The sequence below is a fragment of the Gordonia sp. AC31 genome (genome assembly GCF_031844505.1).
Taxonomy (GTDB): domain Bacteria; phylum Actinomycetota; class Actinomycetes; order Mycobacteriales; family Mycobacteriaceae; genus Gordonia; species Gordonia hongkongensis.
Genome location: NZ_JAUZVK010000011.1, coordinates 57,672 through 115,342, shown reverse-complemented (window position 1 = coordinate 115,342; position 57,671 = coordinate 57,672). Strand labels below are relative to the sequence as shown.

Below are 57,671 nucleotides of genomic sequence, written 5' to 3'. Positions count from 1 at the left end.
ACGGTGCCGGGCCGGTGACGTGCCCGGGTCCGAGGTTGTCGGGTCCGAAGTGGTCCGGCCCCGGGACGGGAGGAGCCTGCGGCGGCCACGGGGGAGCGACCGGGTTCTCAGTCGGTGAGATCTCGGGACGCGGCTCCGGCGGAACGGGCCCGCCGTGAGGATGCGGATCGGCGGGCGCGGCCCCGGGGTGGTCGGCGGCGCCGGCGTGGTCGGCGGGCGGACGGACGGCGGCGGGATGGTCGGGCGGTGGCGCCGACCGGCTTTCGAAGTCCGGCCGCGGGGGCATCGTCTCGCGGGCCGGTGATCCGCTGTCCGGACGTGCGGACGATCCCCGGGGTGCGGGCGGCGCGGGCGCTGCTGCCGGCGGCCGTTGTGGAGCGGCGGTCGGCGGGGCGAACTGCAGCCAGGGCGGCGGCGCCGGGGCGTCGGCATCAGGGGTGCCGGGCCCGGTTCCGTCCGGTCTCGTCGGGTTCTCGTACGTCATCGGGGAATCCTCTGGTCAAGCGGCCGGGCGCCGATCGCGTTGCGGCGAGTTCGGCGAGGCGTGCAGCGATCCACCCCGTTTTGTCGATCGACCCCGGCTGCGTCCTGCGGCAGTCTACCCAAGGTCCTCGACCTGGTCCGGACGACGTCCACAGAGCCGTCTCGAGGACACGCGTTCGGCATAGTGCATCTCTGGTGTGGTGAGGCCGAACCGAGTATGGCACTATGCAGACACTCAACACATGTGCGCAGCGGGGTGCGCGGTTCTTCACGGATCCGTATGTGGGAGGTCTGGTTCCGTCGAACGAAAATTCGATGGAACCGGAAGGGGCCCCGGCTGCGTCATATTCGGCGTGAAGGGGGTGCAGCTTTCCATGACCTACTCCGACGATCCTCGGGATCTCGTCGACGGTGATCCCGACGACCCGTGGGCGGTGTTGCACGAGTTCGTGACCGCGCGGTCACGGTCGGGCGGGCTCGGCGTCCGGACCACCGCGCAAGGTCTTCCGGTGGCAGTTCGTATCGAGGCGTCCGAACTCGACAAGGATCCGGTTCTGCTCGCCGGGGACATCCTCCGACTCTGTCAGCAGGCGGCGATGTCCGCCGGTATCCGGCTCCGCGAGAACCTGCTCGCCGCCGGCATCGACCGGGACCTCGTGCAGGAGATGCAGTTGCCCCGCCCGGACGATCTCGCACGAGCCGAGTGGCGCGACGACGAGGAAGCCGACGCGCCCGCGTCGTGGTTGCAGCGATGACCTGGGGAATGGACGAACTCGAGGCGCGCGCGCAACGGCAGCTCGACGGCCTGCACGGGTTTCAGGAGAAGCTACGCGCGATCTCGGTCCGGGAGACGTCGTCCGACGGGCTGGTCACCGCCGAGGTGGACGGCAAGGGCGCGCTCATCGACCTCGAATTCGCCTACGGCGCCAACGAACTCGGTGCGAGCCGGCTGGCCGACCAGGTCGTGACGACCGCCGCGCTGGCCGCACAGAAGGTCTACGCCCGGATCGCCGCGGTGACCGAGGAGTTCAACGAGTCGTTCGGCGACATGCTGGCCGCTCGTCCGGCCGAATGACGGACCCGGCCGACATGACACCGATCCATCAGACTGACACCCACGAGGGGGTTCGAGAATGACGAACGTCAAGGTGACGCCGGAGGTGCTCGAGGGCTTCGCCGCCACGAACGCCGCGATGGCGACCGCCGTCGGCACCGCCGGGTCGATCGACGCCGCGGCCAACACAGCGGCGATGGTCCCCGTCTTCGGGCTCATCGGGCAGGAGTTCCTCGCCGCCTTCATCGCTGCGCAGGCCAGTCACCTCATGTCCGTGGGGCAACTCGCGGCCGTGCATGCCGCCACCGCGGCATCGACTGCGGCGGGTCTCGCCGAGTTCGAGGGCACCGACGCCGCCAGCGCCGCAGCCATCCGTTCGGTGCTGTGACGGTTCCACCGCTACCGGGCATCCCGGATGTGCCCGCCCTGAATTACATGACGGTGCAGGAGATGATCGAGGCGACCCCGCTCGGCCCGATCCTCGACCGCACGGTCGCCGACGTCCTGGGCGGACTGGGTCTGCCTCCGCTGCCGGTGCTGCCCCCGTTGCCGCCGATGCCGGGACTGCCACCGCTGCAGCCACCGAACCTGGACATGTTCATCAAACCGATGACCGATCTGCTGGGTGGTTTCGGCACCGGTGATCTCTCGGGTGGCGGATTCGACCCGACCGTCATCTTCGAGAGCCTCACCAAGGTGCTCGAGACGTCGATGACGATGGGGCAGAGCGCACTCAAACTCGCCGACCAGCTGTGGGCAGGGCAGGGCGCGGTGAGCGCCGGCGCCAAGACCGCCGAGGCGGGGGCGAACAGTTCGGCTCTGGCCACGCAGGGGTCGGGGATCTCGTTGGATACCAAGACGGCGGCCGCGATCGTGGCAAAGGGCTTGGCAGTGGTGCAGGGGATCATCGCGGCGACGGTCGCGAAGATCACCGGCTTCGCGGTACCGATGATGATGACACCGGCGGTCGGCGCAGGCTTCGCAGCTGCGGCCGGGTTCGCCTCCGTCGGACTGTCGCAGGCGACCGCCGCGGTCGCGGTGACCCGGGCCGAACTACTCGGCCCGACGACGGCTATGGCCGTAAACGGTGCCCCGGTCGCCGTCACCGGTGCACCCACCGCGGGCGCGGGACAATCGCCGTTCACGCTGGCCAGCTCGATCCTCGACGTCGTGTCGCCGGCGATGTCGACGGCCACCGAACTGCCCACCTCGCTGATGCAACCGATCAGCAAGATGCTGAACGTCGAACACGGTTCACCTGCCGTCGTCCCGGCTGCGCTGTCGCCGAAGTCGAAGGGCGCGGGCGGCGGTGGTGGTGGCGGGGGAGGCGGCGGTGGCGGTGGCATCGGAGGCGTGGGCGGAATAGCGACGCCGCTGGGCGCTTCTCGACCGACCGTCCCGACGAACTTCAACCTCGGCGAACCCGCCCTCGGTGCATCGACGACCGCCAGGCCCGTGACGGCGCCCGCCGCTATGCCGATGGGTGGCGCACCGATGGGCGGTGCCCCGATGGGTGCCGCCGGTGCGCGCGGCGCGGGCGCCGCGGACGACCAGCATTCGGTACCCGACTATCTCGTCACCGAGGACAACGGCCGTCGCGTGGTCGGTGAGTCGCCTGAGGTCGCTCCAGCCGTCATCGGTCATGAGGAAGCCGCCGAAGCCGATCCCAGCCCGGACATCGAACTGCGACTGGGCGTGCCCGGTACGAAACGAAACGAGGAAGTATGAGCAACTCGCAACTCCGCGTCGAACCCGCCGAACTGATCTCGGCGGCAAGCGACCTCGACCGGATCGCCGACCGCCTGGAACACGCGCTCACCGCCGCCGGTCGGGCGTTGCCCGTGGCCGCGCAGGGTCGCGATGAGGTCTCGACCGCAGCTGCCGAGAGTTTCACGACGGTAGCCGAGAAGTTCGAAACGGACACGGCGACGGGAGTTCTGGAGATGCGGAAGATCGCCGCCGTACTCCGCGCGCAGGCCGCCGGCTTCATCGAGGGTGATGCCGAGGCGTCGGACGCCTTCCGCGTGGCGTTGTAGGAGAGCGCGAACCCCCTGCATAGCAACATCATTCCGCTCGCACGTCCACAACCCGCCGGCATCGAAGGGAGGCGCTCGTGATCGGCTTCACCGGAGTCAACTGGGACACCCGTCCGACCGAACAGCTCGCCGCCGACCTCGGCGCCGGTCCCGGGCCCGCGCCGCTGGCGGAAGCGGGCCTGGCCTGGGCCGCTCTTGCCGCGGAGGTCGGGGAAGCCGGTGTCGAATACGCCGCCGTGCTGGCACGCCTGGGGGCGCATTGGCAGTCCGCCCACACCAGTGCGGCTTTCGAGAAGCTGACCCGGCTGGCCCCGTGGTTCGCCGAAGTCGCGACCGAGGCGGCCGAGAATGCCACACGCGCCGAAGCCCAGGCCGCGGCGATCACGGTCGCGCGGTTGAACATGCCCGACCTCGCCGAGGTCGACGTCGTCGAGAAACTGCACGAGATCGCAACCACCGCCACCGCGGTCGCACCGATCATCGCCGGTGCGGCCGCCCAGGCCGAGCGTGCGGTCGCGCACCAGCGAATGCGGGCTGCCCGTGTGATGCAGACGTACGAGAATGCCACCGAACCCGTTGCCGCGCCGTGGGAATCGGCGAAACCCGCACCGGGGCTCGTGTCCGGTGACGCGCTCGCCGCCGAGCGGGCGGCGGCGGCCCGCGCGGCCGCGCCACCTCCGACCCCGGCGCCGGCCGCGCCTCTGGGTGCGGCGATGCCCGCGGGCATCGGGGGAGTGTTCCTGCCGCCGCCCGAGAAGCTGAAGTACGCACCGACGATCGTCGCGAGCGGACCATCGCAGGTCGCCGCCACGACGTCCGGCGGCGCTCCGGGGGCGTCGGCCCCCGTGACCGGCCCCGGCGTACCGCCGCCGGTGGCCCCGGGTGTCGCAACGGCGGACCGCGGTTCGGTCGTCCGCACCGTCGGCGCCGACGCCGCCGAACTGGACTCGTCCGACCCTCCGCCCTCGGTGGCGACCGAATCCACGGAACAGACGACCTGGGCCGAGCTGGCCACGTCGGATCGTCCTGCTGCGCATTATGTCTCGGCGCCAGACGGGCACGGAATGCCCGACGTCGATCCGCGCTACCTATCGGAGACGCTGATGCTCGGCAACCCGGGTGAACGCCGATGATGCCGATCGTGCACGACGCCGGGATGACGTTCGATGCCGCAGTCCTGTGCCGGCTCGGCGAACGTTTCGGAGTCCAGACCTGGCCGGTCGTCCTCGACCTCGGGAACGTTGCCGCGGAGTCCGACACCGGGAATGACTCCGCCAACGTCACCCAAGCCGACCCCGACGCGGTGATCGCGGCGCTCGAACTCGTCGAGCACGGTGAGCCCACACCGTGGGCGTCGACGGTGCTACGGGTGCTGGCGCAACCGCAGCGCGAGATCGAGATCCGCTCCTACACTGACGACGCGGTTCGCCGAATCTGTGTGGCGCGCAACGGCCACGACCACGTACTCGTGACGCGGACGGGCCGTCGCGTCGACGTCACGGTCGTCGATGTCGCCGACGTCGAGGCCCTCGCCGCGGTGGTGCGGGCTCAGTTCGACGCTCTCGAATCCGCCGCGGAGCCGGCTGAATTCACGGCCTTCTCGGCTCCGTCCGACGAGGTCGTCGACCGGCTCGGCCGTTGTCGGGCCGGCACCGAGACGACCGACGCCCTGCACGCGCTCGGCGCCGCACCGGCCGATGCCGTCGTCGTCTCGGCAGGGTTCGCGTCGTGCCGGACCCGCACCGAGGTCGTCGCCTCGATGAACGAGGACGGACGATTCGCTCAATCTTCTGGAGCTGTCGCGATTTTCGACACCGAACGGGGTCGAATCGTGTCCAGTCCCAGCAAGTCCCCGGACGGTCGGGTGTGGACCACCTTCTCGCCGGGAACGGGTCATCGAATCGCACAGGCGGTCAGCCTGTTGATAGAGACCCTGCCCGACGGGGAATGGATGCCATGATCCGCATCGGGGGATTCCGCGGAACAGACCGCCGCGGGAATCAACTGTCAGGGGTATCTGTGTCACGGATACCAACGGGGGCATCGCCAAACGGTGCCGTTACACAGGAGGAGCACTCATGCTGAACTTGCCCGGAGCAGGCGGCGGCGCCGGCGTCACCGTGAACGTCGCGGACGGACAGGCCACCGCAGCCAAGGTCGGCAGTCTCGTCGAGGACATGAAGGCCGTCATCAACCAGATCGCCCAGCACGCCGGAAACGCCACACCCACGTGGCAGGGCTCGGCCGGTGTCGCGTTCGACGGCACGCACACCGACTGGAACAAGGCCGCGCTGACCATGAACCAGCTGCTGGAGCAGATCAAGACCCAGCTCACCAACGGCTTCGCCGGTTACGAGGACCAGGACGCGGCTGCCGCGCGCGGACTCAACACCAGCGTCTGACACCGGTCCGCATCCCGAACCTCACGTTCTGCGAAAGGAACCCACCATGAACGGCTCGATCAATTACGACTTCGCCGCTCTCGGCGATCTCAGCGGCGGCCTCCGGGCTGCCTTCACCCGGCTCGAGGACCTGAACTCGCAGCTCAAGGCGCAGGTCGCCGCCCTCGACGGGAACTGGAACTCCCAGCAGGCCAAGGCTGCCTACGTCGACGCGCAGGGCGCCTTCGATCGGATCTTCACCCAGTCCCGTGACTCGCTGACCGCGCTGGAGCAGGGTGTGAGCAACGCCAGCCGTGTCATGCAGGACACCGACGCAGCGATCGGAACGGGTTTCCGCGGTCTCGTCTGACCGCCGACCGACTCGTAGCCCGACGTCAGGACGGGGACCCACGGCCGTGCGCCGGGGGTCCCCGTTCGCGTTCGGGCGCGCCGTCTGCCAACGCCCGCGGGAGTCCCGCTTCGTGCGATAGCGTCGACGTCTACAGACCTCGCGGCACCCGTACCCCGAGGGCGCAGATCTCGACGAGGAGGTAAGCGGTGGCATCTGCCAAGACCGTCGGAGGTGGTCGGGAGCAGTTCACCCGGAACTCCGGCTTCATCTTCGCCGCAATCGGTTCCGCAGTGGGCCTCGGCAACATCTGGCGCTTCCCGGGCGTCGCGTACGAGAGCGGCGGCGGCGCGTTCCTCATCCCGTATCTGGTCGCCCTGCTGACCGCGGGCATTCCAGTGCTGTTCCTCGACTACGCGGTCGGGCACCGCTTCCGCGGCACCGCACCACTGTCGTTCCGACGCATCAAGAAGCCGGTCGAGGCGCTGGGCTGGTTCCAGACCGGTCTGCTGTTCGTCATCGGCGTCTACTACGCGGCGGTCATCGCCTGGGCCGCCAGCTACTTCTTCTTCTCGTTCAACCAGAGCTGGGGCGACGACCCGGCGACCTTCTTCACCCAGGACTACCTCCAGGTCGGTGATCCGGGTGTCTCGACGACCGTCGTCGGCGGCGTCGCACTGCCCCTGGTCATCGTGTGGCTCGCGGTGCTGGCCGTCCTGGCCCTCGGTGTCGCCAACGGCATCGAGAAGGTCAACATCGTGTTCATCCCGTTGCTGTTCATCGGGTTCACCGGGCTGGTGATCCGGGCAATCACCCTGCCCGGCGCCGCCGACGGGCTCAACGCCCTCTTCACCCCGCAGTGGGCCGCTCTGAAGGACCTCGACGTCTGGATCGCGGCCTACAGCCAGATCTTCTTCTCGCTGTCGATCGCGTTCGGCATCATGATCGCGTATGCCTCGTTCCAGCGACGCCGGGCCAACATGACCAGCTCGGGTCTGGTCGTCGCGTTCGCCAACTCCTCGTTCGAGATCCTCGCCGGCATCGGCGTGTTCTCGGCGCTTGGATTCCTGGCCTACCAGCAACAGGTGGCCGTCTCGGATCTCGAGGGTCTGACCGGTCCGATCCTGTCCTTCGTCACCTTCCCGGCCGTCATCTCGGAGATGCCGGGCGCCGCGTTCTTCGGGGCGCTGTTCTTCGGCTCGCTCGTGATCGCGGGCTTCACCTCGCTCATCTCGCTGATGATCGGTGTGTCCGGTGCGCTCCAGGACAAGTGGGGCATCAGCCGCACCAAGGCGGCGGTCGGCGTCTCCGGTATCTGTGGCCTGATCTCGATCGCCCTGTTCTCCACGACCTCCGGCCTGATCGCCCTCGACACGGTGGACATGTTCGCCAACAACGTCGGCGTCGTCGCGTCGGCGATCATGATGACGGTCATCCTCATCTGGGTGCTCCGCCGCGGAGACATGCTGCGCCAGCACCTGAACGCCGTCTCGACGTTCAAGGTCGGCAAGATCTGGCTGGCGCTCGTCGGGGTCGTGGCGCCGATCTTCCTCACGATCATGCTGGTGCAGAAGGTGTGGTCGGTCGTCGACGAGGGATACGAGGGATACCCGACGTGGTACCTCGGCGTCTTCGGCTGGGGCACGATCGCGCTGGTCGTCGTGGCTGCGGTGCTGCTCACCCTGCCGTCCTGGAAGGGCCGGGATCAACCGGACTTCCTACCGTGGCCACCGCTGGCCGACACCGGCCGCACCTCCGGCCCGTCCACGAAGGAGACCGTCCGATGAGCGGTATCGCCATCGTCATGCTCATCGTGTCGATCACCATCGTGTGGGGTGGGCTCGTCGCGAGCATCGTGTTCCTCCGCCGTCGGCCCGAGGTGGAGGACTTGGCAGAGGATCCGGACCTGGTCCGGGAGGACGCCGACCGCGCGGCCCGGCCCCACCCTTCGCGCGACACCTGAGGCTCGGAGCACCTGCCCCTCGGAACCGCCCGGTCGTTCGGTTAGCCTGGATCGAACGCATTCGCGCCTGCATCGACGGGCGCCCGACGCGAACGACAAGGGGATCAAGTGACGACTGCTCAGGACGAGCTGAAGGCCGACAGCCGCAACGGAATCGACTACAAGGTGGCCGACCTGTCCCTCGCGGACTTCGGCCGCAAGGAGATCGAGCTCGCCGAGCACGAGATGCCCGGACTCATGGCGCTTCGACGCGAATACGCGGACGTGCTGCCGCTCAAGGGAGCTCGTATCTCCGGCTCGCTGCACATGACCGTGCAGACCGCGGTCCTCATCGAGACCCTCACCGCGCTCGGCGCCGAGGTCCGGTGGGCGTCGTGCAACATCTTCTCCACCCAGGATCACGCCGCGGCGGCGATCGTCGTCGGGCCCAACGGCACGCCGGACGAGCCGAAGGGTGTGCCGGTCTTCGCCTGGAAGGGCGAGACCCTGGAGGAGTACTGGTGGGCGGCCGAAGAGATGCTCACCTGGCCCGGTGAACCGGCCAACATGATCCTCGACGACGGTGGCGACGCCACGATGCTGGTGCTCCGCGGCGCCGAGTTCGAGAAGGCCGGCGTGGTCCCGCCCGCGGAGGACGATCACCCCGCCGAGTACAAGGTGTTCCTCGAACTGCTGCGCAACCGGTTCGAGACGGACAAGGGCAAGTGGACCGCGATCGCCGAGGCGGTCCAGGGCGTCACCGAGGAGACCACCACCGGTGTGCTGCGGCTGTACCAGTTCGCCGCCGCCGGCGACCTCGCATTCCCGGCGATCAACGTCAACGACTCGGTCACCAAGTCGAAGTTCGACAACAAGTACGGGACCCGCCACTCCCTGATCGACGGCATCAACCGCGGCACCGATGTCCTCATCGGCGGCAAGAAGGTGCTGATCTGCGGGTACGGCGACGTGGGCAAGGGGTGCGCCGAATCGCTCGCCGGGCAGGGCGCCCGCGTCCAGGTCACCGAGATCGACCCGATCAACGCGCTGCAGGCGCTGATGGACGGCTTCGACGTAGTCACCGTCGAGGACGCGATCGGCAACGCCGACATCGTCATCACGTCGACCGGCAACCTCGGCATCATCACCCTCGAGCACATGCGGGCGATGAAGCACCAGGCGATCCTGGGCAACATCGGCCACTTCGACAACGAGATCGACATGGCCGGCCTCGAGAGGTCGGGTGCCAAGCGCATCACCGTCAAGCCGCAGGTCGATCAGTGGATCTTCGAGAACGGCAAGTCGATCATCGTGCTCTCCGAGGGGCGTCTGCTCAACCTCGGGAACGCGACCGGTCACCCCTCGTTCGTCATGAGCAACAGCTTCTCGAACCAGGTCATCGCCCAGATCGAACTGTGGACGAAGAACGACGAGTACGACAACGAGGTCTACCGCCTGCCCAAGCACCTCGACGAGAAGGTGGCCCGCATCCACGTGGAGGCGCTCGGCGGCAAGCTCACCAAGCTCACCAAGGAGCAGGCCGAGTACATCAACGTCGATGTCGAGGGGCCGTACAAGCCCGAGCACTACCGCTACTGATCGATCGGCATAGAAAAGGAGCCCCACCTCGGTGGGGCTCCTTTTCTATGACCGGGGGTTCGAAAGCCGGGTTCCCGAAGTCAGGTTCCGATGTCGGGTTCGGCGTCGGGGCAGTAGATCCACGAACCCTCCTCCTTGAGGAAGCGCTCGTTCGACTTCTCCGATGCCGTTCTCTCCGTGCCCTTCTCGAGGTGGGACACGACCTCGGACTGGGCGACGTCGCCGTCGAAGACCGTGTCGAGGAAGCCGTCGAGAACGATGTCTCCGCCGTCGGCAGGGGGTACGCCGGTGATCCGGTCTCGGGACTGGGTGCACACCGCGGCGCGCATGCGCGCGACGTCGCGCTCGTTGCGGGCGGTGATGTAGGCGAGCAACGCCGCCCGGATCTCGGAAAGGGCGGTGTAGTCGGTCGATCCCGGCTCCGACCCGCTCTCACTCGGCGACGGGTCGTCGGAGGCGGAGGTCGGGCCCGATGTCGCGCTCGACGAACCGGCGACCACGGTGTCGTCCGACGACGATCTGGTCACCACCACCGTGAGCACCAGGGCTATCACCGCGACGATCGCGACGCCGCCGAGCACCCAGGCGACGATCACCCCGGTGTTGCCACGCGGCGGCGGGCCGGGCGGGCCTCCGAAGCCGGGAGTCCCGGGCGCGGAGGGACCGTACTGTCCCGGGGCGAACGGGGGGCGGCCGTACGGGGCGGGCGGAGGGCCGTATCCCCCCGGGCGATGCGGACCGGGCACTGGTTGCCGACCCGGGCCGTACTGCTGACCGGGACCCTGTTGACCGGGGCCCTGCCTGCCGGGACCCGGCGGGCCCGAACCCTGAGGACCCGGGCCCGGCCGACCGGGGCCCGGCGGACCGTACGGCGGCGGTCCACCACCTGGTGGCGGTGGCTGATAGGTCATGAAACGCCCTTCAGAATCGGTGGTCCAAGGCTATCGAAAGGGTGCCGCGAGGTCATCGGACGCGTCATTCGGTCGGTGCTGTTCGGTCGGTACGGAGGTCGTCGGCCAGGCCCGCGACATCCTCGCCGTCGAACAGGTACCAGGGCGACATCCAGCCGTCCCCCGCGAGTTCGCGATAGACGGCGTCGACCCGGCGCTGCAGGGCGTCGTCGCGTTCGTAGGCGTCCCGGGCTCGCGCCGCGTCCTGGTCGGCGCGCGACGCCGCACGCTGCATCGCGACCTCCGGTGGCACCCCGAGCAGGACATGGCGATCGGGGACCGGCATGTCGAATCGGCCGAACTCCAGGTCGACGACCCACCGCACCATCTCACCGCCGGCGCCCTGCTCCAGACGTGCGGCGTTGTAGGCGGCGTTGGACGCGACATAGCGGTCCAGGATCACGATGTCGTGGGCCTCGGTGGCGGCGTGGATGTCCTCGACCGCTCCGGCCCGGTCGAGCGCGAACAGCAGTGCCATCGCGTACACGCTGTCGCGTAGGTCACCGTGCGAACCGTGGAGCGCTTCGGCCGCGATGTCGGCGGTCGCCGACCGGCCGTAGCGGGGAAAGGTGAACGTCGCGACCCGGAGTCCGGCCGCTGACCATCGGTCGATCAGACCGGTGACCAAGGTGTTCTTGCCGGCGCCGTCGAGTCCTTCCACGGCAATCAATTGACCCACGCCGGGGAGTCTAGGTGGACGGAACCAAACGGGTCAGAACGTCCGTCCCGGCGCGTCGATCACCACGGTTTCATCACGGTGATGTCACCATTGACAACATGAAGCCCCGCATCCTCGTCGTCGACGACGACGCCGCACTCGCCGAGATGCTGACGATCGTGTTGCGCGGCGAGGGTTTCGAGCCCTTCGTGGTGGGCGACGGCACGCAGGCTCTGACCGCGGTCCGAGAGATCCGTCCCGATCTGGTGCTTCTCGACCTGATGCTGCCCGGCATGAACGGCATCGACGTCTGCCGTGTGCTGCGTGCCGATTCGGGTGTGCCCATCGTGATGCTGACGGCGAAGTCCGACACCGTCGATGTGGTGCTGGGCCTGGAATCCGGCGCCGATGACTACATGGTCAAACCGTTCAAGCCGAAGGAGCTGGTCGCCCGGGTGCGTGCGCGCCTGCGCCGGACCGACGAGGAACCGGCCGAGCTGCTCTCGATCGGCCCGGTGGAGATCGACGTGCCCGCCCACAAGGTCACCCGCGACGGTGTGCCGATCTCGCTGACCCCGCTCGAGTTCGACCTGCTGGTCGCGCTCGCGCGCAAGCCCCGTCAGGTGTTCACCCGCGACGTCCTCCTCGAACAGGTGTGGGGATACCGGCACCCGGCGGACACTAGACTCGTCAACGTGCATGTCCAGCGGTTACGCGCCAAGGTCGAAACCGACCCGGAAAATCCCGAGGTCGTCCTGACGGTGAGGGGGGTCGGCTACAAGGCCGGCCCGCCGTGATCGGTCGATCTCGACGACGGGTCAACAGCACTCTCGGACGCTTCACCCGCGCCGCCGGCGCTGTCGGACGTGCCTTCGGGCACATCTGGCGGCGCTCGCTGCAGTTGCGGGTCGTGGTGTCCACGTTGGTGCTGTCGGTCGTCGTTCTCCTCATTCTCGGCTTCGTCCTCGTCACCCAGATCACCGACCGGTTGCTCGACGTCAAGCTGGCGGCGGCGACCGAGGAGATCGACCGCGCCCGCATCTCGGTGGAGCGCGATCTGTCGAGCGGCGCGGGCAACATGTCCGTCCAGAACCGTTTGCGTCAGACGCGGTCCCTGCTCACCGACCGGGACGCCGACACCGGGCAGGCGTCGGGTGCCGTCGGTGCCTTCGACACCGTCCTGCTGGTACCGGGCGGATCCGACAACGGGGTCGCGAGCGGCGTCGGGCCGACGGCCGAGGTGCCGTCGAACCTGCGGGACATGGTCCGCGGCGGTCAGGTGGCCTACCAGTACACCCAGGTCCCCGACGGGACGGGGGGTCGGGCGCCGGCGCTGATCGTCGGCAGTCCCACGAACGCCTCGGTGCCCGGCCTCGAGTTGTACCTCGTGTTCCCGCTGACCGCGGAACAGAACACGCTCGACCTCGTCCGCGGCACGCTGCTGACGGGCAGCATCGTGCTACTCGGTCTGCTGGCCGCGATCGCGTGGCTCGTGTCGCGTCAGGTCGTCATCCCGGTGCGGTCGGCGTCGCGGATCGCGGTCCGGTTCGCCGACGGCCGACTGAAGGAGCGAATGCCGGTCCGCGGTGAGGACGACATGGCCCGGCTCGCGATGTCCTTCAACGACATGGCCGAGAGCCTGTCCAAGCAGATCACCCATCTCGAGGAGTTCGGCGGACTGCAGCGGCAGTTCACCTCCGACGTCAGCCACGAACTGCGCACACCGCTGACCACCGTGCGGATGGCCTCCGACGTGCTCTACGAGGGCCGCGAGGATCTCGACCCGGTCCGCAAGCGGTCGGTGGAACTGCTGGACAAGGAACTCGACCGCTTCGAGACGTTGCTCAACGAGCTACTAGAGATCTCGCGTCACGACGCCGGCATGGCCGAACTGGCCGCGGAGCGGATGGACATGGCCATCCCGATCGACGGTGCCCTGGCCACCGTCGGTCACCTCGCGGAGGAGACCGGCACCGAGCTCGTCCTCGATCTCCCGGCCGAACCCGTCCTGGCCGAGATCGATCCGCGTCGCGTCGAACGCATCCTGCGGAACCTGCTCGCCAACGCCATCGATCACGGCGAACGGAAACCGGTGACGCTCACCATGCGTTCGGATGGTGACGCGGTGGCCATCACCGTGCGCGATCAGGGCATCGGACTGCGGCCGGGGGAGGAGAAGCTGGTGTTCAACCGGTTCTGGCGATCCGACCCGTCGCGATTCCGGCGTTCGGGCGGTACCGGCCTCGGCCTGGCCATCAGCATCGAGGACGCCCGCCTGCACCAGGGGCGCCTCGAGGCGTGGGGTGAACCGGGCAAGGGCGCGTGCTTCCGGTTGACGTTGCCGCTCGTGCGCGGGCACAAGGTCCTCGGTTCGCCGTTGCCGCTGAAATCGGTGGGCACCCTGCAGCGCACATCCGCGCCCAGGACGGGTGGGCGCGCCGCGGGCCCGGGAGAGGGTGCCGAATGACGCGGGCATCCCGGTCCGGCCGCGCCGTCCTGGCGCTGGCGCTCGGCATCGCGACGCTGTTGCTGGTCTGCGCGTGCGGGGCGATCCCCAACTACTCGTCTCCCCAGCCGATCAAATCGTTCGAACGGGAGGGCGCGACCAACGCCGTCCCGGTGCCCCAGGCCGACATGGATCCCGAGGCCCTGGTGCGGGCCTTCCTCAAGTCCACCGTCGATCCCGACTCGGCGCATCGCTCGGCGCGCGCCTTCCTGACCTCGGTCGCCTCGCAGCAGTGGGACGACCGCGGCGACGCGCTGATCGTCGACGAGATCAACACCTTCGTCGACCAGCGCAACGAGGACTCGGTGCGGATGCGGCTCATCGGCGACAACGTCGGGACCCTCAAGTCCGACGGTCAGCTGCTGCCGGCCTCGGGACGGGTCGAGACCAGCATCAGCCTCACCCGCTCGGGAGACCAGTGGCGCATCGACGGGCCCCTGCCGAACGGCACGATGATCGACCGGGACCAGTTCGACAGCACCTACCGGCCGGTCTCGCTGTACTACAGCGACCGCACCGGGCGCCGGCTCGTCCCCGACCCTCGCTGGCTCTACGCGGGACAGGCGACCGACCCGACCGTGCTGGTGAACCGGTTGGTCGCGGGACCCGCGTCGGACCTCGCGGCGGCAGTCGACAGTGGTTTCCCCAATGGAGCCGCACTGCGGGGTCCGGTCGTCGGCCTCGCCGGCGGCGGCGTACGTGTGGATCTCGACGGCATCGGGAGCGCCCCCGCGCGGGATCGCAACCTGCTGGCGGCGCAGATCATCTGGACGCTCGACGGCGCCGACATATCCGGGCCCTACGTCATCGACGCCGACGGCGCGCCGCTGGCCGCCGAACGCGCCTCCGGATGGCAGACCACCGACGTGCGGGCCTTCGATCCGAACTCTGTGCCCACCACCGATGTCGGGCTCAACATCGTCACGGGCGGCGCGTTGCGAGCGGTGACCGACACCGCGACCGTGCCGGTGCAGGGGCCGCTCGGGTCGGCGCGCGATCTGCGGTCGGCGACCATCTCCGACAACGGGGCGCGGGTGGCCGCGGTCCGGAGTCTGTCCGGACCAGAGCGCAGGCTCGAACTGGTGATCGGCGACTACGGCGGCGACGTCGGACCGATCGTCGGCGGGTCGTCGATCACCCGGCCGTCGTTCGGCTCCGACGAGAACACCGTGTGGGTCGTCGTCGACGGCAAACCGATCCAATGGCAACGCGACGACGACGGCACCGCCACCGTGCCCGTCGAGGCTTCGGCGATTCCTACGGTCGCGCGAGGCGCGATCACCGAGATGCAGGTGGCCCCGGACGGTGTGCGCACCGCACTGGTGGTCGGCGGACAGATCGTCTTCGCGGTGCTGTCGACCAACACCGAGGGCCAGGTGTCGCTGACCAGCCCGCGGATCGCGGCCTACAACATCGGCAACCGGGCGGTCTCGGTGGACTGGGCGTCGCCGACGACGCTGATGATCGCGCGCGAGGCACCCGAGTCGCCGGTCGTGCAGCTGTCGATCGACGGCACCCCGGCGGTCGGCCTGCTGAGCGGCAACGTGTCCCCGCCGGTGCGGGCGGTGGTCGCCAACGCCTCGACGATCTACGTGGGCGATCAGCGCGGTGTGCTGCGACTCGGCAGCAGCAACGGCCAGCCCGACCAGTACTGGACCGAGGTCGAGCCGGCGATGATCGAGGGCGCGATCCCGGTCCTGCCCTGAAATCCGAGCCGCTACCGTCAGGCAGCTGCGAGCACGACGACCGCCGCGACGTCGACGCCGTTCTCGGCGAGCACGCGCACCGATTCGGTCACGGTCGCGCCGGTCGTCAGCACGTCGTCGACCAGGATCGCGCTCGCCCCGGGGGCCGGGACGGCGCCGGAGCGCAGCCGGACGGCGCCGCGTAGATTCCGGGCGCGGGCCCGGGCGTCGAGTCCGGCGGAGTCCCGTGCCGTCGCCGACGTCACCAGCAGCGGTGCGACCCGTACCCGTCGGCCCAGTGCGGGCGCCGCGTTCGCCGCCACCGCCGTGACGGGGTCCCCGCCGCGCCGCCGCGCCGTCATCCGGCGGGTCGGTGCCGGGATCAGCAGCATCCGTTCGGCGTCGGGGAGCTCACCCCACCGGGCCAGCACGCGGACACCGAGCGCGAGAGCGGTGCCGAGGGGCTGGGCGAGATCGCGACGGTCGTGTTCCTTGAGCGCGATGATCGCCTGCCGATGCGGACCGCGGTACCGGCCCAGCGCCCAGACCGGGACGCCGGGCGCGACCCGAGTGTGGGCCGCGATGGGGGCGTCGGACAACGCGCGCTCGCATCGTCGGCACCACCGGGTACCTGGGCGACCGCACCCGCCGCAGACCATCGGGAACATCAGATCGGCTCCCGCCTCGAAGACCTCCCGGCGCCACGTCACGCGCCGACGGTAGTGCACCTCGCACAGGTGTGCGGGGCGGTGGGCGAGGGTGTGCACAACCGGGGCACGGGTGCTCGCGGGAGGATCTCGTGCCCGTTCGTCCCGACATGCCGACGCCGCGCCGCAAAACGTGGCCGATACCGGAACTTGCGGCTACGGTCGGGGGTACAGCAGGTTGCCGGAGGCCGTCGAGGTGTGCCGGCCACGACCGCTTTTGCCGGGAGGTGATGCCCCTGTCTTTGAGTGTCAGCTGTCAGCTGACATGGACACATCCTCGGTGCCGTTCGAATCGCCCGTGCGACAACAGATCACGGCGATTCAACCGGCTTCGGGACAATTCAGGAGGTAGTTGAATGTCCACAGTCATCCACCGCAAAGGCCAGCGCGAACCGAAGACCGCCGACCCACGGCCGACCGTGGAGGAGGGTCCCGCGCCCGACCGCCGATCAACCGAGAACGATTCCTACGATCCGGAATTCGCCTTCGTCCGCCCACCGGGAACGGTGGACGCCGACGAGCCGGCCGAACCCACCGCGAAGGTCGTGTTCAGCGGCCGCAACGTCGAGATCCCCGACCACTACCGCATCTACGTCGGCGACAAACTCGCTCGTCTCGAGCGATTCGATCCGACCATCTACCGATTCGACGTCGAGCTGAACCACGAGCGCAACCGGAGACAGTCCAAGGTCTGTCAACAGGTGGAGATCACCGCGACGGGCAAGGGGCCGATCGTCCGGGCGCAGGCCTGCGGCGAGAACTTCTACGCCGCCCTCGAACACGCGCTCGACAAGGTCGAGTCCCGGCTGCGCCGCGTCAAGGACCGCCGCCGTGTCCATCACGGCAACCGCCGGCCGCTCTCGGTCGCCGAAGCCACCGAGATCGGTGCGCCGCCCCTCCGCGACAACCAGCTCTCCGTGGACGGTTTCGTCGGTGATCCGAACTCGACGGCGGCCGACTCCGCCGAACAGTGGGACGACGGCGTGGAGGAATACACACCCGGTCAGATCGTCCGCGTGAAGGAGCACACGGCCGTGCCGATGACCGTCGACGACGCGCTCTACGAGATGGAACTGGTCGGCCACGACTTCTTCCTGTTCCACGACAAGGAGACCGACAAGGCGTCCGTCGTCTATCGCCGGCACGCCTTCGACTACGGGCTCATCAGGTTGACCTGACGCCCGAGCGGGCCCCGCAGGCGGTCATCCGGTCGATGTCCGACGATCCGATCAGGGTCTGCTCAGCTCACCTCGGTACCATGGGATCCGGTCTGTGCGTTCGCGCGGGCCGGATTCCGTGTGTTTTCTACAGGTGAGGGACTCGATCCACGGTGCTGAACAAGCTGTTGCGTGTCGGCGAAGGCCGCATGGTCAAGCGACTCGATGCGATCGCATCGCACGTCGAGACGCTGTCCGATGACGTCGAGGCGTTGACCGACGCCGAGTTGCGTGCCAAGACAGACGAGTTCAAAGAGCGCATCGCCGACGGGGCGTCGCTCGACGAGCTGCTGCCCGAGGCCTTCGCGGTCGCCCGCGAGGCGGCGTGGCGAGTGCTCGACCAGAAGCACTTCCACGTGCAGATCATGGGCGGGGCGGCGCTGCACTACGGGAACATCGCCGAGATGAAGACCGGTGAGGGCAAGACGCTCACCTGTGTGCTCCCGGCCTACCTCAACGCGCTCTCCGGCGACGGCGTGCACGTGGTCACCGTCAACGACTACCTGGCCAAGCGCGACTCCGAGTGGATGGGCCGAGTGCACCGGTTCCTCGGTCTCGACACCGCCGTCATCCTCACCGGCATGAGCTCGGCCGCGCGGCGCGAGGCCTACGCCGCCGACATCACCTACGGCACGAACAACGAATTCGGCTTCGACTACCTGCGCGACAACATGGCGCACTCGCTCGAGGACCTCGTCCAGCGCGGCCACTCGTACGCGATCGTCGACGAGGTCGACTCGATCCTCGTCGACGAGGCCCGTACCCCGTTGATCATCTCCGGCCCCGCCGAGGGGTCGAGCAAGTGGTACACCGAGTTCGCGCGGATCGCCCCGCTGCTCGAGCGCGACGTGCACTACGAGGTCGACATCAAGAAGAAGACCGTCGGTGTCCACGAGGCCGGCGTCGAGTTCGTCGAGGACCGCCTCGGCATCGACAACCTCTACGAGGCCGCCAACTCGCCCCTGGTCAGCTACCTGAACAACGCGATCAAGGTCAAGGAGCTGTTCCAGCGCGACAAGGACTACATCGTCCGCAACGGCAACGTCATGATCGTCGACGAGTTCACCGGCCGCGTGCTCGACGGGCGTCGCTTCAACGAGGGCCTGCACCAGGCCATCGAGGCGAAAGAGGGCGTCGAGATCAAGGCCGAGAACCAAACGCTCGCCACGATCACGCTGCAGAACTACTTCCGCCTCTACGAGAAGCTGTCCGGGATGACCGGTACCGCCGAGACCGAGGCCGCCGAGTTCGACCAGATCTACAAGCTCGGGGTGCTGCCGATCCCGACCAACAAGCCGATGATCCGCAAGGACCAGGGTGACCTGATCTACAAGACCGAGGAGGCGAAGTTCGCCGCGGTCGTCGACGACGTCACCGAGCGTCATGCGACGGGACAACCCGTCCTGATCGGTACGACCAGCGTCGAGCGTTCGGAATACCTCTCCCGCCAGCTCAAGAAGCGCGAGATCCCGCACAGCGTCCTGAACGCGAAGTTCCACGAGCAGGAAGCGCAGATCATCGCCGAGGCGGGTCGGCTCGGCGCGGTCACCGTGGCCACCAACATGGCCGGTCGCGGTACCGACGTCGTGCTCGGCGGCAACCCCGACATCATCGCCGACACCCGGCTGCGCAAGGCCGGTCTCGACCCGGTGCAGACCCCCGACGAGTACGAGGCCGCGTGGGACGAGGCCATCGAGGTCGCCCGCACCGACGCCGCGAAGGAGGCCGAGGAGGTCCGCGCGGCCGGCGGTCTGTACGTGCTGGGCACCGAACGCCACGAGTCACGCCGCATCGACAACCAGCTGCGCGGCCGTTCCGGCCGCCAGGGCGACCCGGGTGAGTCGCGGTTCTACCTGTCGGTCGCCGACGAGCTCATGCGTCGATTCAACGGCGGTGCGCTCGAGGCGATCATGAACCGGCTGCCCGACGACGTCCCCATCGAGGCGAAGATGGTGACCAAGGCGATCCGCAGCGCGCAGACGCAGGTCGAGCAGCAGAACTTCGAGATGCGCAAGAACGTGCTCAAGTACGACGAGGTGATGAACGAGCAGCGCAAGGTCATCTACGCCGAGCGCCGCACCATCCTCGAGGGCGAGGATCACCACGAGCAGGTCAAGCAGATGGTCGACGACGTCGTCGGGGCCTACGTCGACGGTGCGACCGCCGAGGGTTACGCCGAGGACTGGGATCTCGACGAGCTGTGGACCGCACTGCGTGCGCTGTACCCGATCGAGCTCGATCCGAAGGATGTCGTCGGTGAGTCCGAATACGGTGAGCGCGATGACATCTCGGCCGACGAGCTGCGCGAGAAGCTCGTCGCCGACGCGCGCGCCGCGTACGACACCCGTGAGAAGCAGATCGACGCGATCGCCGGCGAGGGCGCGATGCGACAGCTCGAACGGAGCGTGTTGCTGAGCGTGCTCGACCGCAAGTGGCGCGACCACCTGTACGAGATGGACTACCTGCGCGAGGGCATCCACCTGCGTTCGATGGCCCAGCGTGACCCGGTCGTCGAGTACCAGCGCGAGGGCTTCGACATGTTCCACGGCATGCTCGAGGGCTTGAAGGAAGAGACGCTGAGCATCCTGTTCAACGCGCAGGTGCAGACACAGCAACCGGCGGCCGAGCAACCGCTCCCGAGTGCCGCCGACCTGCGCGCGGCCGTGGGCGCGGGTGCCCCGGCACCGGTGCCCGCTCCCGCTCCGGCCGCCGACTCCGGTGCTCAGGCCCCGGCCGCCCTGCGGGCCCCGACTCAGTCGGCGGACGCGGCGGTCACGTACTCGGGCCCTGGCGAGGGCGGCGGTACGGTCGTGCGCTCCGAGGAGGAGGAGCTCTCGGGCGCCGCGGAATCCGCCAGCCGTCGCGAGCGCCGCGCCGCGGCCCGCGCCACCACCAAGGGGTCCCGGCCGAAGCCGCCGAAGTCCAAGAAGCAGCGCCGCTGACCGGCGCCCCAAGCGGGTGCCGCCACCAGCAGTGACCGCCGACGGTCGGTCCCCGAGATGTCCGGGACCGACCGTCGGCGGTTTTCTCGGATTCGATGGAACCGGGACGCCGCCCCGTGCGTCCAAATCCCATGCGTCCACTCCTGGCGGGTCCTGAACTCGCACCCACGAGCACGTCGCGGCCGCACGGATCGCGGCCGTCGCAGCAGACACCGCGGGTCCGGGTTCGTCCGGCGCCGCCGTACGAGCCCGCCGGTCCGGTGGTGGCAGCACCGCACGGCCTTGCGACTCCGACGGCCATCCGGCCGTTCCCGGGGTCGGCTCCGGGTGCCGTTTCGGCGCGCAAGACCGCGGTCGCCGCGGCCGAGGCCCGCCGCTTCACCGTTGCGGTTTCCCGGCTGCTGTTCGAGGTGGTCGATCGGCGTCGCTCGGTCGCGCACCTCGGCGACGTCGTGTCGCCGGCGATCGCCGACCAGGTCGCAGCCCTCGTCCGGCATGACGCCTTTCGGATTCCGGAGCCGACCGGAACCGGAACGCCGGGGACCGTATCGACGCCTATGGCGACGCAGGTGTCGACCGGGAACGTGCTGCGGCGCGTACACGTCCAGGTGTGCGATCCCAGCGCCGCAGAGGTGTTCGGCTCGTACGAGGGAGGTGGGCGGACCCGGGCGTTCGCGGGCCGCATCGAGCGCAAGCCGATCCGGGTCCGTGGCGCCGCGGACCCGGGCCGGCGATCGTTGGGTCGAGTGGAATACCGGTGGCAGCTGGTGGCCCTCGAGTTCGGCTGACGGGTAGCTCCTGCGCAGACCACGGAAATCCGCGTCGGCGGTTACGATCGGCGTCGTGGTCACCCGTCTGTCGCCCCGCGACGCGATGTACTACTTCCTCGACGATTCGCGGTCCACGACCCACCTCGGGGCGTTGCTGATCGTCGATCCCGCGGCCGCGCAGGCGACCTCGGAGAACGCCGAACCGGGCGACACCGGATCCGAAGCGTCCGATGCCGCCAGGCGAGCGTCCCGGCAGTCGACGCTCGACTACGCGGGTCTGGTGTCGCTGGTCGAGAACCGCCTTCAACTCATCCCGCGGTATCGCCAGGTCGTCCGCGAGGTGACGCTCGGGCTCGCGCGCCCGGTCTGGGTCGACGACCCCGACTTCGACATCAACTTCCACATCCGTCGCGCGGGTCTGCCGCGGCCCGGTGGAGCCGTCGACGTCGACGAACTCGTCGCCCGGGTGATGTCGCGGCCGCTCGACCGCACGCGACCGCTCTGGGAGATGTATCTCATCGAGGGTCTCGCCGACGGCCGACTCGCGATCCTGACCAAGTCGCACCGATGCCTCATCGATGATGCGGGCAGCCGGGAGATCAGCGAGGTCATCTGCGACGACACCGAGACAGCGGAACCGCTGCCGGAGGAGTTGTGGATGCCGGGCAGGCCGCCGGGCGGCACCCATCTCGTCGCCGGTGCCCTCGCCGAGGCGCTCGCGCGTCCGGGCGACCTCGTGGACACGGTGCTCCACGGCAACGGAATCGTGTCCGAGATGCGGTCCGCCGTCGGCACGACCGTGCGGCGCGTGGGGGACGTGGTGTCGCAACTGACCGATTCGGCGCCGCGCAGTCCGTTGAACAACGCGGGCACCACCACCCGGTCCTTCACCACCGTCGCACTGCCGCGACGGGGGTGCGCAAAGGTCGCCGAGCATCACGGTTGCACCATCAACGACGTCGAGCTGGCCATCATCTCCGGCGTCATGCGCAAGTGGATGCTGTCGTTCGATCCGGCCGAGGTCCCTGCCGACACCGTGCGGGTCGTCGTGCCGCTGTCAGCACGGGACCCGGGTGTCGAGCGCACGGCCGAGCCGGAACCCGGGTGGATCGGGGTCGGCAAACCGAGTTTCGTCACCGATCTGCCGGTGGGGGAGAGCAATCCGGCCGTTCGGCTGGCGCAGGTGGCCGGTCTGGCCGACCGATATGCGCAGTCGCCGCGCCGGATGACTCTCGGTCCCAGCCCGCTCTTCCCCGAACTGGGTGTGGTGCCGTTCCCGGAGATCAGCTCTCGGGCGTTCCGGTCGCTGAACAGCCGTGCGTACAACGTGCCGGTGGCGATGAGCACGTCGCCGGTGCCGGACCGTTTCGTCCTCGGCGCACCGGTGCGCCAGGTCTTCTCGATTCCCACCCTCGTGTCGCAGCGTGCGCTGGCGATCAGCGTGGTCGAGTACCGTGACCATCTGCACTTCGCCTTCGTCGCCGACCGCGGGGTCATCGCCGATCTGCCCGCGATGGCCGACTACGTCTTCGAGTCCCACGAAGAGCTGACCCAGAAGAGCTGACCAGATGAGCTGACCCAGCCCTACCGCTGGCCGAACGGGAGTAGTTGACGAATGAGGGTGTACCTGCCGGCGACGTTGGCGATGCTGTTGCGGCTCGATACCGACGGCGAGTTCCGTCCGCTGGGCGGCACGGGTTTCGCCCTGACGCCCGCGCTGCGTGAGGCCTTCGTCTCCGGGGATGACGAGGAGCTGTCCGAGGTCGCGCTGCGCGAGGCCGCGCGTGCGTCGTTGCGCCTGCTCGCCGGGGAGGCCCCGGAGGCCGGCGACCGCGAGTCCGAGTCCGAACTGGTCGCCGACGAGGCGGTCACCGACCCCGCGGACACCCCGCGTCTGCCGCCCCGGCGCGTGGTCGTCGCGGCCGACGTGGAGGACGTGACACTGCGTCCCGACCTGGACGACGCGGTGGTCAAGATCGCCGGGCCCGTCCCGGTGTCGGCGATCGCGTCGGTGCATGTCGACGTCGCCGAGGCGGAGCCGAAGGTCCGTGCGGCCGTGGTGGTCATCGACGCCGCCGACATGGGTGATCTCGACGCCGAACTCGCGGTCGGCGACGTCGAGGACTTCGATCTCGCGTGGTACGCGACTCAGGAACTGCCATTCCTCCTCGAGCTGCTCTGAACCGAACCACTAACCTACGGTTGCGTAGGTTATGGTGGCTCCGACACGTTCCCCGACGTCGAAGGCGGTAAGTGAGATGGGTTTGCTCGAGAGGTTCGAGGAACCGGTTTCCGGCGTCGCGGCCCGCAGCCGCGGCTCGCAGTGGGCCCGCGCCGCGCTCACCCGGATCACGACGCCACTCCTGCCCGACGACTATCTCCACCTGGCGAATCCGTTGTGGTCGGCCCGCGAGCTGCGGGGCAAGGTCGTCTCGGTGACCAAGGAGACCGAGGACACCGCGACGATCCGCATCCGGCCCGGTTGGGGCTTCTCGTTCGACTACGCCCCGGGTCAGTACATCGGCATCGGCGTCCTGATGGAGGGCCGCTGGGCGTGGCGTTCCTATTCGCTGACCTCGACCCCCGACTCGTCGGCGAACGACAAGACGATCTCGATCACGGTCAAGGCGATGCCCGAGGGCTTCCTGTCCAGTCACCTGGTCAACGGTCTCCGGCCCGGCACGGTCGTCCGGCTCGCCGCACCGCGCGGGGAGTTCGTGCTGCCGGACCCGTTGCCGGCGAAGATTCTCTTCGTGACCGCCGGAAGCGGACTCACGCCCATCATCTCGATGCTGCGCACCGCACGACACCGCGACCAGCGCACCGACATCGCACTCGTGCACTCGACGCCCACGCCGGCCAATCTGCTCTTCGCCGACGAACTCCGGGACCTGGCGGACAGCGGCGTCGTCGACCTGCATGTGCAGTACACGCGAACCGACGGGCAGATCACTCCCGACGTGCTGCCGTCCCTCTGCGCCGACTGGCGCGAACGTCAGACCTGGGCGTGCGGACCCGCCGGGTTCCTCGACGGCCTGCAGCGCCTCTATGCGGAGGCGCACCTGACCGAGCAGTTGCACATCGAGCGGTTCGCCCTCGAACGCGGCGTCGTCGGGGCACAGGGCGGTACGGTCACGTTCTCCCGGTCCGGGAAATCGGCGGTCGTCGACGGCGCGACCACGCTGCTCGAGGCGGGGGAGGCCGCGGGCGCGATGATGCCGTTCGGATGCCGGATGGGGATCTGCCAGAGCTGCGTGGTCATGCTCGACAAGGGATGCGTGCGCGACCTGCGCTCGGGCGTCGAACACGTCGAGGGCGAACGTATCCAGACCTGTGTTTCCGCTGCGGCGGGAGACTGCACCCTCGCCGTCTGAGCAGCGTCTTCGTCTCGTGTGGCTCGCGCCCATCGGTGAGCCGGTAGGGTGAACGACGTGCGTGGCGAGAGGAATCTGTTCTGTGGAAACGCCGGCGAAGGCACCAGTGACCGCTGAGGCCCCGGCCCCCAGCGATATCCCCGTCCTGAGTGACGGAGGCGTCACCCTGCGGCCGCATGAGCCCCACGACCTCGACCGGATGGTCGAACTCGCGGCGGATCCGGCCATGATGCGATGGACCCCGATCCCGGCACCGTACAGTCGTGCGGCAGCCGAGCGCTTCGCCCTCGACTATGCGCCGCGCAGCTGGGCGAAGGGCACCCGGATGTTGTGGGCCGTCGAATTCGACGGCCGGTTCGTCGGCACCGTCGACATCGAGGGCGAGGGACCGCTCACCCGACTCAGCTACGACCTGCACCCCGACGCCCGCGGGTGGGGCGTGATGAAGCGCGCCGTCCTGCTGGCCGTCAACTACGCATTCTCCGAAGCGGACAAAGAGGTCGTCCGATGGACGACCGTCGCCGGCAACATCGACGCGCTGCGGGTGGCCCACTCCTGCGGTTTCCGTCTCGACGCCGCGGTTCCCAACGGCATCGAGGTCCGCGGTCACATCCGCGACGCCTGGGTCGGATCGCTGCACGCAGGCGATCCTCAGCATCCCAAGACCGATTGGCGGACAGACGTTTTCGAGACCGAGCGGTTCCGCCTGCGGCCGCTCGCGGAGACCGACGACCCGCGCATCCGGGAGACGCTCGACGACCCGGTGTCGCGCAAGTACCTGTTCGCGCGCCCCGATCCGCTGGAACTCGAACACGCTGCGGCCGAACGCCTCCGCAAGTGGTGGACGGCCGCGCAGGGCACGACATGCACCTGGGCGGTGGCGGATCGCGAGACCGACGACTACCTGGGCGACATCACCCTGCTGCACATCGACGAGGTCACCGGCGCCGAGGCGGGTTTCTACACGCACCCCGAGGCCCGCGGCAAAGGCGTTCTGGGCGAAGCATTTCCGGCTGCGGTCCGGTACGCCTTCGACAAGCTGGGGTTCCGCCGCCTCACCCTCTTCGCCGCCGACAGCAACGAGGGCAGCAAGAAGCTCGCCCGCATCGCCGGCTTCCGCGAGTTCGGCACACAGAAACTCGCCGCCCGGTCCGACGGCGTCTTCGAGGACCTCGTGGGATTCGAGCTGTTCCGCGACGACTACGAGGCCGACCGCAAGGACTGACTGGTCCCGCCCCGTCGACCATCCACTGTCTCGCGTCGATTGTGCAGCTTCCTCGCCGGCACGGAACCCGTTCCGTTGATCGGTTGAGTCCCGGTTCGTCACACTCACTGGACACGACGCCGTCGCCAACCTACGCTTGCGTAAGTTACGGAAACGTAGGCGTAGGCAGTGGTCGACACGCGCACCTCGAAGTCGCGCCATCGACCGACCACCGGCGAAGGGAACCACACGTATGGCGATCTCTGACATCCCCGAATACGCGCACCTGACCGAGTCCGACGTGGCCGCATTGGGAGCCGAACTCGACGCGATCCGCGCCGACATCGAAGCCGACCGTGGTGAGCGGGATGCGCGGTACCTGCGCAACACGATCCGGTTCCAGCGCGGGCTGGAGGTCACCGGCCGCGCCCTGCTGTTCGGTTCGACTCGGAAGTCGGCCTGGTGGGCGGGTGCGTGCGCCCTCGGCGTCGCGAAGATCGTCGAGAACATGGAGCTCGGGCACAACGTGATGCACGGGCAGTGGGACTGGATGAACGACCCGGAGGTGCACAGCACCACCTGGGAGTGGGACAACACCGACCCGTCGGCGCACTGGAAGCACACCCACAACTACATCCATCACAAGTACACGAACGTGCTGGGCATGGACGACGATGTGGGCTACGGACTGCTGCGCGTCACGCGCGATCAGCGGTGGCGTCCGTTCAACTACGGAAATCTCGTCTACAACACGATTCTCGCGCTCGCCTTCCAATACGGGGTCGCCGTGCAGCATCTCGAGCTGGGCAAGAAGCGCAAGACCCCGGAGGCCCAGGAAGAGTTCCGGCGCAATCGCAACGAGGTCCTGTCGAAGATCGGCAAGCAGGTCGCCAAGGACTACCTCGCGTACCCGGCGCTGGTCAGTGCCGCCACCGGGCACAAGGTCGGGTACGGCCGCGCGTACGCCAAGGCTGCGACCGCGACCGCGCTCGGCAACGTCATCCGCAACGTGTGGAGCAACGCAGTCATCTTCTGCGGTCACTTCCCGGACGGCGCGGAGAAGTTCACCAAGCAGGACATCGACAACGAGACGCAGGCGGAGTGGTACCTGCGCCAGATGCTCGGCAGCGCCAACTTCGACGCCGGATTCCCGCTGGCCTTCATGAGCGGGAATCTGTCGTACCAGATCGAGCACCACATCTTCCCCGATCTCCCCAGCAACCGGTACGCCGAGATCGCGGTACGTGTGCGCGCGCTCTGCGACAAGTACGACCTCCCGTACACCTCGGGTCCGTTCCCGGTGCAGTACGCGAAGGCGTGGCGGACCATCGCCAAGCTCTCGTTGCCGGACAAGTACCTGTCGGCGACCGCGGACGACGCACCCGAGACCGCTTCCGAACGCCGCTTCAAGCAGGGCCTGCCGGAAGGTGCGCGTCTGCAGGCGACGATCGACGAGACGACCGGCGCGCGCCGGGGACTCCGCTCGGCCATTGCGTCGCTCCGCTCCCGGCGGCGAGACCAGGGTTCGCTCCGCTCGCTTCGTTCCCGAATCGGTGTCGATACGTCGGCCGCCCGCTCCGACGAGCAGGCCGCCTGATCGGCGCAGGTCAGACGGCCGGCACACATCGAGACCAAGGCAGTGGCCCCGACAGGGGCATAATGAGGCGCAATGGCAATCACTGATATCAACGAGTACGCGCACCTGACCGACGCCGACGTGGAAGCACTCGGTGCCGAGCTCGACGCGCTCCGCCGTGAGATCGAGGCGGACCGCGGCATGCGCGACGTCCGGTATCTGCGGCGCACCATCTTGGCGCACCGTGCTCTCGAGGTCGCGGGCCGCGCGGCTCTCATGGGCAGCCGTTCCCGGCCGCTCTGGCTGCTGGGCACCGGAGCGCTCGCGCTGTCGAAGATCATCGAGAACATGGAGCTCGGGCACAATGTGATGCACGGGCAGTGGGACTGGATGAACGACCCGGAGGTCCACTCGACCACCTGGGAGTGGGACATGGTGTGCGCGGCGCCGCACTGGAAGCACTCCCACAACTACATCCATCACAAGTACACCAACGTCCTCGACATGGACCACGACGTCGGTTACAAGACGTTGCGGGTCACGCGGGACGAACCGTGGAAGCCCAAGCAGCTCCTCCAGCCGGTCACCAACATCCTGCTCGCGGCGCTGTTCGAGTGGGGCATCGGTTTGCACGACCTCGACATCAAGGACGCGATCTCGGGGAAGAAGCCCAAAGAGGTCGCGATCCCGCAGCTGAAGGTGTTCGCGCGCAAGGTCGGCAAGCAGTTGGCCAAGGACTATGTCCTGTTCCCCGCGCTGTCGGGACCGAATTTCAAGCACACGCTGACCGCGAACCTCAGTGCCAATCTGATCCGCAACGTGTGGGCCTACGTCGTCATCTTCTGTGGTCATTTCCCGGACGGCGCGGAGAAGTTCACCGCGGAGTCGCTCGAGAACGAGACGCAGGGCCAGTGGTACCTGCGCCAGATGCTCGGTACGGCGAACTTCGACGCCGGGCCCGCGATGGCCTTCTTCAGCGGGAATCTCTGCTACCAGATCGAACACCATCTGTACCCGGACCTGCCGAGCAACCGGTACGCGGAGATCGCGGTGCGGGTGCGCGCGCTGTGCGACAAGTACGATCTGCCCTACACCACGGGATCGATTGTGCTGCAGTATCTTCAGACGCTGCGCACGATCAACAAGCTGGCCCTGCCCGACTCGTTTCTGCGCGACACCGCCGATGATGCCCCGGAAACCGCGTCGGAGCGGCGTTTCGCCGGGATGACCCCCCGCGCCGCCGGCCTCAAGACCGCGATCCGCGAGCTGCGCGCCCGGCGTCGCCGGCGGTAGCACGCCACTCGGTCACTCCGCTGTCCGTGGCTCCTCGGACGCGTCGCCCTCACCGCCGCTGACCGCCACCAGGAGGTGGCGCACGGCCATCGCGCGACGATACGAGTGACCGGTCAGCTCGTCGAGCTTGCATTCTGGATCGGCCGGTGGACCCAGATGTGTACATCCGCGGGGACATTCCTCGATGGCGGCGTGCAGATCGTCGAAGGCGGCGACGATGTCGTCGGGTCCGACGTGCGCGAGTCCGAACGATCGGATGCCGGGGGTGTCGATGACCCAGCCACGCGGGCCGGCGTCGTCGGGCAGGGCCAATGCCACCGACTGGGTGGACGTGTGCCGGCCCTTGCCCACTCCCGACACCACTCCGGTCGCCCGATATGCGTCCGGGACGAGACGATTGACCAGAGTGGACTTGCCCACCCCGGAGTGGCCGATGAACGCGGTGATCCGACCGCGCAACGTCGACAGGATCTCGTCGAGCGGGTCGTCGCGGCCCGCGCACACCACCGGCAGGTCGAGATCGGCAAAGGCCGCGGTGAATTCGGCGGGATCGGCGAGATCCGATTTCGTCAGGCACAGAATGGGGGACAGGCCGCCCACATAGGCCGCGGCCAGTGCGCGTTCGACGAATCCGGTGCGCGGCGGCGGATCCGCCATGGCGGTCACGATGAGGAGCGCATCGGCATTCGCCACGACGATCCGCTCGTAGGGATCGGAGTCATCGGCGGTGCGGCGCAACACCGTTCGACGATCGGCCACCCGGACGATGCGCGCCAGCGTGTCGGGCCGGCCGGACAGGTCGCCCACCACCGACACGTCGTCGCCGACGACGATCGGGGTGCGACCCAGTTCGCGGGCGCGCATCGCGACGACGCGCCGATCCGGGTCGCCGTCGAGCACCACGCCCCAGCGACCGCGATCGACCGAGACCACCATGCCCTGCTCGGCGTCGTCGTGCGACGGTCGCGTCTTGGTGCGCGGTCGGGTGCCCTTCCCGGGACGGACCCGGACGTCGGATTCGTCGTAGCTCGCCGCGCGGCGACTCAACGGCGCGCCTGTCCTCGAGAGCTCATGCGCGCCCCAGCATCTGCTGCCACATCCCCGGGAAGTCCGGCAGCGTCTTGCTCGTCGTCTCGATGTCGGCGACCACCACACCGGGTGTCACCAGGCCGACAATGGCTCCGGCGGTGGCCATCCGGTGGTCGGCGTAGGACTCCCAGGTACCCCCGCGTAACGGGGAACCGGCGGTGCCGGTGATGCGCAGTCCGTCGCCGGTTTCGGCGCATGTCCCACCCAGGCGGGTGATCTCGGTGGTGAGCGCGGCGAGCCGGTCGGTCTCGTGGCCGCGGAGATGGGCGATTCCGGACAGCACCGACTCCCCGTCGGCGAGCGCGCACAGCGCGGCGATGGTGGGGGTGAGTTCACCGATGTCGCGGAGGTCGAGGTCGACGGCCTTGAGTACCGCGGGTCCGCGAACCGACAGCGTGCCGTCGAGATGCTCGACGGCACAACCCATCGCGGCGAGGACGTCCGCGATCCGTGCACCGGGCTGGGTGGTCACGGCGGGCCAGTACGGCACCCGCACGGTACCGCCGGTGACGGCTGCCGCGGCGAGGAACGCGGCCGCATTCGACAGGTCGGGCTCGACCGTCCAGTCGACGGCCGCGATCGGTCCCGGGGCAACGCGCCAGACATTCGGTTCGGAGGTGTCGACGACGACGCCGGCCGTCGCCAGCATCTCCACGGTCATGTCGATGTGCGGGGTCGACGGGACGGCCGCGCCGACATGCCGGACCACGACGCCGGCGTCGAAACGCGCCGCCGAGAGCAGGAGCCCCGATACGAACTGCGATGACCCGGATGCGTCGATGGTGACCTCGCCGCCGGGCACGGTGCCGGTGGCGTCGATGCTGAACGGCAATCGATCGCCGTCGACGGCGACACCCAGCCCGCGCAACGCGTCGAGGATGGTGGTCTGCGGCCGTTCGCGCGCGTGGGGATCGCCGTCGAAGACCACGCGCCCGGTGGCCAGGGCCGCGGTCGGCGGCAGGAACCGCATCACGGTCCCGGCGAGGCCGCAGTCGATCACGGCACCCCGCAGGGGTCCGGGCACGATCGAGACCGTGGTCTCGCTCGCGGGGTCGATGCGGATCTCGGCGCCCAGGGCCTCGAGCGCGGCGAGCATCAGGTTCGTGTCGCGGCTCCGGAGGGTTCCACGGACGGTCGACGGCCCGTCGGCGAGGGCGGCGAGGACGAGAGCGCGGTTGGTGATCGACTTGGAACCCGGCAACTCCACGGTTGCATCCAGGCCGCCTCCGGCGGGGGCATCGCGGCCGCCTTCGGTGATCGTCGGCGCGTTCCAGGAACTCATGGCGTCCAGTCTGTCATGGGGTGCTCACGTTCCCCGGCGCCGATGGGCCGTCCACGGCGATGGGATCCCGATCTATCGCGTGTCCTTGCGCAGCGGGTGATCGGCGGGGATCTGGACGACGATCAGGGTCCGGCCGTCGGGATCGGTCGCGTGCATCTCGATGAGACCCCACGGCTCGGTGCGCGGCTCGCGGGTCACGGGAACGCCACGGTCGCGGAACTCGTCGGCGACGGCCTCGGCATCCCGGACCTGAAGCCAGAGAACCGAATCGCTGGACGGGGCCGGCTCGTCGGTCTTCATGTGCGACGAGATCTCGATGAGCCCGTTGCCGGCGAAGAACACGACACCACCCGGATACTCGCGGTGGACCGGCAGACCGAGCCGCTCGCGGTAGAACGACTGCAGGCGTTCGGGATCGGCCGAGAGCAGGAGCACCCGGCTGGCCAGGACCTCCATCTACTGCCCCTCGGTGGTGCCGGCGGAGCCGCCCAGGGCGTGTCCGCGGTTGAGGTCGCTCCCGTGGCTCGCGGCCTCGTACGCGGCCCGTTCGCGGGCCAGCCGTTCCGTCTCGCCGATGGGCGTCGAATCGCCGAACGCGAACGCGGAGCCGTGCGGCCACTCGTGCGGGAGGTCGGGGTCGACGATGCGCCCGTCGTCGTCGATCGGCTCGGGATCAGAACTGGGGGACATGGGTTCCACGATAGGCCGAACCGGGCGCGGTGCGCGGGATTCGGGAGCGGCCCGACCGTTGCGCGATCGTGCGGTCGTCGCAGTACAAACGCAAGGTCGGCGGCCTACCGTTGTCGTCGGGGTCGGGCGTTTCGTACGCGACCACCGGGAGGGATCATGACCAGCATCGAGCACCGGACCGAGCACCGAGACTTCGCCGAACCCGACGAGGTACGCACCTTCGGGCACGGGCAGGTGGAGCTACTCACCGTTGGGACGTCGGACATCGGCCGGCTGACCCTGGAACCGGGCTGGCGATGGTCGGTCGACGTCAAACCGATCGCCGGTACCGAACTGTGCGAGGCACCGCACTTCCAGTACCACGTGTCCGGGGTCATCCACGTCGTGATGGCCGACGGCACCGAGTTCGACGCTGGGCCGGGATCGATCACGTCCCTGCCCTCCGGGCACGACGCCTGGGTGGTCGGCGACGAACCCGTGGTCCTCGTGGACTTCTACGGTGCCAGCAACTACGCCAAACAGCAGGCCGGGTGACGACCGACCACGGTCCGAACCGAACCCGTCACGAACCGCGCCGCGAGAACCCGCCCGAGGTGTAACCGTCCCAGGTGTCGAAGAGCCGCAACACCTTCGGGTCGCCGAGGCTCTTGATGTGATCGGCCAGGTCCTTGGGCGTGGCCGGATTGGTGACGATGAACGGGTGCAGCGACGAGTCGTGGTCGGCCAGATAGCGGAGCGTGTCGGCCGGGGTGTCGGGGTCGGCGGCCGCCAACGCGTCACGCGGGTCGAAGGCGGCGGCGCGGACGCCGTCGGCGCCGGAGAGGTCGGTTGAACCGTCGGGTGCACCGACCACCGCGATGTCGCCGGTGTTGTGGTAGTCGACCGGATCGGCGGAGACGCTGCGCGTGTTCAGCAGGAGGTTCAACACGATCGCGGTGAGCGCACCCGCGGAGATCCCCGAATGGAAGATGGTCTGGAACCAGTCGGGGAACTGGGAGTAGAGATCCAGGACCACGTTGACCGGCGCCTCGCCGAGCTCGCGGTCGGTGTAGTAGATCTTGGCCTCGGTCAGCATGGCGACACCGACCGAGATCGCGACGACCAGGATGTTGGTGTTGTTCAGCTTCGCCTTCGCGAGCGTCCGGATGCCGCTGGCCGCGACCATGCCGAACAGGGCGACGCCGGCGCCGCCGAGTACCGGCAGCGGTATGCCCTCGACGACGGCAGCCATCTTGGGCAGCAGGCCGAGAACGACCAGGATCACGCCGGCGCAGGTCGCGACGTGTCGCGTCTTGACCCCGGTGATCGCGACGAGGCCGACGTTCTGCGCGAAGGCCGTGTAGGGGAACGTGTTGAACACGCCGCCGAGTGCGGTGCCCAGGCCGTCGGCGCGCATCCCGTCGGCCAGCTTGCGCGGGGTGATCTTCTGGTCGACGATCTCGCCGACGGCGACGATGTCGCCGGTGGTCTCGGTCATGATCACGACGCCGACGATGATCATCGCGATGATGGCGCTGACCTCGAAGGTGGGTGCGCCGAACTGGAACGGCTGCGGGATGCCGACCCACGGGTACTCGCCGACCTGATCCCAGTGCGTCATGCCGAACGGGATCGCGATCAGGGTGCCGACCGCCAGGCCGAGCAGGATCGACACCCGGCGGATCGCCGCGGGGGCGAATCGTTCGATGCCGATGATGACGGCCAGGGTGAGGAATCCGAAGGCGATGTTCTTCGGGTCGCCGAAGTCGGGGCCCGCGGCGGTGCCGCCGCCGAACCAGCCGGCCGCCACCCGCATCAGGGACACCCCGATGATGAGGATGATCGTCCCGGTGACCAGCGGCGGGAAGAAGCGGATCAGTCTCCCGACGATCGGTGCGACGGCGATCATGAACAACCCGCACGCGATGACCGACCCGTAGATGGTGGTGATGCCGTACGAGGTCCCGATGGTGATCATCGGGCCGACCGCGGCGAAGGTGACGCCCTGCATCAGCGGGAGTCGGACCCCGAACCGCCAGAACCCCACGGCCTGCAAGATCGTCGCAATGCCCGCCACGAACAGGTCCGCCATGATCAGGTGGACGATGTCACCCTGCTCCAGTTGGCCGGCGCCGACCATCGCGCCGCCGACGATGAGGGGTACCGCGACGGCCCCGGCGTACATGGCCAGGACGTGCTGGAGGCCGAGCGGGAACAGCTTGATGAACGGCGGGATCTCGTCCACCGGATGTGCGGCGGACCTTCCGTTCTTGACGACATCGAGAACCGACATGGTCAGTGTTCTACGGTTCGCACGTTTCCGTGAAGGCGCGAGCGTGTATCCGCGACGTTTCCGCCAAGATATATCCGTGATGGCCACCGCCTCCCGCCGCAGCGCGGGAATCCTGCTCTATCGCCGGACGACGTCGGCCGACGGTGCCGCTGCCGTCGAAGTTCTCCTCGTGTTCCCCGGGGGTCCGATCTGGGCGCGTAAACCGGACGCGGGGTCGTGGTCGGTGCCCAAGGGGCTCGTCGAACCGGGCGAGGACGAGTGGGCCGCCGCGCGACGCGAGTACGCCGAGGAGATCGGGAGCCCGGTGCCCGACGCCCCGCCGATCGAACTCGGCGAGGTCAGGTTGAAGAGCGGCAAGAGGGTGATCGGATTCGCCGTGGAAGGCGACCTCGACGTCGTGTCGGTCGTCAGCAACACGTTCGAGCTGATGTGGCCACCGCGGTCGGGACGGATGCAGGCGTTCCCCGAGATCGACCGCGCCGAATGGTGTTCCGTCGATCTCGCGCGGACCCGGCTCAACCCCGCTCAGGTTCCGTTCGTCGACCGTCTGCTCGAGGCGCTGGGGTCCGCGGACCCGGCGTCACCGAGGAGGTAGGTGCGCGTCAGGTCTCGCCACAGCGGGAGATGCGGGTCGGTCAGCGGGTCGCGCCGGTCGATGAGGTAGGTGGTCGCCGCGCCGCGCATGCTCGTCAGGAGCAGCGGGTAGAGGGCGGCGTAGCGCGGCGACGCGGTCAACTCGGGACCGAGGAACCCGGCGACCGCGCGCCGGACGGTCTGGCCGATCTCGCGTTCGGTGGGGAGCAATGCCGTCCGCAGATTGGCATTCGTCCGCGCCGCGACCCACAACTCCATCGACGCGACGAAGTACGGCTGGTGGAACGTCGACCACCCGACGTCGGTGGCCAGCGCGATGCGCTGGACCGGATCGGCCGGCCATTCGACGTGGCTGGGCAGTTCGGCGATGCGGGTGCGGGCGAGGTGTCCGACGGCCGCCATCAGCAGGACGTCCCGCGACGGGTAGTGGTGCAACAACCGGCCCCGGCTCACGCCCGCCTCGTTCTGGATGGCGACCGTGCTCGCGGCGGCGTATCCGCGATCGACGAGGACTCGGATCGCGGCATCGAGGATGCGGGTCTGCGTGACCCCGCTGCGTTGCTGCCGCGCGCGCGGGGCGCCGGGAGAGGTGGTCACACGAGGATCGTAGTTCGGCACGGCGCGGATGACCCGCGGCCTCACACGTCGAGGATGTGCGGGAGGCCCGCGCGGTAACGATCGCGGTCGATCTGTTTCAGCGGCTCGAGCATCGGCAGTTCCCAGAGCGGGAAGACGGTCGCCGCGCGGGCGGGGCTGTCGGCCGCGGCGATGATCGCGTTGGTCACCCGGCGGCCGGATTCGTTGGCGCCCTCCATCGTCGCGAGATCGATGTTGCTCCGGACGTGGTCGCCGCCGATGAACAGATTCGGAATCGACGTGTAGGCGCTCGGCCGGTTCTTGTACGAGCCGGCGGTGTTGACCATGAGCGGTGTGGCGTTGGCGATGGACGGCGACCAGGTGATCCCGGGGTCGAGGGACCAGGTGACGATCTCCTCCGAACGCAGGAGCTTCCGGGCCCCCGAGTTCATCGCTCGGCTCATCTGGGCCCACACTTCCCGCGCGATCTCTTGCCGGGTGCACTGTTTGGCGGGTTTGCCGTAGCGGATGCCTGGCTTCTCCCACTCCGAGATGTCAATGGACAGACAATCTTTCACTCGCCCGTCACCGTAGGTGCGCGCGAAGTCGACGTTCCAGGGGCGGGCCTGGAACAGGCCGGTCAGAGCCCAGGGGGTACCCAGCGCGGCGATGTGGCTCGGCGGCATGTCGGCGCGCCGGGACAGGAAGTACTGGATGCCGACCATCCAGTCGTCCTTGAGAGCGTGGATACCGGCCAGCGACGGGTCGGCCGTGACCAACTCGGGCGACAACAACGGACGGAGGCGATCGATGGGCATCGCGGCGACATACCAATCGGCATCGACCGGGGCGCCGGAGGTGAGTTGCGCTCCACTGATCCGGCCGCGCGTCAGATTCAGTCGCGCCAGGCCGGTCCCCATCTCGAAGCGGACGCCGCGACCGCGGAGGTGGGCCACCCACGGGTCGATCCACGCATGATTGGTGGGGCGGTTGAGGATCCGGTCGACGCCGCCGTGTACGAGCCCGGCGTCGTATCCGCTGATCAATCCGGTCGCCGAGGTGGCCAGTGCCAGTCCGATCTGGCCGATCGTCCGTGCCGACGCGGTGTCGGGTTTGGCGGCCACAAGCGCTCGCGTGAGGGCGCCCACGAGATATCGCTGATACGCCCGTGACTTGCCCTTGGACTTCACGAACTGCATCCAGGACTGGTTCTCCCACTGGCCGATTCGACGTTCGGTGCAACTGGTCGCGATGATCAGCTCGCGGGTGACGAAGAACGCGAGTTCGGGAGGCGGCACATCGACGACGAACTTGAGTCCGGTCATGAACGCGTTGCGCAGGTTGTCCAGCGTCACGATCTCGTTCGCGTGTTGGACGAAACCCATGATCGATGCCGGGGCGGTGGTCGGGGCATACCCGGCGTCGTCGAAGGCGACGACCGCCGACTCGACGTCGATGAGGTGACGGTCACGAACGTTGCTGTTGCCGACGGGGATTCGCTCCATGGTGTCCGGCACGTGCTGGTAGCAACCCGGGAAGAACCGGAAACCGTGCTCGCCGGGGAGAGCGAGGCGACCACCCCGCGTGGTGCCGGGGACATCCTGGCTGTAGGCCTTGCCGCCGAGGCGCGACGGCTCGTAGACCGTGACCCCGAAGCCGCGCTCGACGAGTTCATGCGCCGCGGACAAGCCGGCCATCCCGCCGCCGAAGATCGCGACGTCGCGGCCGCGACCGGCACCGGAGCGGGGCACCGCCCGCGCCGAGGGGACCGTGACGCCCGGTAGGGCCACTGCGGTACCCGCCAGGACTGCGGCGGCAGCCGATCCGCGCAGCATGGACCGACGCGGAAAGCTGTTCGGCGAGTTGCTTTTCGAAGTGAAAGTGGCGTCCGACATCCCCATGACCCCTTTGTCGACGACTGTTCGCGACGGTAAAGAACAGTCAGCGTTGACTTATCTGCTGTGATGTCTACCACAGCGTCAAAGTGGGTCGGACGGTTTTGGCGAATCGTCTCACGGGGTGCTCCCACGCGCCCTGCGGCTGACTACGACGGTTCGCGGCCGGTGAGGGTGCGTTGGCGAAAGTACTCGTGCAAACCGTCGAAAACGGCATCCGAGACCGACAGCGTGTGTTCGTCGTCGCCGATGAGGGAGAGGCCGCGCAACACGACATCGAGGCCCGGCGCTTCCGGAGCGTCGTAGCGGTCGTCTTCGATGTCGCCTTCGTGGATGATCTCTGCGATCGCCCACAGGACCGGGTCGGTGAGTTCGTACCGTTTCAGGATCGTCTCGAACGTGCAGTCGCCGTCATGATGGCCCAGTTCGACCCCGCGCATGTCGAACGGCGTTGCGTCCGAGGGGATTTCGTCTGCGCTGGTGACGAAGACGAACTCGGCGGCGGGATCGACGTACCGGCGGATCAGCCACGCGCACGCCGCCCGGTCGATGTGCACGCCGGCCCGGGTCGCCCACCTCACGACGGCCTCGCCGGTTCGGTCTCGAGGAGTCGGTCGGCCAGTGTGCGAAGTGCTTGTCGGGCGGTCTCGCGCGACTCGGTCGGAAAATGATCCCGTCGGGTGACCTCACGGAACCTGCGACGCAGGACGCCGAGCTGTTTCGCGGGGTCGGCATGGTCTTCCGCCTGCTGCGCCTCGACGACTATCTCCGCATACTCGGCTCCGCGGGCCAGCTGGAGTTCGGCGCGGATGCGTTCGAATTCGGCCGGGTTGGTGGGCGCGGCCGACCAGACCTCGCCGGATCCGCCTGCGCTGACCGCATCCTCGGCCACCCACTCGAGCTGTTCGCGGGTGCGGGCGCTCGCGGGAAGCAGTACCACCCCATCGGTCAACTGATAGGCGCCGTACTTCCGGAGTTTGCGCCAGATCGCGATCCGCGGCGTCGACGGCTCTCGGGGAACCCGATACACGAGCATCACCCAGTCTTCGGACACTCCAGCACCTCCTCGGCATGCCATCCGATCATGTACCAGCGGTCGATGTCGTGGCCCGCCGCTCACTGCGCGTTCAACTCTGGACAATCTGATTGTAACCGTGGTTGCATCTGCTGGGAGCCGCACGATCGCGGCGTCGTGGGCACGTTGGTGCGTGGTGGAAGGGGTGCGAGTGGCGATGTCGGAGAGATCCGGTCGACCCGGGAGTTCGGATGCGTCGAGACGTGCGGACGGTCCGCCGGAGGCCGAAGGGTCGGCGGCCGTCGAGTCGGGTGACCACGTCGACCCGACCGCGGGGGTCTCGCTGCGGACCGCGACCCGTGCGTGGTTCCTGATCTCGCTGCAGACCTTCGGGGGTCCCGCGGGTCAGATAGCGGTGATGCAGCGAGCACTGGTCGACGACCGGCGCTGGATCGGCCAGCGCCGGTTTCTCCACGCCCTCAACTACTGCATGCTGCTGCCCGGGCCCGAAGCCCAGCAATTGGCCATCTACGTGGGTTGGCTGCTCAACGGAACCGCCGGTGGGCTGATCGCGGGCATCCTGTTCGTCCTGCCCGGGGTGATCGCGATACTCGGGCTGTCGGCGATCTACGTCGCCTTCGGCGCGACGACCATCGTGGCGGCCCTGTTCGCCGGCATCGGCCCCGCGGTGCTCGCCATCGTCGCCCAGGCGGTCACGCGGGTGAGCAAACGGGCGCTCACCGGGCCGGTGCAGATCGCGATCGCGGTCGCTGCGTTCATCGCCCTGGCGGTCTTCGCTGTCCCATTCCCGATAGTCATCGCTGTGGCCGGCGTCCTGGGCTGGCTGACCGGCCGCCGTGTCGTCGCTGCCCAGAAGGAGGTCGCCGACGACGGGCCCGCGCCGATCATCGCCGACGACGCGATCCACACGGCATCCCCGAGCTGGCGTCGCGCCGGGTTGGTGCTCGGTGTCGGTGCGCTGGCCTGGATCATCCCGATGGGCATCGTCGTGGCGACCACGGGGACGGGCAGTGTGTTCACCCAGCAGGGCACGTTCTTCACGTGGACCGCCCTCATCACCTTCGGCGGCGCCTACGCCGTCCTGGCCTACATCGCCCAGCAGGCGGTCGAGGTCTACGGCTGGGTCACGCCGGGTGAGATGGTGCGCGGACTCGGACTCGCCGAGACGACCCCCGGCCCTCTCATCATGGTCGTCCAGTTCGTCGCGTTCCTCGGCGCCTATCGCGATCCGGGCGGTCTCGACCCCTGGGTCGCGGCGACCATCGGCGCACTCCTGACCACCTGGGTCACGTTCGTGCCGAGTTTCGTGTTCATCTTCCTCGGCGCGCCGTTCATCGAGAAGCTCCGCAACAACCGGCATCTGACGTCCGCGCTGAACGGCGTCACCGCCGCGGTGGTCGGCGTGATCGCCAATCTCGCACTGTATTTCGCACTGCACACGCTGTTCCGGGACACCACGGTCGTCACCGCCGGGCCGTTGCACCTCGCGGTCCCGCATCTCGACACCCTGCGTCCGTTGGCCGTGGTGATCACCGTGATCGCCTTCGTCCTGATCTATCCGCTCAAGCAGTCGGTGCTCCGGACCCTCGGCATCTGCGCGGTGCTCGGCCTGCTCGCCGCCGCCGTCGGCCTGCCCCTGACCTGAACGACCCTGACCTGAACGGGTGTCGTCAGGGCACGAGGAACGGGCGGATCCAGTCGGGCGAGACATCACGGGCGACGCCGGCCGCGGTCTCCTCGTCGACGTCGACGAGAGGGTAGTGCTCGGCGCCCGCCGCGGTGGCGAGAATGAGTGTGGTGACGCCCGCCCGGCGCTGGAAGAGCGACGTACGGCTGGCCCAGCCGATCACACCGTCCCGGTCGACGACGACGCGTTGCCGCGCGACGCTCGGCGGTGCGATGACCACCGAACGAGAGGTCAGCCGATGCCCGAGGTGCCGGGCGCGGACGACACCGAGCGCCGTCGAGCCGAGAACGGCGACGACCCCCACCGCCAGCCATGGCGCCGGCAGGGCGCGCGTGAGTACCGCGACGCCGATGGCGATGAACACCACTGCGCCGGACAGGAATCCGCGGTTGATCCGACGCCGCCCGGCGGTGACGCCGTGTCCGACGAGCGGCGTGGTGAGCTCGGTGCGTTCGTCGGTGACCAGACCGGCGACGCGCATCGCCTCGTCGATCGGTGCCGGTGGGAGCAGTAGCGGGTGCTTGGTGCTGCCGGTGGCGATCGCCTGCAGGCGAGCGCCTTTGAGTGGGCGCATGAGGACCGGCTCGGTGAGGTGACTGCCGCGGATGCGCCGTTCGTCGAAGCTGATCGCGTTGGTGGTCAGCAGTCCGCGTTCGGTGCGCAGGGTCCCGTCGGGGGAGCGGAGGAGCCGGAAGTTCCAGTAGTTCAGGACGTACCCCAGGACGGACAGGATTCCGCCGACGACGATCACGAGCAGACAGGCACCCAGCACGACGAGTCCGATCGCGGTCTCGCGGATGGAGTCGACGGCATCGCGCGCGAATCCGATCCCCTCCGCGAATACCCCGGCGTCGTTGGCGATCTGCGCGGCGAGGCCGGCGGCGCCCGCGGCCAGTGCGAGCCCGGCGACGGAGAAGGGGGAGTAGCGCAGCCACGAGGTCTGGAACCGCGCCAGGACCGTGGGGTCCTCGGCCGCCACCGGGGCGGTCGGGTCGTCGGGGTCTGTGCCGGCGGGCGCCGACGGTCCCCGCAGGGTGCGCGTGGCCATCAGATTGTCGTGCATCGCCCGCGCCTCGTCGACGGTGAGTGCGGTGAGGACGACCGCCGACGACTCGTCGTCCCCTCCGGTGCCGATCTTGACCTTCTGCAGTTTCAGCACGCGGTGAACAGGGGACGCGGTGAGGTCGACGCTGCGGATGCGGTCCCGGCGCGCGGTCGCGACCTTACGTGTGACGAGCCCGCTGCGCACCCGGACGTGCTCATCGGTGACCTGGTAGCGCGTGGTCAGCCAGGGCACCACCGTCACGAAGGGCACGATGACCGCGGTGGCGATCAGGGTGAACAACGGCGCGCCCGAGCCGGCGAAGACCAGCGCGATCACGACCGGGATCAGTGAGGGCAGGAGCTCGACGGGTTTGACGGCCATCATCCACGGCGACAACCGGTGCCAGTCCTCCGGCCCGTCGACGGCGAACGGCTCAGGTCGCGTCATCGGTGAAAGCCTGTGTGCGAATGGTCAGATCGGCGGCGGTAGTCCGTGCGACCTCCGCGTCGAGACCGGCGATGTGGATCGTCCCGGCCGACGACGCCGTGGTCACGGTGAGGGTCGCCAGCCCGAGGAACTGTTCGATCGGCCCGGCCTCGGTGTCGACCACCTGGATCCGGGCGATCGGGATGATCACGCGGTGCCGGACGAACCAGCCCGATTGCGAGTACACCGCGTCGTCGCTGACCTCCCAGCGGTGAAAGCGGTAGCGCCACTGCGGGACAATCGCGACCCAGGCGACGGTCACGACGACCACCGCGACAGCGGCGAGCACCGCGATCCATCGCGTCTGGTCGACGACGACGGCCACCAGGACGGCGGCGACCACGCCCAGGACCCCGAGAACGAGCGGGCCGATGCGCCACAGGGTCTTGGCGCGTGGATCGACACTGTTGACCGGGTCACGCAGGGTCGGGTGCACCGGCACGGTCGGATCAGATGAGGGCTCCATTGCCGTCAGTCTAGGGGTGGGTTCCCCGCCCTAGGTGACGGTGATGCCGCCGTCGACGGGCAGCGTCTGGCCGGTGACGTATCCGGCTGCGGCCGAGGACAACCAGATCGCGGTGGCGGCGAGCTCCTCGCCGTGTCCGGTCCGGCCGAGGAGTACCCGGGGCATCTGGGAGTCGAGATATCCCGGTTGGTAGGTGTCGGTCATCTCGCTCTCGAAGAACCCAGGGGCGATGGCGTTGACGCGAATGCCCTTGCGCGCGCCCCATTGCTGGGCCAGGTCGCGAGTGAGGCCGATGACGCCGGCCTTGCTCGCGGCGTACGCCGCCTGCGGCAGCCCGGCGGTGGTGATGCCGAGGATCGACGAGATGTTGATGATCGAGCTACCCGGTTGCATCACCCGCCCGCAGGCCTGGGCCATCCAGTAGGAGCCGTTCAGGTTGACGTCGATGACGCCGCGGAACTGCTCGGGGGTCTCGCGGGTCGCCGGGTACGCGGTCCCGACGCCGGCGTTGTTGATGAGCACGTCGACCTTGCCGAAGGTCTCCATCGCGGCGTCGACGACCCGTTGACACTGCTCGGGGTCGGCGACATCGGCGGGGACCACCAGCGCCTTGCGGCCCAGTTCCTCGACGGCGGCAGCGGTGTCGGCGAGCTTCTCCGCCCGTCGCGCGGCGAGTACGACATCCGCGCCGGCTTCGGCGAAACCGCGGGCGAACGAGACCCCCAGCCCGGACGAGGCGCCGGTCACGATGACCACCTTGCCGGTGGTGTCGAACAGATCCATCACGGACATCGTTGTCTCCCTTGAGTACTCAGCACGGTGACCGACGCGGGGCGCCGGTCGAGTCGGAATCGGCGTCAGAACCAGGACGGTTCGACGTCGAGGGTGGTGCGGTCGAGTGCGGTCAGCAGATCGAGCTGTGGGCCGGTCTTGGGTAGTTCATACCGGAAGAAATACTGTGCCGCAGCGCGTTTGCCGTCGTAGAAGTCACCGGTCCGGCCGTCGGCGGCGAGGAGTTGTTCGAGCCAGATCCAGGCGATCACGATGTGGCCGGCCGTCTCCAGGTAGATCGTGGCGTTGGCCAGCGACAGCTTCGGGTCGCCCGCCGACCAGATGTGCGCGGTCACCTTCACCAGCCGGTCCACCACCGCGTGCAGCGTGTCGGCAAGGGTGTCGAGTCCGTCGACAGTCCGTGCGCGGGCGACGGTGGCCTCGATCGTCTCGGCCAGCGCGGCGAGACCGGCCCCGCCCTGCATGATCACCTTGCGCCCGAGCAGGTCCAGGCCGTGGATGCCGTGGGCGCCTTCGTGGATCGGGTTGAGCCGGTTGTCCCGGTAGTACTGCTCGACGTCGAATTCGCGGGTGTAACCGTATCCGCCGTGGACCTGGATCGCGAGGCTGTTCGCCTCGAGACACCACTGGGAGGGCCAGCTCTTCGCGATCGGGGTGAGTACCTCGAGCAACAGGTTCAGCCGGTCGCGTTCGGCGGGGTCGGTCGTGGTGGCCGCCTCGTCGACGAGGGTGCTGCAATACAACCCGAACGCGAGAGCGCCTTCGACGTAGGACTTCTGGGCGAGCAGCATGCGACGCACGTCGGCGTGTTCGATGATCGGGACCGGTTTGGTCGACGGGTCCTTGTGGTCGACGGGTCGGCCCTGCGTGCGCACCTTCGCGTAGTCGAGCGAGGCCCGGTACCCGGCGTAACCCAGTGCGGTGGCGAGGAATCCGACGCCGATGCGCGCCTCGTTCATCATGTGGAACATGTAGGACAGGCCGCGGTGTTCGTCGCCGACGAGGTAGCCGACAGCGCCGGGAGCGGAGCGAGCGGGCTGATCGTCCACAGCGCCGGGAGCGGAGCGGGCGGGCTGATCGTCCACAGCGCCGGGAGCCGTCTGGGTGGAGTCGACGGGGAAGGTGCCATCGCCGAAGTTGAGCAGGGTGTTGGTGGTGGCGCGGTTGCCCATCTTGTGGTTGAGGCCGACGAGCGCGACGTCGTTGCGTGTTCCGTCGGCGAGGTATTTGGGCACGATGAACAGCGAGATGCCCTTGACGCCGGGGCCGCCGCCGGGGATCTTCGCCAGGACGAGATGGACGATGTTCTCGGTGAGTTCGTGGTCTCCGCCCGAGATCCACATCTTGGTGCCGGTGATGCGGTAGGTGCCGTCGCCGGCGGGTTCGGCCTTGGTGGTGATGTCGGCCAGCGACGAGCCGGCCTGTGGCTCGGACAGACACATCGTGCCGGAGAAGCGGCCTTCGACGAGGGGGCGGACCCAGGTGTCGCGCTGCTCGGGGGTGGCGTACTCGGCCAGCAGGTTCGCGTTGCCGACGGTGAGGAAGTTGTACGACGACATCGCGGCGTTGGCGGCCTGGAACCATACGGCGGAGGCCTGGCGGATGACGGTGGGCAGCTGCATGCCGCCGAGTTCGTCGTCGAAGGAGGCCGAGATGAGACCGGCCTTGCGGTACTCGGTGAGGCCGGCGACGATCTCGTCGGGCAGGACGACCTTGCCGTCGTCACCGATGTAGGGCTCGTTGGCGTCGCCGATCTTGTTGGCGGGTGCGAAGCACTTCATCGCGATGTCGGCGCTGAGTTCGAGCACGGCGTCGAAGGTCTCCCGCGAGTGTGCCGAGAAGCGCTCCCGCGAGGTCAGCGACTCGACATCGAGCCATTCGTAGAGCAGGAACTCGAGGTCCCGCCGGGACATGGGTGTGGTCATCGCACTTCCTCGTCGTTCAGGTGGGCGGACGCTGGTACGCGGATGTGTCCGTCGCCCGTCCATCATGCCCCGGCACGCCGCGCCCGCGTGCGAGACCCCGGCCCGTTCGTCACACGGTGCGGCAGGGCGTACGTCTCACTATGAGACGACGACGAACCCGCCCGGTGCGATGCGCGCACTGGGCGGGTACGGGGGAGGAGCTGCTAGAGCTCGGTGTCGGGGGTGGCGAACGACCCGGACGGAAGCAGCGGATCGTTGAGACGCTGGGCGTACTGGTCGAAGTAGATTCGCGCGATCAGCTCGCGCCGGCTGCGGACGCCGGCCTTGTCGAAGATCGATTTGAGGTGGTCCTGCACGGTGTAGGCGGAAACGTGCAGGGCGGTGGCGATGTCCTTGGTGGCCACGCTCTGCAGCACCATCTGGGTGACGTCGCGTTCACGGGCCGTGAGCCCGAAAGCCTCGACGACCAGCGGGATGATCTCGGGCGGGCGGGCCTCCTCGATGGTCACCACGACCTCGCCGACCCGGCCGTCGGCCGACGACAGCGGCGACGCGTGGATGACGAGCCACATGCCCGACGCCCCGCGCACCCGGAGGCGCGGCGGGACGGAGGACTCACCCGAGCCGTAACGGCGTGCGGCTCCGATCAGGCCGTAGATCGGGTTCATCACCGCCGCGCCGTTCGGACCGGACGCGAGGTCGGCGATGCGCTCCTGGCTGCCTGCGCTCATCTGCACGATCTCGTTGCTGCGGTCGATGATCAGCACCGCCGGACCGTGGCCGGTCGGCGGTGGCGGACTCGGCGCGTCGACGGCGGCCGGGGCGGCGGCACTCGCCCCGCCGGCGACCACACTGCTCAGCAACCCCACGCGGACGCCGTAGGCGAGAGTGCGTGACAACGAACCCAGGAAGTCGATCTCGTCGGCGTCGAAGGGCCGGCACCCGGCCCCGCTGCGGAACATCGCGATCCCGGCCCACGCCCGGTCCCCGTCACGCAGCACCAAGCGGGCCTCGTCGTGGAAGCAGTATTCGGGAATCATCAACTGCGACATCCGATTGGACCGTTCGGTGGCGCCCCGGTTGAGGAGGTTGAGTCCGACCGCGTCGCGTTTGGCGGCCACCATCTCGCGGTAGGCCGTCGGCTCGACCTGCCCGTATTCGAGGAGACCCCAGTCCGGGTCCCGGTGATCCTCGCCGAGCAGTGACCCGTACTTGCGGGCGCTGGTCAGCAGGACGGTGTTGGGATCGAAGGTGCCGATGCACACCGCGTCCACCGGTATCGCGCGACCCAGCGAGGCAACGGTCTCGGCGAAGAAATCGTCGAGACCGAGGCCGGCGTGGGCCACGACCTCGATGTCGCGGCGCACACGCTCGGCGGTCAGACTCGATGTCATTCGACAATTGTGGGCGTGAGCTGCGCGGATGTCTATCCCACAATAGTGGGGTCCCCCGGACGGAGGACACCGGCCGGATCGTGGCGTCGTCGGATGGTCTCCAGGCGTGTCCGCTGGTCGGTCGACCACAGCGCGTCGCGTTGGGTTGCCGTCCGCCCGGAGAAGTTGAGCAGCGCTCCACAGGAGTGGGCGGCCACCGCGTCGGTGACGGCCGCGAGATGCTCACCGACCTGTTCGCCCAGCGGGCCGGCGGGTACGCCGATGGCGAGGACGGAGAACGCGCCGTCGCGTCCCACGACGGCGTTGGGTACGCGCTGCGGCGACCGCAACCGGCCACCCAGGAGACGGACCTCGACGATGGCCAGCGGGCTCGCGACCTGCGGCCCGGCTACCGCGAGCAGCGCGTCCACAGCAGACGCCGGGAAGTCGGCGAGTACGCAGCCGCGTTCGGCACTCGGCATCGGCCCGGGCGGGTCCATGTGTACCGCGTCGAGCGCAGCGGTCGGGAGGACGTCGATGTTCTCCAGGAGGATCGGACCCGCCGACCGCATCGGTGCGAGCAACGCGGCGGCGGTGGCCGGGTCCCCGGTGTGGGTGTAGCGGACGTGCACGGCGAGCTGACCCTGCAGGGGCGGGGGCAGGTTGGGGTCCGGCGGGAGGCGGAGGATCGCCACCGAGGTCCCGGCCTCCTCGGGCAGGGAGGGCGCCCATTCGCGCCAGGCGTGCAGGACGTCGGCGGCCGCCGAGCCGGCGAAGAAGATCCCGCCGCCGTAGACCGTGGGCAGATCGAAGAGCTCGAACTCGAGTGCGGTGACGATGCCGAACCCGTCCCGTCCGCCGAGCAGTGCCCAGAACAGGTCCGAACCCGCGGATGCGTCGACCGTGCGGACGAAACCGTCGGCGGTGACGAGCTCGATCGACCGGACATGGTCGGCGGCATAACCGAACTGACGACCCAGCGGACTCAGCCCGCCGCCGAGTGTGTACCCGACGACACCCACCGACGTCGACGAGCCGACGAGCCCGGTGAGGCCGTGCGGCGCGGTCGCGGCGACCACATCGCGCCACCGCGCACCGGCTTCGACGCGCGCGGTCCTGGTCACCGGATCGACACTCACCCCCGCCATCCGGGACATGGTGACGACGACCGTGCCGCGCCCTTCGATCGGCGATCCGTGCCCGGTCGCCCGCGCACCGATCCGCATCCCGTTCGAGCGCGCATACCGCACGGCGGCGGCGACGTCGGCGGCGTTCGTCGCCCCGACGACCACGTCAGCGGCGGGTATCGCCGCGAGGTTGAAGCCGGTCAGTTCGGCGGTGTAGCCCTCGTCGGCCGGGGTCAGAACGGGACCGCTGACCGCCGAGAGCAGGGCGTCGAAGTCGGTGAAGTCGATGGGTTCGGAGGTGATGGACACGGTATTTCCTTCGTAATGATCTGCGGATGAACGGGTTCGAGCGTCGGTGCTGCGGTGGTGGGGCGCCGGACTCGGCAGCTCCATGGGACTCAGAGTGGCCGACGCCCTTTTGTTCCCGCCATCCCTCGAACGCGGGAAATGCCCGTGCCAGACTTCTGGGTTCGTGTGCGTCCCAGAAGTCTGGGGGGCGGTCAGTCGACACGACCCTCGTTCGCTGGTTGAGCCGGCACCGAGCGGAGCCGCCGGGCCGAGCAAGCGACGAAGGAGCGCGTCGAGGTCGAGGCGCCGAGTCGAAGCCACTTGGCGACCTGACCCCGCTCGTTGAGCCGGCACCGAGCGAAGCGACCCCCTGGTTGAGCCGGCGTTGAACCTCCGCTGGTTGAGCCGGCACCGAGCGGAGCGAGGCGCCGAGTCGAAGCCACTTGGTGACCCGACGCCGCTGTACAACCCCCTGCAGACCCAGCGCCCCACGCACGGCAGGTTGCGGATTCGGACCGGGGAAGCGAGTTCGCGCGGGATCTTCAGTCCACTTCAGACTCGCAAATTTCCACCCAGAATCCGTAACGGACGTGACTGAAGTTCACCACTGTCAACGATCCACACACAGTCGACGGGAGTCGACGCACAGTCGACGAAAAACGCTGCACAGTCGACAGTTTCGCGATCTCTGAGCCTGTGGAAACTCCTCGTAGTCGAACCAATGTTCCGGTACCTTGGAGTCATGCCAGAGCGCGCCACTCTCCTCGAACAACTCATCGAGACCACCCCGCCCGCCGACGACCCAACGGGCAGAGCAACATTCGACGCCCTCGACACGTGGCGACTGATCCGCAACCTTGCCGACCACCAGATCATCACCCACGCAGCACAACTCGACGAACTCGGCGTCGCGCAGAAAGCCGGCAGCACCACCAAGAAACTGCTGATCGAGTCAGGGCATGCCCCGGCCACTGCTCTTCGCACCATGCGAAGTGCCGATGCCCTGCCTACGCTGCCGGCCGTGGCGCGTCATGCCGCCGATGGGCGGTTGTCCGGCGAGATTGTCGATGCCATCGTCCGCAGCATGAACGAGATCGAGAAACGATGTGGTGGAACCCTTTCCGAGAATGAAAGCACCCGGTATGAGCTCGAACTCATCGCCCAAGCACTCTCCGGTGCAACACCGACTGAAGTACTCAAGCATGCTCACGCCATCGGCAACGCTCTCGCCGATGCTTCTGCTGCCGGAACCCCGGCGTCGGACGATGCAAGCTTGAACTCGGTGAACGCACACACCACCGACGACGGCCGTGTCGAGGTGCGCGCCGATCTCACCCAGGTGGTAGGCGAGAGGTTCCTGGCGATGATCGACGAACGGTCCTGTCCGCGGCCCGAACCCGACGGCGCCGAGGATCGTCGCACCGCCGAGCAACGCCGCGCCGACGCTTTCGAGTTGATCCTCGACCAAGCCGCGATCGGCGCGAGCATCGGTACCGTTGGAAGCCCACGCACCCAGTTGATGCTGACGATCCCCGCGACCGGAGACCTCGCAACGCTGCCGTGGACCGGATCGGTCAGCCAAGCGACCGCGAAACAGGTGTCGTGCGACGGCTCGCTGACCGAGATCATTCTAAACGGTGAGGGCGTACCGCTGCAGATGGGTCACACCCACCGGTTGTATCCGGCACACCTACGCAAAGCGATCATCGTGCGTGACGCCTGCTGCATCAAATGTGGTGCACCGCCGTCCCATACGCAGGTGCATCACATCAGACCGTGGGCCGACGGCGGACCCACCGACCTCGACAACGGCTGCCTGCTCTGCCAACGCTGCCACACCCAAGTCCACCACCACGGGTGGGACATCGTGATGGGCTTCGACCGTCACCCCTGGCTCATCCCACCCGCCACCGTCGACCCGCAGCGCCGACCGCTACCCGCCTACAACCGACGCACCATGCGACTCGACGACGCCGCCTGACCGACCCTCCGACACACTTTCGCGTAGCACCTTCTGCACCCGGACCGTACCCGGGACCGCATCCGTCCCTTGACAACTCCACAGTGCTGCCCCTCCATACTCCGTTACCGCAGCGGATCACCGTCGCGGGAACGGGGTATCGGACGAACACGCAACGCCCCCATTCGGCAGCAATCGGGCCCCCGAGCCACGCTCCGCGGAACTTTCGTGGCGTGCCCTGGCTCAGTGCGTCGTCGACCACCGATGAGGGAGCACTGCGACGGGCCGGGGCGCGGTTGAACCGCTCGACCGCGACAGTCGAGCAGCGGGCGCCCGCCACCATGGATGGGGTGAGACCGGTACGACAGATCACTCCAGCTGCCCCCGCCGATCGCCCACATCTACACCCTTGCGTTGGTCGGTGAGGTTCTCGGAGTGCAACGGACTGGAGTGCACCGGACAGGAGTGGTCGACGACGGCGTGGTCGTCGGCGGCGTTGTGAGGTAGCGATCTCCGCGTAATGTCGTTACCGGGTCGGTGCTTTCGCGATCTCACAGGGCAGAACAACTGGGTACTGCTCGGCGTTGCCTGATGACGAACGCGCCGCGAGCTCAGTTCGCCAGCGCACGGTAGGTGGCTGCCTCGAAGTCGAGGTAGCCGTCGACCGAGGCAGGGTCGAAGAACGGGAAGATCTGCGTCGCCCAGAAGCCGCCGATGCGGGTCCGGGGATCGATCCAGAAGTAGAGATTGGCCAGTCCCGCCCATGACTGGGAGCCGGCGGGCCGGCCGGTCGGTGCGTCGGCGTCGTTGACCATGAACGGGTAGGACCACGACTTCGGTGTGCCCGGGAAGAACTCGGCGTCGCGACTGAGCGCCGGGATTACACCGGGGAGGCGTCGCACCGCGAGATCGCCGATCTGGTTGCGCAACGCCACCTCGACGGTGTCCGGGCGCAGGATCTGCTCGCCACCGTCGGACCGCCCGCCGCGCAACCACATCCGCAGGAACCTCAGATAGTCGGGAACGGTGGACCAGAGGCCCTGCCCGCCCATGTCGATCTCGGGATCGGCGGGCTGTTCCCAACGGTGGTTGGGGACTAGCTCGCCCCGCTTGCGCATGTGCAGTGACGCTCGCCGACGCCGGGCGTCGTCGGACAGCGCGAAACCGGTGTCGGACATGCCGAGTGGGTCGAGGACCCGCTCGGCCATCACCTCGCGGAGACGGCGTCCGGTGACGGCCTCGATGACCTGGCCGGCCCAGTCCACCCCGGAGCCGTACTCCCACTCAGTGCCGGGATCGAACAGCAGCGGGGTTCGCAACGACGCCCTCGTCGCCGTGGCGACGGCGGGCACACCGTGGTCCGCGGTCAGTCGACGGTAGTTCTCGTTGAAGAAGTCGTAACCGAAACCGGCGGTGTGCGTGAGCAATTGGTGAGCCGTGACATCGGAGGCGGGTGGCCGCAGACGCGGCCGCCCGCCGTCGTCGAAGCCTTCGATCACCTGCAGTTCGCCGAGCGCCGGGACGTAAGTGCGGGCCGGTGCGTGCAGGTCCAGCGCGCCCTCCTCGACGAGCTGCAGGGCGACCGTCGCGGTCACCGCCTTCGTCGCCGAGAACAGAGCGAAGACGGAGTCGACGGTCATCGGCTGCTCGTCGTCGAGCGCACGCACCCCGGCGGCACCGAGGAAGACCGTCTCCTCGTCGGTCGTGACGCCCGCGACCACACCCGGCACCCGAGGTGCGCCCTCGGTCCGGGCGGTCAGGATCGGGGTCACCTCCTCGGCGAGGCGTTCGGATCGGACTGGTCCCGCAGAGCTCATGGAATGGTCTCTCCTGATCGAAGTGGAACGTGACCGGCCCCGACGAACGTCCGGAGTCGTTCGATGGCGAGGGTGAGGTCGTCGGTGGATGCGGCGTAGGACAGACGGACGTACCGGTCCGCGCCCGCGACCCCGAAGTCGTGGCCCGGGGTCAGGGCGACATGGGCTTCGGCGAGCGCCCGGTCGCAGAACTCGGCCGACGTCAGGCCCGTGGAGCCGACGTCGAGGTAGACGTAGAACGCGCCGTCGGGGATGACCGGCACGTCGAGGCCGATGTCCGCGAGCCCGTCCACGACGAGTTGCCGGCGTCGCGCGAACTCACGTCGGTTCTGTTCGGCCACCGCCAGGGAATCCGGCGTGAAGCAGGCCAGCGCTGCGTACTGCGACGGCGTGGGCGGGCACACGTAGAAGTTCTGTGCCAGCCGCTCCAGCACCCCCACGAGTTCCGCGGGCACGATGCACCATCCCAGCCGCCAACCCGTCATCCCGAAGTACTTGGAGAAGCTGTTGATCACCACCGTCTCCGCGACGCCCGGCGAATCGGCGGCCAGGATGCTGCGCGGCGGCCGACCGTCCGGTCCGGGGTCGGACAGCCCGAGGTAGATCTCGTCGACGATCGACCAGCCGTCCCGGGCCGCCGCGAGCTCGCACATGGTCACGAGTTCCTCAGCCGGCATCGAGGTGCCGGTCGGGTTCGACGGGGTCGCCACCATGACGCCGCGGGTCGCGTCCGTCCACGCGTCGTCGACTTCGGCGGCGGTGAGCTGGAACCGGTTGGCGGGGCTGGTCGGCAAGAGCCGGACCTGTGCGCCGAAGGCGTGCGCGAACTGGCGGTTGCACGGATAGGACGGGTCGCCGATGAGGACCTCGTCGCCCGGGTCGATCAGTGCCGCGCAGGCCATCAGGAGTGCCGCCGACGCGCCGGCGGTGACCGCCACCCGCGCCGGATCCACCGACGCCCCGAAATGGTGGCCGTAGAAGTCCGCAATCGCCTCGCGCAACTCCGGGAGGCCGAGGGCGCCGGTGTAGGCGAGGGGACGGCCGGTCGCCTCGCGGGCGGCGGCGAGGACCGCCGGCGGTGCCCCGAAATCGGGTTCGCCGATGTTCAGCTTCACGACGGAATGACCCGCCGCCTCGAGTTCGGCGGCGCGCTTCGCGAACTCCATCGCCTGGAACGGGGCGATCCCTTCGGCACGTCGGGAGATCCTCATGGGTGACATTGTGCGCGTCGGGATATCTGGCACCCGACCCCACCTCTCCGGCGGCGACACGCACCGGCAGGCAGGATGTGGGGGTGCCCATTCCCGAATTCATCCGCGATCTGCGTGCCCAGGTCGGTACCCGCGAACTCTGGTTGTCCGGCGTCAGCGTCGTCGTCTGCGACGACGCCGGGCGGGTGCTCCTCACGCGCCGCGTCGACAACGGACAGTGGGCCGTCGTGTCCGGCGTCCTCGAACCGGGAGAGGAGCCGGCGCGGGCGGCCCTGCGCGAGGTCCGCGAAGAAACCGATGTCACCGCCGAGATCATCCGACTGACCAGCATCGACGTCACCCCGCTGATCACCTACCCGAACGGCGACCGGACCCGCTATCTCGACGTCTGCTTCCTCGCGCGCCACGTCGACGGCGATCCCCGTGCCGCCGACGACGAGAACTCCGACGTCGCGTGGTTCGCGCCCGACGCATTGCCGTCCGACCTGACCGACACGTCGGCACTGCGGATCGAGAAGGCGCTGGCCGGCAACGCCGAGGCGTGGTTCCGACGGTAGGGGTTCCAGCGGTAGGGGGTCCCTCAGGGAAGTCCCTGAAGTTCGCCCCAGAAGTGCCGCCGAGCATCGCTTTCCGGCTTCGGCGGGCGCAGACTGGGCTCATGACCACATCGACGAACAACACCACCGGCATGACCTTCTGGAAGGTTCTGGGCATCATCGCGGTCGCGCTGATCGCACTGGCCGTCCTCGGCCCGCTACTCGAGGGACTCTTCTGGATCGCCCTCGTCGCACTCGCCCTCTACGGCGGCTACATGCTGTTCCGTTCGAACAAGAAGAACACGCCCCCGACCACCTACTGACCGGGCATCACCCGCCGAACAGCATCCAGAGCCCGAGGAACGTGTAGAAGACCATCAGCACCATCATGGTGAGCTGCCCGGTCAGCTGGTGCCGGCGGGGCAGGAGACGCAACGATGCGTCGTGCGCCGCGGCCACCCCCAACAGATGGCCGCCGAGTACGAACGCCACCTTCAGGGTCACCGTGACCGTCGGGTGGTCACTCATCACGTACACCGGATGAGCATCGCTGAGCCACAGCACATTCCATCCCCTCCCCAGCGGATCGCCGAGCGCGAGGACGGCTTCTTGTCCCTGTTCGACGAGTGACTGCAGGTAGTGGGCGAGGATGTAACCGATCACGATCGGGACCAGCGAGTGCGCCATCAGGCCGGGGAGGCGGCGCCGAAGGTCGGGTTGCACACCGCCGACCGCGCGGGCGGCCGTCCAGAAGGTCACCACGACGACGCCGATGAACACCAACAGGCCGGCGGTCGAGTACACGGTGGCGGCCGCCCGGCTGTCACCGGCACCGTCGGCGACGAGGTCCTGCCAGAACGCGATCGCCGAAAAGCTGTCGAAAGCGGTGGAGCCGAGCAGGATCGCGAGAACGGTGACGGTACCCGGGAGCACCGGGAGCGTGGGCAGCGAGTTCATCGGACTGCGGAGGATCACCCGGCCGGCGCTGTTGCGCGCGAACGGGGACAGGCGCGAGGCCACGGTGCTGTACACCGCGAACGGGTCGGCGTCCACGGTCCACCGCAACCCGAAGACCACGCCACCGACGAGGGTGATGACCAGGTAGCAGAGAAGCCAGATCCGCACCGACGCCACCGAACTCGGGTCGGGCGACGCCAATTCGAGCCAGACGAAAGCGAACAGGCCCAACGCCGCGGGCCACCAGCCCAGCCGACGCGGATACTCCCGCAGGCCGACGACCCGCGGGCCGCCGACACCTCGGGCGGCCCGCAGCAGGGTGCGGACCGGGGACAGCAGTCGCCACACCGGTCCGAGGAGTACCGACAGCACGGTCATGCCGACCCAGAGCAGCACATAGAACGCGCCCGGTAGGGGGTTCTCGTCGTCGGGGCCGACGGCGGCCACGATCAGCCATGCGGTGAGAACCACTGCGGCGCCGCTGATCACGTCGCGCACCCAACGGTTGTCGACGGTCGCCGTCACCCATGCCGGGAGTTCTCGGCCGGCGTCCGGCCGACCGAATCGTGGTGTGCGCCAAGCGAACGCGATGACCGCGAACGAGATGGTAAGCGCCCAGGCGCCGCCGATCAACACCGCGGTCAGCGGGACGGGCAGGTACTCCGAACCACCCAGTCCGTGGGCGAGCAGAACGTCAGTCGGCCTCGCGGGCGGGGTCATCGGCCTCGTCTCTGGTCGGGGGAGCGGTGGAATCGGGGTCGCCGCCTGCCGGCTCGGCGGCAGTGCGGCCGGCCTCGCCCGGGCGGCCTGCGACGTCGTCCGCGTCGTCCTCGTCGTCCCCGCGTCGACGGTCGATGATCGCGATCGCGACGATGACGCCCACCACCAGGAACGCGGGGATCACGGCCGGCAGCGCCAGCACGAGCGGATGCGTCGCCAGGTGGTGGACGCCGGGGTCGGCAGCGAGAGCGATCACGGCTGCGGCTGGAGTTCGGGCTCCCGCGCGCCCGATGTCGCCTCCCGGGCGTTCACCCGGCCGGCTCCCCACGACAGCGCCGCGATGAGCAGCAGCGAACACACGAGCACCACCAGTGATGCCGCGCCGAACAACCACGACGGGTAGTCGAAGGTGCGCTCGCGCTGCAGGATCGAGATCTCCGCGACGAACGGTTTCGTCGACGTCAGCTGAGCCGGCTCGCCCTCCGCGCCGATCGCCGGGTCGGCCGGCAGATACACCGGCACGCCCGCCATCGTGGTGCCGTCCTGTACGCGCAGGATGGTCTTCCATGATCCCGACACCGGCATCGGTTCGGTGGACCGGAAGTGGTTGGGACCGACGCGCTCCAGCCGGTCGATGACGATGCCGCGGTCATTGTCGATCCCGCCCTGCCACGACATCAGCGTGACCCACTCGGGGTCGTCGCTGAGCGCGTCGGCGGGGTCGAGGAAGACCTCGGCCGTCACGTTCTCGTCGGCAGCCTCGTTCGGCCCGGCCGGGGTGAGGACGACGCGCGCGGTGACATCCGCGGGGACCGAGACCCGCAGGCCGTTGGCGACGGCCCCGCCGATCACCAGGACGGAGAGCACGACCGCGGTGATGCTGACCCAACGGGTCGGGAGGCGTTCGCCGACGCTGACGAGGCCGAGCAGCCCGCCGCACACACCGGCCGCGATGCCCACGGGAATCGCCATCGCCAACGCCTCGCCCCACATGCCGGTGACCCACGGAAAGGGGTAGGCCGCGGCGATCCACCAGGACTCGATCCAGAGGCCGAGGGTCGCGACTCCGAGCCCGGCCACCGCACCGAAGAGCACGCGGCGCTTGAGCAGCGGGGTCAGCGCGAGCAGTTCGATGACCACGGCCGCGCCCAGGTAGAGCGGGAAGACGTTGATCGGCGCACCCAGCGCCGGCCCGACGACGACCGCGACGACACCACGCAGCAGGATCGCGAAGACGGCCGCGACGAGCGCTGCGCCCGGCCCGAGACAGATCCGCGCGGCGACGAGGGCGAACGCCCCGGCCCCGGCGATCATCATCGGCTGCAGCACGAGCCGGAACTGCTCGACGCCGAAGTCGTACTCGATCTGGAACACCGACATGCCGATCACCAGCCCGCCGAAGGCCAGGCAGCGCACGAGCCACTGGCTCCGGCCGTCGTCCGGGGCGTCGGGACCCATGGCGGCCCGGCCCTCACGGTCGAGGATCACGACGGCGATGAGCGACAGTCCTGCGCCGCCGATCAGCATCAGGTGGGTCGGGCCCCAGAGGGTGACGTCCTGGCCGAAGATCCGATGCCAGACGTCGTCGAGCGGGAACCCCAGCAGTGCGTAGAAACCGCAGCCCGCCAACAGGATTCCGCCCACCGGTGCGTACCAGTGACGCGTGATCCGGATCGCCGAGCGCCCGGGCTTGTCGAAGGGGAGGAACACCGACAGCATGCCGGAGATGAACAGCAGGAACAGGCCGACCAGGATGAAGTAGTGCGCCGGGTTCGCCAGCGGCCCCTCGTCGCGGCCGTCGCCGATGTGCAGGCTCACATCCCAGAGGAAGCCGAACAGCGCGCAGATGATCGTGCTGGTGAACAGGAAGATCGGCAGCGCCGCCCACGGTGGGCGGTTCACCCGGCGCGCGGCCCATTCGGACAGCGTGGTCAGCCACGTGATCTTGCGCGTGCGGTGCAGGTAACCGATCCAGAGCAGGCCGACCGACACGACGGCGGCCACCGCCGACATCAGGAAGACCTGGTCGAGTGCCGCTCCACCACCTTCGGCGGCGAGATGGAGGCGCGTGACATCGCTTGTTGACATGGTCGAAGTATGCACAACCGCACCCGGGTCCCGGAAGTGCATTGGGCAAAACGGCGATCACGCGCGGTGAACGGCCCGTTCAGCTCATCCGACGGGGACGCACGACGACGTCGTGCAGATCTCCTCCGGCAGCTCGATCCCCGAGAGGCCGGGGATGACGGGCAGGCCCGGAATGCTCGGCAATCCGGGCGCCGCCGGGGCCTCCGATTCCGGGGCCGGTGGCGTTGCCGCCCCGCCCGGCACGGTCACCCGCAGCGGCGCGGCGACCGTCGGGGTCGTCCCTGTCACCGGCGGGTTGGTGCCCCAGAACTCTTCGGCTGCCCCGGTGCCCGGTGGCAGCGTGATCGTGGTGCATCCCCAGTAGATGTCGTACGTGCCGTCCGGGATCGTCGTCGTCCCACTGGGTGTCGGCGGCGTGCCCTGAGAGATCCGCAGCGGCAACGACTTCGACGAGCCGGGGGAGATGAGCGCACCGAGCTCTTCCGGCGTCTGATATCCGAAGACGACATTGGTCGGGGCTCCGCCGGCCGGGACGCCGACGATCTCGCAGCCGATGCGTTTCGCGGCGTTGCTCGTCACCGTCAGGGTGACGGTGTTGCCGGACACCGAGGGTGTCGCGGTCACATCGCTCGGCGCTGCGGTGGCGACGGGCGCGAGGGCGGCTCCGAATGCCGCCGCGGCGCACACCGCCAGGCCGACGGTGGCCGTCCGGACTCGGTTGCTCATACGGGTGTCCTTCCACATGGGTATTCTGTTCCGACCAGGACAAACAAGTTGCACCGTCGTCGGGAAATGACGGCAGTTCGCATTCCGTTCGATCTTCGTGAACGATTGTCACATCGTTCTTCACCCGGCTGGTATTCACGTGACCGAATCGACAGAAATATCCGGTCAGTGCTCGACTCGGCCATTCTTACAGATATGAATAATGCCCGCAGAATGAGGGTGGAAAAGACATTCGGCGTCGGATTCGCAGGTTCGAGAGGCCGGGCGGCCGTCGCGGCGCCACCGAACACCCGGTGGCCTACGCGTC

At 68.6% G+C, this 57,671-nt stretch carries 55 protein-coding genes (1 of these 55 only partly in view); 30 read left to right on the top strand and 25 right to left on the bottom strand.

The window, feature by feature from the left end; genetic code table 11:
* Positions 1-484, bottom strand: partial view of an AAA family ATPase gene (locus Q9R39_RS14800; protein WP_311277688.1) — the start only. It extends 1,163 nt beyond the left edge of the window; only the first 484 of its 1,647 coding nucleotides appear in the window; it begins with the start codon at positions 482-484; its stop codon lies off the left edge, out of view.
* 373 nt (positions 485-857) lie between these two features.
* Between Q9R39_RS14800 and Q9R39_RS14795 the strand changes: the two genes are divergently transcribed.
* The 12 genes from Q9R39_RS14795 (at position 858) to ahcY (ending at position 9,844) form a co-directional block, all read left to right on the top strand.
* Entirely contained in the window at positions 858-1,238 is a 381-nt protein-coding gene (locus tag Q9R39_RS14795; protein WP_137809593.1) for a hypothetical protein, read from the top strand.
* A gap of 8 nt (positions 1,239-1,246) precedes the next feature.
* Positions 1,247-1,558: a YbaB/EbfC family nucleoid-associated protein gene (locus tag Q9R39_RS14790; protein ID WP_078113319.1), complete on the top strand. Its 312-nt coding sequence runs from the start codon at positions 1,247-1,249 to the stop codon at positions 1,556-1,558.
* 58 nt (positions 1,559-1,616) lie between these two features.
* Positions 1,617-1,925 carry a type VII secretion target gene (locus tag Q9R39_RS14785; RefSeq protein ID WP_058251955.1) on the top strand — a complete coding sequence of 103 codons (309 nt, stop codon included), beginning with the start codon at positions 1,617-1,619 and terminating at the stop codon, positions 1,923-1,925.
* Positions 1,926-1,987: 62 nt separating this feature from the next.
* The gene (locus tag Q9R39_RS14780) at positions 1,988-3,265 is read left to right on the top strand and encodes a hypothetical protein (RefSeq protein WP_396275673.1); all 1,278 of its coding nucleotides are present in this window, start codon (positions 1,988-1,990) and stop codon (positions 3,263-3,265) included.
* Entirely contained in the window at positions 3,262-3,573 is a 312-nt protein-coding gene (locus Q9R39_RS14775) for a PE family protein (RefSeq protein WP_137810653.1), read from the top strand. Before Q9R39_RS14780 ends, Q9R39_RS14775 begins: the two co-directional genes overlap by 4 nt.
* A gap of 77 nt (positions 3,574-3,650) precedes the next feature.
* Positions 3,651-4,706: a PPE domain-containing protein gene (locus Q9R39_RS14770; protein WP_058251952.1), complete on the top strand. Its 1,056-nt coding sequence runs from the start codon at positions 3,651-3,653 to the stop codon at positions 4,704-4,706.
* Complete coding sequence (locus Q9R39_RS14765) at positions 4,703-5,533, top strand: ESX secretion-associated protein EspG (protein WP_311277687.1); 831 nt, start codon at positions 4,703-4,705, stop codon at positions 5,531-5,533. Before Q9R39_RS14770 ends, Q9R39_RS14765 begins: the two co-directional genes overlap by 4 nt.
* Positions 5,534-5,651: 118 nt before the next feature.
* Positions 5,652-5,975, top strand: coding sequence for a WXG100 family type VII secretion target (locus Q9R39_RS14760; protein ID WP_014927790.1), 324 nt, complete (start codon positions 5,652-5,654; stop codon positions 5,973-5,975).
* A 46-nt stretch (positions 5,976-6,021) separates the two neighbouring features.
* A complete protein-coding gene (locus Q9R39_RS14755; protein ID WP_058251950.1) occupies positions 6,022-6,324 on the top strand; it encodes a WXG100 family type VII secretion target in 303 nt (100 codons plus the stop codon).
* 188 nt (positions 6,325-6,512) lie between these two features.
* Positions 6,513-8,090, top strand: a complete 1,578-nt coding sequence (locus Q9R39_RS14750) for a sodium-dependent transporter (RefSeq protein WP_311277686.1) — start codon at positions 6,513-6,515, stop codon at positions 8,088-8,090.
* Entirely contained in the window at positions 8,087-8,266 is a 180-nt protein-coding gene (locus tag Q9R39_RS14745; RefSeq protein WP_058251948.1) for a methionine/alanine import family NSS transporter small subunit, read from the top strand. The genes Q9R39_RS14750 and Q9R39_RS14745 overlap by 4 nt, the downstream gene beginning before the upstream one ends.
* Positions 8,267-8,374: 108 nt before the next feature.
* Positions 8,375-9,844 carry an adenosylhomocysteinase gene (gene ahcY, locus Q9R39_RS14740; RefSeq protein ID WP_311277685.1) on the top strand — a complete coding sequence of 490 codons (1,470 nt, stop codon included), beginning with the start codon at positions 8,375-8,377 and terminating at the stop codon, positions 9,842-9,844.
* A gap of 80 nt (positions 9,845-9,924) precedes the next feature.
* Here the strand turns inward: ahcY and Q9R39_RS14735 are convergent, their stop codons facing one another.
* A complete protein-coding gene (locus tag Q9R39_RS14735; protein WP_137811466.1) occupies positions 9,925-10,440 on the bottom strand; it encodes a hypothetical protein in 516 nt (171 codons plus the stop codon).
* A 379-nt stretch (positions 10,441-10,819) separates the two neighbouring features.
* Positions 10,820-11,473, bottom strand: a complete 654-nt coding sequence (locus Q9R39_RS14730) for a dTMP kinase (RefSeq protein WP_311277684.1) — start codon at positions 11,471-11,473, stop codon at positions 10,820-10,822.
* Positions 11,474-11,562: 89 nt separating this feature from the next.
* Between Q9R39_RS14730 and mtrA the strand changes: the two genes are divergently transcribed.
* Genes mtrA through lpqB form a run of 3 tightly spaced genes read left to right on the top strand, consistent with a single transcriptional unit; the run spans position 11,563 to position 15,664 of the window.
* Complete coding sequence (mtrA, locus tag Q9R39_RS14725) at positions 11,563-12,249, top strand: MtrAB system response regulator MtrA (protein WP_091344371.1); 687 nt, start codon at positions 11,563-11,565, stop codon at positions 12,247-12,249.
* A complete protein-coding gene (gene mtrB, locus Q9R39_RS14720; protein ID WP_311277683.1) occupies positions 12,246-13,919 on the top strand; it encodes an MtrAB system histidine kinase MtrB in 1,674 nt (557 codons plus the stop codon). The genes mtrA and mtrB overlap by 4 nt, the downstream gene beginning before the upstream one ends.
* Positions 13,916-15,664, top strand: coding sequence for an MtrAB system accessory lipoprotein LpqB (lpqB, locus tag Q9R39_RS14715; RefSeq protein ID WP_265968117.1), 1,749 nt, complete (start codon positions 13,916-13,918; stop codon positions 15,662-15,664). The genes mtrB and lpqB overlap by 4 nt, the downstream gene beginning before the upstream one ends.
* Positions 15,665-15,681: 17 nt before the next feature.
* Here the strand turns inward: lpqB and Q9R39_RS14710 are convergent, their stop codons facing one another.
* Positions 15,682-16,311 carry a ComF family protein gene (locus Q9R39_RS14710; RefSeq protein ID WP_265968315.1) on the bottom strand — a complete coding sequence of 210 codons (630 nt, stop codon included), beginning with the start codon at positions 16,309-16,311 and terminating at the stop codon, positions 15,682-15,684.
* Positions 16,312-16,706: 395 nt separating this feature from the next.
* Here Q9R39_RS14710 and hpf point away from each other — a divergent pair, with 395 nt between their 5' ends.
* The 9 genes from hpf to Q9R39_RS14665 all read left to right on the top strand — a co-directional run bounded on the left by hpf (position 16,707) and on the right by Q9R39_RS14665 (position 28,726).
* Entirely contained in the window at positions 16,707-17,528 is an 822-nt protein-coding gene (gene hpf / locus Q9R39_RS14705) for a ribosome hibernation-promoting factor, HPF/YfiA family (protein WP_058251942.1), read from the top strand.
* Between the two features lie 152 nt (positions 17,529-17,680).
* The gene (gene secA / locus Q9R39_RS14700) at positions 17,681-20,509 is read left to right on the top strand and encodes a preprotein translocase subunit SecA (RefSeq protein ID WP_247449903.1); all 2,829 of its coding nucleotides are present in this window, start codon (positions 17,681-17,683) and stop codon (positions 20,507-20,509) included.
* Positions 20,510-20,772: 263 nt separating this feature from the next.
* Positions 20,773-21,297 carry an Rv3235 family protein gene (locus Q9R39_RS14695; RefSeq protein ID WP_311277682.1) on the top strand — a complete coding sequence of 175 codons (525 nt, stop codon included), beginning with the start codon at positions 20,773-20,775 and terminating at the stop codon, positions 21,295-21,297.
* Between the two features lie 55 nt (positions 21,298-21,352).
* Entirely contained in the window at positions 21,353-22,843 is a 1,491-nt protein-coding gene (locus tag Q9R39_RS14690) for a wax ester/triacylglycerol synthase domain-containing protein (RefSeq protein WP_065631847.1), read from the top strand.
* Positions 22,844-22,894: 51 nt separating this feature from the next.
* Complete coding sequence (locus Q9R39_RS14685) at positions 22,895-23,461, top strand: DUF6912 family protein (protein ID WP_211538384.1); 567 nt, start codon at positions 22,895-22,897, stop codon at positions 23,459-23,461.
* Between the two features lie 76 nt (positions 23,462-23,537).
* Positions 23,538-24,653, top strand: a complete 1,116-nt coding sequence (locus Q9R39_RS14680) for a ferredoxin reductase (RefSeq protein ID WP_078113330.1) — start codon at positions 23,538-23,540, stop codon at positions 24,651-24,653.
* 82 nt (positions 24,654-24,735) lie between these two features.
* A complete protein-coding gene (locus Q9R39_RS14675) occupies positions 24,736-25,878 on the top strand; it encodes a GNAT family N-acetyltransferase (protein ID WP_139363036.1) in 1,143 nt (380 codons plus the stop codon).
* Between the two features lie 232 nt (positions 25,879-26,110).
* A complete protein-coding gene (locus Q9R39_RS14670) occupies positions 26,111-27,454 on the top strand; it encodes a fatty acid desaturase (RefSeq protein ID WP_065631850.1) in 1,344 nt (447 codons plus the stop codon).
* A 72-nt stretch (positions 27,455-27,526) separates the two neighbouring features.
* Positions 27,527-28,726 (top strand): fatty acid desaturase, encoded by a 1,200-nt coding sequence (locus Q9R39_RS14665; RefSeq protein ID WP_269553499.1) that lies wholly within the window; start codon positions 27,527-27,529, stop codon positions 28,724-28,726.
* 12 nt (positions 28,727-28,738) lie between these two features.
* On the opposite strand, the gene rsgA is transcribed toward Q9R39_RS14665, so the two are convergent.
* The 4 genes from rsgA to Q9R39_RS14645 form a co-directional block, all read right to left on the bottom strand.
* Positions 28,739-29,773: a ribosome small subunit-dependent GTPase A gene (gene rsgA / locus Q9R39_RS14660; RefSeq protein WP_226513803.1), complete on the bottom strand. Its 1,035-nt coding sequence runs from the start codon at positions 29,771-29,773 to the stop codon at positions 28,739-28,741.
* A gap of 22 nt (positions 29,774-29,795) precedes the next feature.
* Complete coding sequence (gene aroA, locus Q9R39_RS14655) at positions 29,796-31,097, bottom strand: 3-phosphoshikimate 1-carboxyvinyltransferase (protein ID WP_311277681.1); 1,302 nt, start codon at positions 31,095-31,097, stop codon at positions 29,796-29,798.
* Positions 31,098-31,169: 72 nt separating this feature from the next.
* Complete coding sequence (locus tag Q9R39_RS14650) at positions 31,170-31,553, bottom strand: VOC family protein (RefSeq protein WP_058251932.1); 384 nt, start codon at positions 31,551-31,553, stop codon at positions 31,170-31,172.
* Entirely contained in the window at positions 31,554-31,787 is a 234-nt protein-coding gene (locus tag Q9R39_RS14645) for a hypothetical protein (RefSeq protein WP_058251931.1), read from the bottom strand. It abuts the gene before it with no gap.
* A 156-nt stretch (positions 31,788-31,943) separates the two neighbouring features.
* On the opposite strand from Q9R39_RS14645, the gene Q9R39_RS14640 reads away from it, so the two are divergent.
* A complete protein-coding gene (locus tag Q9R39_RS14640; protein ID WP_058251930.1) occupies positions 31,944-32,321 on the top strand; it encodes a cupin domain-containing protein in 378 nt (125 codons plus the stop codon).
* A 28-nt stretch (positions 32,322-32,349) separates the two neighbouring features.
* On the opposite strand, the gene Q9R39_RS14635 is transcribed toward Q9R39_RS14640, so the two are convergent.
* Positions 32,350-34,059 (bottom strand): nucleobase:cation symporter-2 family protein, encoded by a 1,710-nt coding sequence (locus Q9R39_RS14635; RefSeq protein WP_311277680.1) that lies wholly within the window; start codon positions 34,057-34,059, stop codon positions 32,350-32,352.
* Positions 34,060-34,138: 79 nt separating this feature from the next.
* Between Q9R39_RS14635 and Q9R39_RS14630 the strand changes: the two genes are divergently transcribed.
* Positions 34,139-34,654: an NUDIX domain-containing protein gene (locus Q9R39_RS14630; RefSeq protein ID WP_065631856.1), complete on the top strand. Its 516-nt coding sequence runs from the start codon at positions 34,139-34,141 to the stop codon at positions 34,652-34,654.
* Here the strand turns inward: Q9R39_RS14630 and Q9R39_RS14625 are convergent.
* From Q9R39_RS14625 to Q9R39_RS14610, 4 genes are all read right to left on the bottom strand, one after another.
* On the bottom strand, positions 34,585-35,250 hold the full coding sequence (locus tag Q9R39_RS14625) for a TetR/AcrR family transcriptional regulator (protein WP_068970092.1): 666 nt from the start codon (positions 35,248-35,250) through the stop codon (positions 34,585-34,587). The genes Q9R39_RS14630 and Q9R39_RS14625 overlap by 70 nt on opposite strands.
* 41 nt (positions 35,251-35,291) lie before the next feature.
* Complete coding sequence (locus Q9R39_RS14620; protein ID WP_311277679.1) at positions 35,292-37,124, bottom strand: FAD-dependent oxidoreductase; 1,833 nt, start codon at positions 37,122-37,124, stop codon at positions 35,292-35,294.
* A 149-nt stretch (positions 37,125-37,273) separates the two neighbouring features.
* Entirely contained in the window at positions 37,274-37,705 is a 432-nt protein-coding gene (locus Q9R39_RS14615) for a chromate resistance protein ChrB domain-containing protein (protein ID WP_205333213.1), read from the bottom strand.
* Positions 37,702-38,178 (bottom strand): Chromate resistance protein ChrB, encoded by a 477-nt coding sequence (locus tag Q9R39_RS14610; RefSeq protein ID WP_068970084.1) that lies wholly within the window; start codon positions 38,176-38,178, stop codon positions 37,702-37,704. Before Q9R39_RS14610 ends, Q9R39_RS14615 begins: the two co-directional genes overlap by 4 nt.
* A gap of 172 nt (positions 38,179-38,350) precedes the next feature.
* On the opposite strand from Q9R39_RS14610, the gene chrA reads away from it, so the two are divergent.
* The gene (gene chrA, locus Q9R39_RS14605; RefSeq protein ID WP_068970085.1) at positions 38,351-39,805 is read left to right on the top strand and encodes a chromate efflux transporter; all 1,455 of its coding nucleotides are present in this window, start codon (positions 38,351-38,353) and stop codon (positions 39,803-39,805) included.
* Positions 39,806-39,830: 25 nt separating this feature from the next.
* Here chrA and Q9R39_RS14600 read toward each other — a convergent pair whose 3' ends face one another.
* The 6 genes from Q9R39_RS14600 to Q9R39_RS14575 form a co-directional block, all read right to left on the bottom strand.
* A complete protein-coding gene (locus Q9R39_RS14600) occupies positions 39,831-41,339 on the bottom strand; it encodes a PH domain-containing protein (protein WP_311277678.1) in 1,509 nt (502 codons plus the stop codon).
* Positions 41,326-41,844: a PH domain-containing protein gene (locus Q9R39_RS14595; protein WP_159371296.1), complete on the bottom strand. Its 519-nt coding sequence runs from the start codon at positions 41,842-41,844 to the stop codon at positions 41,326-41,328. The genes Q9R39_RS14600 and Q9R39_RS14595 overlap by 14 nt, the downstream gene beginning before the upstream one ends.
* A gap of 30 nt (positions 41,845-41,874) precedes the next feature.
* A complete protein-coding gene (locus tag Q9R39_RS14590; RefSeq protein WP_065631863.1) occupies positions 41,875-42,636 on the bottom strand; it encodes an SDR family NAD(P)-dependent oxidoreductase in 762 nt (253 codons plus the stop codon).
* A gap of 65 nt (positions 42,637-42,701) precedes the next feature.
* The gene (locus tag Q9R39_RS14585; protein ID WP_311277677.1) at positions 42,702-44,561 is read right to left on the bottom strand and encodes an acyl-CoA dehydrogenase; all 1,860 of its coding nucleotides are present in this window, start codon (positions 44,559-44,561) and stop codon (positions 42,702-42,704) included.
* 203 nt (positions 44,562-44,764) lie between these two features.
* Entirely contained in the window at positions 44,765-45,955 is a 1,191-nt protein-coding gene (locus Q9R39_RS14580) for a helix-turn-helix transcriptional regulator (protein ID WP_058251920.1), read from the bottom strand.
* 32 nt (positions 45,956-45,987) lie between these two features.
* Entirely contained in the window at positions 45,988-47,370 is a 1,383-nt protein-coding gene (locus Q9R39_RS14575) for an FAD-binding oxidoreductase (RefSeq protein WP_226513794.1), read from the bottom strand.
* A gap of 700 nt (positions 47,371-48,070) precedes the next feature.
* On the opposite strand from Q9R39_RS14575, the gene Q9R39_RS14570 reads away from it, so the two are divergent.
* The gene (locus tag Q9R39_RS14570; protein ID WP_311277676.1) at positions 48,071-49,330 is read left to right on the top strand and encodes a DUF222 domain-containing protein; all 1,260 of its coding nucleotides are present in this window, start codon (positions 48,071-48,073) and stop codon (positions 49,328-49,330) included.
* A gap of 590 nt (positions 49,331-49,920) precedes the next feature.
* On the opposite strand, the gene Q9R39_RS14565 is transcribed toward Q9R39_RS14570, so the two are convergent.
* Together Q9R39_RS14565 and Q9R39_RS14560 are read right to left on the bottom strand one after the other, a co-directional pair.
* On the bottom strand, positions 49,921-51,126 hold the full coding sequence (locus Q9R39_RS14565) for a serine hydrolase domain-containing protein (RefSeq protein WP_311277675.1): 1,206 nt from the start codon (positions 51,124-51,126) through the stop codon (positions 49,921-49,923).
* Positions 51,123-52,337: a pyridoxal phosphate-dependent aminotransferase gene (locus tag Q9R39_RS14560; protein ID WP_311277674.1), complete on the bottom strand. Its 1,215-nt coding sequence runs from the start codon at positions 52,335-52,337 to the stop codon at positions 51,123-51,125. The genes Q9R39_RS14565 and Q9R39_RS14560 overlap by 4 nt, the downstream gene beginning before the upstream one ends.
* A gap of 83 nt (positions 52,338-52,420) precedes the next feature.
* Here Q9R39_RS14560 and Q9R39_RS14555 point away from each other — a divergent pair, with 83 nt between their 5' ends.
* The gene (locus Q9R39_RS14555) at positions 52,421-52,894 is read left to right on the top strand and encodes an NUDIX domain-containing protein (protein WP_211538417.1); all 474 of its coding nucleotides are present in this window, start codon (positions 52,421-52,423) and stop codon (positions 52,892-52,894) included.
* A gap of 101 nt (positions 52,895-52,995) precedes the next feature.
* Positions 52,996-53,196: a hypothetical protein gene (locus Q9R39_RS14550; protein WP_058251916.1), complete on the top strand. Its 201-nt coding sequence runs from the start codon at positions 52,996-52,998 to the stop codon at positions 53,194-53,196.
* 7 nt (positions 53,197-53,203) lie between these two features.
* Here Q9R39_RS14550 and Q9R39_RS14545 read toward each other — a convergent pair whose 3' ends face one another.
* The 4 genes from Q9R39_RS14545 to Q9R39_RS14530 all read right to left on the bottom strand — a co-directional run bounded on the left by Q9R39_RS14545 (position 53,204) and on the right by Q9R39_RS14530 (position 57,364).
* Positions 53,204-54,550, bottom strand: coding sequence for a hypothetical protein (locus Q9R39_RS14545; protein ID WP_058251915.1), 1,347 nt, complete (start codon positions 54,548-54,550; stop codon positions 53,204-53,206).
* Positions 54,525-54,806 (bottom strand): hypothetical protein, encoded by a 282-nt coding sequence (locus tag Q9R39_RS14540; RefSeq protein ID WP_058251914.1) that lies wholly within the window; start codon positions 54,804-54,806, stop codon positions 54,525-54,527. The genes Q9R39_RS14545 and Q9R39_RS14540 overlap by 26 nt, the downstream gene beginning before the upstream one ends.
* The gene (locus Q9R39_RS14535) at positions 54,803-56,638 is read right to left on the bottom strand and encodes a hypothetical protein (protein WP_311277673.1); all 1,836 of its coding nucleotides are present in this window, start codon (positions 56,636-56,638) and stop codon (positions 54,803-54,805) included. Before Q9R39_RS14535 ends, Q9R39_RS14540 begins: the two co-directional genes overlap by 4 nt.
* Positions 56,639-56,722: 84 nt before the next feature.
* A complete protein-coding gene (locus tag Q9R39_RS14530; RefSeq protein WP_311277672.1) occupies positions 56,723-57,364 on the bottom strand; it encodes a hypothetical protein in 642 nt (213 codons plus the stop codon).
* Positions 57,365-57,671 lie beyond the last annotated feature (307 nt).

Coding starts and splice junctions, on each gene's coding strand:
- Q9R39_RS14620 (WP_311277679.1), bottom strand. CDS start 37,124: ATGTCGGACGCCACTTTCACTTCGAAAAGCAACTCGCCGAACAGCTTT.
- Q9R39_RS14595 (WP_159371296.1), bottom strand. CDS start 41,844: ATGGAGCCCTCATCTGATCCGACCGTGCCGGTGCACCCGACCCTGCGT.
- Q9R39_RS14585 (WP_311277677.1), bottom strand. CDS start 44,561: ATGACCACACCCATGTCCCGGCGGGACCTCGAGTTCCTGCTCTACGAA.
- lpqB (WP_265968117.1), top strand. CDS start 13,916: ATGACGCGGGCATCCCGGTCCGGCCGCGCCGTCCTGGCGCTGGCGCTC.
- Q9R39_RS14550 (WP_058251916.1), top strand. CDS start 52,996: ATGACCACATCGACGAACAACACCACCGGCATGACCTTCTGGAAGGTT.
- Q9R39_RS14765 (WP_311277687.1), top strand. CDS start 4,703: ATGATGCCGATCGTGCACGACGCCGGGATGACGTTCGATGCCGCAGTC.
- Q9R39_RS14685 (WP_211538384.1), top strand. CDS start 22,895: ATGAGGGTGTACCTGCCGGCGACGTTGGCGATGCTGTTGCGGCTCGAT.
- Q9R39_RS14665 (WP_269553499.1), top strand. CDS start 27,527: ATGGCAATCACTGATATCAACGAGTACGCGCACCTGACCGACGCCGAC.
- Q9R39_RS14570 (WP_311277676.1), top strand. CDS start 48,071: ATGTTCCGGTACCTTGGAGTCATGCCAGAGCGCGCCACTCTCCTCGAA.
- Q9R39_RS14760 (WP_014927790.1), top strand. CDS start 5,652: ATGCTGAACTTGCCCGGAGCAGGCGGCGGCGCCGGCGTCACCGTGAAC.
- Q9R39_RS14645 (WP_058251931.1), bottom strand. CDS start 31,787: ATGTCCCCCAGTTCTGATCCCGAGCCGATCGACGACGACGGGCGCATC.
- Q9R39_RS14580 (WP_058251920.1), bottom strand. CDS start 45,955: ATGACATCGAGTCTGACCGCCGAGCGTGTGCGCCGCGACATCGAGGTC.
- Q9R39_RS14530 (WP_311277672.1), bottom strand. CDS start 57,364: ATGAGCAACCGAGTCCGGACGGCCACCGTCGGCCTGGCGGTGTGCGCC.
- Q9R39_RS14680 (WP_078113330.1), top strand. CDS start 23,538: ATGGGTTTGCTCGAGAGGTTCGAGGAACCGGTTTCCGGCGTCGCGGCC.
- Q9R39_RS14565 (WP_311277675.1), bottom strand. CDS start 51,126: ATGAGCTCTGCGGGACCAGTCCGATCCGAACGCCTCGCCGAGGAGGTG.
- Q9R39_RS14635 (WP_311277680.1), bottom strand. CDS start 34,059: ATGTCGGTTCTCGATGTCGTCAAGAACGGAAGGTCCGCCGCACATCCG.
- Q9R39_RS14560 (WP_311277674.1), bottom strand. CDS start 52,337: ATGAGGATCTCCCGACGTGCCGAAGGGATCGCCCCGTTCCAGGCGATG.
- Q9R39_RS14650 (WP_058251932.1), bottom strand. CDS start 31,553: ATGGAGGTCCTGGCCAGCCGGGTGCTCCTGCTCTCGGCCGATCCCGAA.
- hpf (WP_058251942.1), top strand. CDS start 16,707: ATGTCCACAGTCATCCACCGCAAAGGCCAGCGCGAACCGAAGACCGCC.
- Q9R39_RS14790 (WP_078113319.1), top strand. CDS start 1,247: ATGGACGAACTCGAGGCGCGCGCGCAACGGCAGCTCGACGGCCTGCAC.
- aroA (WP_311277681.1), bottom strand. CDS start 31,097: ATGAGTTCCTGGAACGCGCCGACGATCACCGAAGGCGGCCGCGATGCC.
- Q9R39_RS14630 (WP_065631856.1), top strand. CDS start 34,139: ATGGCCACCGCCTCCCGCCGCAGCGCGGGAATCCTGCTCTATCGCCGG.
- Q9R39_RS14640 (WP_058251930.1), top strand. CDS start 31,944: ATGACCAGCATCGAGCACCGGACCGAGCACCGAGACTTCGCCGAACCC.
- Q9R39_RS14785 (WP_058251955.1), top strand. CDS start 1,617: ATGACGAACGTCAAGGTGACGCCGGAGGTGCTCGAGGGCTTCGCCGCC.
- Q9R39_RS14600 (WP_311277678.1), bottom strand. CDS start 41,339: ATGACGCGACCTGAGCCGTTCGCCGTCGACGGGCCGGAGGACTGGCAC.
- Q9R39_RS14795 (WP_137809593.1), top strand. CDS start 858: ATGACCTACTCCGACGATCCTCGGGATCTCGTCGACGGTGATCCCGAC.
- Q9R39_RS14710 (WP_265968315.1), bottom strand. CDS start 16,311: ATGTTCCCGATGGTCTGCGGCGGGTGCGGTCGCCCAGGTACCCGGTGG.
- Q9R39_RS14755 (WP_058251950.1), top strand. CDS start 6,022: ATGAACGGCTCGATCAATTACGACTTCGCCGCTCTCGGCGATCTCAGC.
- Q9R39_RS14775 (WP_137810653.1), top strand. CDS start 3,262: ATGAGCAACTCGCAACTCCGCGTCGAACCCGCCGAACTGATCTCGGCG.
- Q9R39_RS14590 (WP_065631863.1), bottom strand. CDS start 42,636: ATGTCCGTGATGGATCTGTTCGACACCACCGGCAAGGTGGTCATCGTG.
- Q9R39_RS14535 (WP_311277673.1), bottom strand. CDS start 56,638: ATGTCAACAAGCGATGTCACGCGCCTCCATCTCGCCGCCGAAGGTGGT.
- Q9R39_RS14780 (WP_396275673.1), top strand. CDS start 1,988: ATGATCGAGGCGACCCCGCTCGGCCCGATCCTCGACCGCACGGTCGCC.
- Q9R39_RS14670 (WP_065631850.1), top strand. CDS start 26,111: ATGGCGATCTCTGACATCCCCGAATACGCGCACCTGACCGAGTCCGAC.
- Q9R39_RS14545 (WP_058251915.1), bottom strand. CDS start 54,550: ATGACCCCGCCCGCGAGGCCGACTGACGTTCTGCTCGCCCACGGACTG.
- Q9R39_RS14745 (WP_058251948.1), top strand. CDS start 8,087: ATGAGCGGTATCGCCATCGTCATGCTCATCGTGTCGATCACCATCGTG.